The following is a 57,671-nucleotide window of genomic DNA, read 5'->3' as shown; positions in this document are numbered from 1 at the left end:
CGTGAGTGCCACAATAATAATCAGTAAAATAACGATGGCCCGGATAAACCAGGGAGTGTACTTCATGTTGTTTCCCTCCTTCGCTGGTTTCAGCAGTTTCTCTCTACTATGAATATGCCGCTGCCCACCAAAAGGTTAAGAACTTGCACACCAAAAAAGAGCCGGGCTTATGCCCGGCTCTCTCAAGTGCCTATTTGTGTGATGTGATTGTGCTACTACAGTTTATAAATCTCGGTATATTTTGCTTCTAGATAGTCAGCCAGATAATCCGGGTTTAGCTCTTCACCTGTCACAGCGAGAATCAATTCGGATGGCGTACGGCTCTTGCCGTAACGATAAATCTTGTCCGTTAACCATTCTTTGATGGGAATCAGGTTGCCTGCAGCAATATAAGAATCAAACTCCGGCAGTTCCTTACGCAATGTATGTAGAATCTGTGCTGCGTACATGTTGCCAAGGGAATACGAAGCAAAATAACCAAAATCACCACCGGACCAGTGTACATCCTGAAGCACGCCTAAACCATCGTTTGGAGGTACAATGCCAAGATATTCTTTGTATTTGGCATTCCAGGTCTCCGGCAAATCCTTGACTTCCAGCCCTTCGTTAAACAGCATTTTCTCAATCTCATAACGAATAATAATATGCAGATTGTACGTCAGTTCATCTGCTTCAATACGGATTAATGAACTTTCAACACGGTTGATTGCCCGGTAGAAGTCTTCCAGTGCTACTTCGCTTAATTGCGGGAAATGCTGCTGCAAATCTTTGTAGTAACGTGTCCAGAACGGACGGCTGCGGCCAATCATATTTTCCCAGAGACGGGACTGGGATTCATGAATGCCCATCGACGTCCCTTCAGCCAGAAGGGTACCGGCCAGACTTTCGTCAATATTTTGCTCATATAAAGCGTGTCCGCCTTCGTGCAATGAACTGAATACGGCGCTCGTCACATCATCCTGCAAATAATTCGTCGTGATTCGCACATCCCCCGGGTTAAGTCCTGTTGCGAAGGGATGAACACTCTCATCCAGTCTGCCAGCATCGAAGTCATAACCCATCTGTCCCAAAATGAACAAACTGAATTTTTCCTGTTGATCCGTATCAAACAGCTGGTTCAGGAACTCCGTGTTCGGCTTGTTTTCAGAAGCATTAATTTTTTCCTGCAGCGGCACCAAGCGTGCTTTTAACCGGGCAAATACCGCATCGACTTTCTCAACCGTCAGGTCTGGCTCGTACATATCAAGCAGGGTATCATAACGCGTATCTTTCACACCCCAGTAGTCGATGAACTCCTGTTTGAGTTTCACAATTTCAGTTAAATAAGGGGAAAAGCCTTCAAAATCGCTGTTATGCTTGGCATCTTCCCATGCCGTTTCGGATTTGGCCGTAAGCACTGTATATGCTTGTACCTTCTCAGGCGGGACAGACTGGCTGCGATCGTATTCCTTTTTGCATTCTTCTACCAGGCGACGGTCTGTATCATCCAGCTGTTTCAACACCTCAGGGTTTGTCAGCGTGTCCAAATAGGTCTTCATCTCATCCGACGTTTGAAGCTTGAACGCTTCGGTAGATAACATACCGATCGTTTCCGAACGAGTCGGAACGCCTTTCTTCGGCGCACCTGTGCGCAGATCCCAATGAAGCAAACCAATGGCTTCGTGATAACTTTTGATTTTGCTGGCCAAATTAAGGAATGATTCCAGATGTTTCTGCGTTTGTTGTTCCATTGTTATCGTTCACCTCTCCAAAAAAAGTTTAGACTCCCTATTGATGATACTTTTTGCAATGCGTATAATCAACTTTTAACAGAGGTAAATGGCTTGATTCTCATTTATAAGATATCATGTCGTTTGCCGACCGTGATATAATCAAGAATAGGGCGTAGGACAAGCTGCATACCGATGCAAGCAGCCGGGCTCATCGTATTGGATAACAGGAGGCAATGGACATGAACAACATTCAAGAGATTTTGGCGTACAACAAATCATTTGTCGAGACGAAAGAATACGAAAAGTATACGGCCGGTAAGTTTCCAACCAAAAAAATGGCAATTATCACATGCATGGACACTCGCCTGGTAGAACTGCTGCCTAAAGCGATGAATTTGAAGAATGGTGAGGTTAAAATCCTTAAAACTGCGGGCGCCATTATCTCTCAACCTTTCGGTTCTGTTATGCGAAGCGTGCTTGTAGCTATTTATGAGCTCGGGGCAGACGAAGTTGTTGTTGTCGGTCACACCGAGTGCGGTATGGCATCTTTGCAAGCAGACACAATGATTGGTCACATGCTTGACCGCGGTGTGTCCAAGGAAGTCATCAATGCTCTGGACAACTCCGGAATCAATTTGAACAATTGGCTTCGAGGGTTTAACAGTGTTGATGAAGGGGTAAAACATACTGTAGGAGTCATCAAAAATCATCCCCTGTTTCCACAGGGAGTACCCGTTCACGGCATGATTATCGATTCCTCCACAGGCGAGCTTGAGCTTGTAGTTGAAGGGTACGAGTAACAGGCATCTCTCTAAATGGTTTTGGGTGCGGACCTCATGGTCCGCACTCTTTTTTTGTCTAAATTGAGGCAGTTATGCTGTCAGGTTGTCAAACCATACAGTTTCAGTGTACACTTTTATGAAAGCGGTCATTGATAGCAATATCCATTGTTTTCACTGGCCCAGCCCTAATATTAAGGAGACATGTGCATGAACATACTTTCCTACGGATTGCTCGGGCTGCTTACCCGCGAGGAGTCGTCTGGTTACGATCTGATGCTGAAAATCCAGCCTCATTGGCAAGCCAAACACAGTCAGATCTACCCGCTCCTGTCCAAGATGGAAAATGATGAACTATTATCTTCCCGCTGGGTGCAACAGTCTGACAAACCGGACAAAAAAATGTATGCAGTCACGGAAAAAGGTATTGAGAAGCTGCTCGGCTGGATGATTACTCCGGTTACAGCTCCAGTGACGCGTGACGAATTCAATCTGCGTATTTTGTGTGTCGGCATTGCCGAAGATGGAAGCATGAGACGCATTCTGAATGAGCGCAAGAACTGGTTTATGGAGCGCATCCGTTATTTCGAGGATCTGAAGTCCCGCATCCCTCAGGATAACCTCCGTGTAGGCAGCCGGGAATTCGGAAGCTACATTTTGGTTCAAAAGGGATTAATGAATGCCCAGACCGGCTTGGAATGGTGCAACTGGGTGACTCAGCTGCTGGATGGTCAGGCAGCCATTCAGGACCCTTGTCCGATTATTTCGGAAAATTAATAAAATTTGAAACGTTCCTGCTTGTAGACCGTATTACATGAGTAAGGCCCATTTTTAGGGTTGATCACACAATTTAATCGGGGGGTTACGATCTTTACAATGAAGAAAAAATTTGGAATTAAACATCTGATGATGGTTTTCATGGCTTTCACTCTGTTGTTTGCAACAGTTGGCGTAGCAAATCCGGATTCTGCTGACGCAAGACGTGGTGGCGGTTTCAAATCAGGCACAAAAAGTTATACCAATACACCTAAGAAAACCGACAACAATAATGTGAGCCAGTCGAACTCGAAAAACTCGGGTACAGGCACAGCTGCAACTAACCGTGGCGGATTCTTCGGTGGTGGCGGCGGATTTATGAAAGGCATGATGCTGGGTGGTCTGGCAGGTATGCTGTTCGGCGGATTGTTCGGCGGCATGGGCGCCCTCGGTAACATTCTTGGATTGCTTGTAAACGTGGCTGCAATCATGCTGATCGTTATGCTGGCAATGACACTCTTCAGAAAGATCACGAATCGCCGTAAACCGGCTGCAGATGGTCGTTATGACCGCCGCAATGATCGTGATGATGATGACCGCAACAGAAACGGACGGTACTAATCGTTATGGTTCTAAGCATGGATGAGATTGTTAACGCGATCTGTCTTCACATGGCTGAACGCAAAGGTGTACGTCCGACCGATGTCAATGTTGAACTGAGCTGGGAAGAAGATACGGGATACTCCGCTGAAGTCTGGATTCAAGGCCGTAGTCAATACCTGGTTGAATCCAATATGATTGAAGCGATCCTGCGCTATCTGCACAGCGAATACAACATCCGGGCTTACCGTGAGAACGTCCGACTCGATCTGGACGAAGAGATTACAGCTATTGTGAATCAATAATTAATACAGCATTTGCGGATGAATTATTAAAAGGGCCGTCTCCCTAATGTCATTGACATAAGTGGAGACGGCCCTTTTGTGTACCTTGGAAATTTAATATCTTGGGAATTCAAACATTCGTTGTCCTTCCCAAGATATTAAAGAAATTGTACGTTTCTATTTCAGTTTAACCAGACTGTAATTTTTCTTGCCTTTACGAATAATGATGAACTTGCCGCCAATGGCATGCTCCGCAGAGACTGTGAATTCCAGTTCCGTAATCTTCTCTCCGTTCATGGAGATAGCACCTTTGGTAACATCCTCACGCGCTTGGCGTTTGGATGGCTCGAGACCAAGATCCACAAGCCAGTCCACGATGTTTTTGGCTTCGCCGTCGGTTTCAAACGTTGGCATTTCCTTGAAGCCCTGCTCGATCTCATCGGCTGTCAGGGAACGGATATCTCCACTGAAGAGCGCTGCGGTAATGCGTTTAGCCTGCTCCAGCATGTCGTCACCGTGAACGAATTTTGTCATTTCTTCGGCGAGTGCCTTCTGTGCTTCACGTTTGTGCGGCTCTGTCTCCACCTTGTCAGCCAAAGCTTCGATTTCCTCTTTGCTCAGGAACGTGAAGTATTTCAGGTATTTAATGACATCGCGGTCATCGGTGTTGGCCCAGAACTGGTAGAATTCGAATGGTGTCGTTTTTTCCGGATCCAGCCAGATTGCCCCGCCAGCCGTTTTACCAAATTTCGTACCATCGGCTTTGAGCATCAGCGGGATCGTCAGACCGTATGCTCTTGCTTCAGATCCCTCTTTCTTGCGGATGAGATCCAGACCGCTCGTGATGTTGCCCCATTGATCGGAGCCACCGATTTGCAGCTGTACATCCTCGTTTTGGAACAGGTGCAGGTAATCAAGAGATTGCAGGATCTGGTAGGAAAACTCGGTGAATGAGATTCCGCCTTCCAGTCTGCTCGCCACAACATCCTTTGCCAGCATCGTGTTAAGGTTAAAGTTTTTGCCGTAATCACGCAAAAACTCGATAACATTAATTTGATGTGTCCAGTCGTAGTTGTTTACCATGCGAACCTGGTTGTCGCCTTTGGTTACAAACAATTTTTTCATCTGAGCCGTCAACTTATTGACGTTCTCTTGTACTTGTTCCAGCGTTTGCAGCGAACGCTCGGATTGACGTCCACTTGGATCACCAATTGTACCTGTTGCTCCCCCAATCAGGATCACCGGACGATGTCCCGCAAGTTGAAAACGTTTCAGCATCATGAACGGAATCAGGTGACCGATGTGCATACTGTCTCCAGTAGGATCAACCCCACAGTACAAGGATATCGACTTCGTTTCGGTCAGCTCACGCAGTCCCTCCGCATCCGTCTGTTGGTTAATGGCGTCGCGCCACTCAAGTTCATCAATAATATTCAACCCAAACAACCCCTTTCTCTCCTTTTCGTTCTACAGTCATGGTCTACGTTAATGGTGAAAAATACAGATTGGAGCAGCTTTTTTGGACACAAAAAAATCGCCTCCTTGTCTTCATTAGACATAGGGACGATTATCATAACCGTGGTACCACCCAACTTGCATGAACAGATGCTTACGCATTGTCCATACCGCTTTTGGCAATATATCGTTTGCCTGTTCCGCTTGGCATTACCCAAGTACTCCAGAGTGTAATTCGCAGCCCTTGTATGTATCAGGTTCCATCAACCCCTGACTTTCTGTAACAGGGACAAAGCCGCTACTGCGCTCCATCAACGTAATTCATGTATTTAGATTATAGCCAGTATAGCCGAACGTTCAAGCCATTGCAAGAGCCTGTATTCAAACTACAGATAAAAACAGCGAAGGAGACTTCGATCCCTTTTACTATGCCTGAATATGCAGCTTTCCATGATAATACGTATATGCCTTCTCCGCAAGCTGATCCTCGTTGTCCCATAATCGCTGATCCAGTGTATCTAACCTTTGTTCGTCTTCTGCCGTAAGTAAACGGGGAATGTCCCATAATGCAGTCAGCCTTTCATCATCTGCCAAATGCTCTATGCAGCTATACTGTTCCTGAATATTTTTCAGCACCTCGTTCGCATCAATCGTATGTAATGCCCGCAAAACATGAAGGTATGCCTCTTCTCCCCAGTTGCAGAAAAATGAAATGAATCCACCGTTATAAACATCCACTTCTAACACCCATAAGGCAGCTATCTCCTGCTCCTGTGGTGTTAAGCCAGACCATCCCTGTTCATGGTTGTTCTTTTTGTCGACAAAATTCAACGCATATTCATACCATACATCATTGATATCTTGATTAGTCATGCCCTTAATCCCCTCACTTATGCTTCATGCTCTCCAGTACGTGACGTTTACCGGTTTGGTGCCAATGCAAATAGGGTTCTCCCACTTGTTGAAAAGCGTTCGTTACATTTTGGTCCATTTCCTGGTTCACTTCGTTTGTGTATTTCAAGTGTGTGTTGATATTATCAACATTGTATTTCCTCAACATCTCCACATGCACTGCGGTAAAAATGATATCTTCCAGCAGCCAGTAGATAACCATCTCAGTCTGCTTCAACTTTTTCTCCAACATGGGCATTCCACGTTCATAGATAGTGACGATATATATTCCATCTTCCATTTCAACATAAGGTACACCTTCCCATTTGAATGGGTCCAATAGACGGTTAACATATTTATTGCTCTGTTCTTGGGCAAAGTCTGTTCGTGATAAAAGTTCAAGCAGTTTTACCGTTAATTCCTGCTTCGTTAAAACAGCCGACATGGCAACTCACCACCTGCTATTCATCTAATTTGTATTCCACATGGCATGAACATGAAAAAGCTGCCCGTGGCAGCTTCTTCACAATCACAAGGGTGCTCTTACTCATCACAATGTACCTATCATAACTCTTGATTGATTCTTTATCAGCATCACCCATCAGGTTCCGCAAAATGTCCGATAGGTTGGATCACACGTCGTAGGCAATGTAGCGTATTCTTCCTGCTCCGCTGTATGAGCATATGGTTTCTGGAGAACGGCAAGCAGCTGATTCATCAGGCTATAATCCCCATCATTCTCTGCCCGTTCGAGCGCCTCTTCCACTCTATGATTCCGAGGAATTATTGCAGGATTGCTGCTCTTCATCCGTTGCTCCACAGTTTCTTTTGATTCAGACTGCTGGCCCAGTCTGGCTTTCCAGCGCTCGTTCCATTCCGCAAATTCCGGTGCTTCGTTCAGATTCGAGTTTTCCCACTTATCAAAAGTTAAAGCTAAGAACGTATTTGTATAGTCTGCCGAATGCTTTTCCATAAGTTCCAGAAGATCTTTAATCAGCGTTTCATCTTCTGCCTCTTCCGTCAATAATCCCAGCTTGGCACGCATGCCGGACAACCAGTCATGATGATACTGTTCCGAAAACTGGGAAATGGCATCCTGTGCAATCTGTATGGCCACATCTTCATTGTCATGCAATAGCGGAAGCAGTGTCTCCGCAAGACGAGCCAAATTCCAACCCGCAATATAGGGCTGATTACCGTAAGCATAACGACCTTGTGTATCGATTGAACTAAATACTGTGGCCGGGTTATAAGCATCCATAAATGCACAAGGTCCATAATCTATCGTTTCTCCACTGATGGCCATATTATCTGTATTCATCACGCCGTGTATAAACCCAACATTTTGCCATTTCGCTACCAGAGAAGCCTGACGCTTGATGACCTCCCGTAGGAAGTTCAAGTATCGGTTATCATCTGCAGGAATGTTTGGAAAATGCCTTTCCAGCGTGTAGTCCGCCAGTGCTCTTAGTTCATCTACAGAACCCCACCGAGCTGCATACTGAAAGGTTGCCACGCGGATGTGACTGGAGGCGACACGGGTTAATATGGCACCTGGCCGTTCCGTTTCGCGAATAATATGTTCTCCAGTAGTCACAACTGCCAAACTTCGGGTTGTTGGAATACCCAGTGCTTCCATGGCTTCACTGATAATATATTCGCGCAGCATCGGTCCAATCGCCGCACGACCATCCCCTCCTCGGGAGTATGGCGTTCTTCCCGAACCTTTGAGCTGAATGTCCACCCGCTCGCCCTGTGGTGTAATCTGTTCACCCAGCAGCAATGCTCGTCCATCACCAAGCATATTAAAATTGCCAAATTGATGACCTGCATAAGCTTGAGCAAGAGGCTCGGCTCCAGGAGGAGTTTCATTGCCTGCAAAAATAGCTGCCCCTTCCTTGCTGTTCAGCGCTTCAGCATTCAATCCTAAGCTGGCAGCAAGTGCTTCATTTAAGATGACGAGCTCAGGTGATTGCACCGGTACTGCGCCCTGACTCGTATAAAAAGTCTGCGGCAGCCGTGCATAACTATTGTCCAGATTCCAGCCTGCGCTTAGCTTAGCCTTTTCCATGTGAACTCCACTCCTTCTCCTTAACAAAGGAATTCCTCTGTTTGTATTCATGTAGCCTGTGTGAACCAATGCTCATTTATGTAGTCGCATGGAATTTCGAAATGAAGAACATGCCATCTGTTCATAATGAAACTTTAGCATATTTATACGGTGTTTGCATGTTTCATGACGTCCTATAACCAAAAAGCCCCGTTGATTCATCAGGAAGAAGAATGATGGTTCCCATCCCTTCCTACCAATGAATTCAACGTGGGCTTATTCATTTAATCCGTTATAATCCGGTTAAGATTGAATCAGGTATGTGCCTCTTGTGTTCCCGCTACGGGCTGAACAGGCAGACTTTCTTTTTTGAAACCGAGGTTGAAAAAGACATTAAGCAGTATGGCTGACAGACTTCCCGTGATAATCCCATCGCTCACAATAATCCGAACGCTTTGAGGCAGCTGGGCAAACAGGTCTGGTACGGCTGTAACACCAAGCCCGAGCGAAACCGAACAAGCGACGATTAACAGGTTGGATTGCTTGCCAAAATCGACGGTTTGCAGCATTTTGATCCCGGATGACACGACCATGCCGAACAGAACGACCGTCGCTCCGCCTAATACAGCACTTGGAATAATGGTTGCAAAAGCAGCTACCTTCGGTATGAGTCCGAGGAAGACCAGAATGCCTCCGGCTGCAACGACAACATTCGTTGTTTTCACCTTGGACAGTTGAACGAGCCCGACATTCTGAGCAAATGTGTTGTACGGAAAGGCATTGAATATACCTCCAAGTACAAAAGCCAAGCCCTCTGCGCGATAACCGCGCGCCAGATCCTTCTCATTTATGGGCTGATCGCATATCTTGCTCAAAGCCATAAACACACCCGTCGACTCTATAATCACAACGGTTCCTACAATAATCATGGTAATAATCGGGCCAAGCTCGAATGTTGGCATTCCAAAATAAAAGGGTTGTGGCAAGTGGAACCATGACGCTTCCTGTACAGGGGAGAAATTCACTTTTCCCATAAGAGCGGCAATGAGTGTTCCCATGATAATGCCGATCAGGACGGCAAGCGATTTAACGAAACCACGAGCATATCGGTTCAGCACCAAAATAAAGAGCAGTACCCCGAATGAAAGGGCCAGATTGTCCAAGCTTCCGAAATTCTCACTGTTAGCCCCGCCAGCCATATTCTTGATTCCGGTAGGGATAAGCGCAAGACCAATAATGGTTACAACGGTACCGATCACAACGGGAGGGAACAATTTAACGATTTTGCTGAAAAATACAGCACAGATGACGATAAATAACCCGGCTGTTATGATAGACCCATAAATGGCTGGAATGCCATATTGCGATCCGATGGCAATCATGGGTGTAACGGCTACGAAAGAACTTCCAAGTACCGCCGGCAAACCAATGCCCAGATACTTCCCTTTTCGAGCCTGCAGCCATGTCGCCACACCACATGTTAGCAGGTCAATGGACACCAGATACGCCAGCTGCTCTGCAGTCAGATTTAATGCTCTTCCCACAAGCAAAGGTACCAGAATTGCCCCGGCATACATTGCCAATACATGTTGAATTCCCAGTGAAAAAATTCTCATCTTTTTCGTTTCGTTCATCCGCACTGCCCCCCGAAATTAGAATCAAGCTAAGACGTTCAATAATCATGTTATGTTGATTCACATTATATAAACTATTTCGGGAAGTTCCATGATTCATGAACGATAATTGTTATAGGAGATAAAGAAATCGCATCGTTTTGGGCGCTTTAAACAAAACACCCAATTATATATGTAACAATACCTAACACAACTGCCTTTTGTGGTGAATTGTAGGAAAAAATTAAAAAGCCAGCACGCATTGTGCCAGCCTGATTCGCATTCGTTATTACGGTTAAATCCGTAGATACTTTTGTTTTCAAATTCATGATCTTATTTATATCCATACTCCTGTCTTCCGCTTCATTCCCATCTTATTTCGAAGGGATCGGGAAGTCCGTTACAATGACATTTTCTATCCATCCGTCAAGAGAAGCTACAAATGCCTGATGGGCGGGATGCGGACCATATGCACGCAATGCTTCCTGACTTTCAAACGTCACCCTTAATCCAAGTGTGAATCCCTGAATACGATCTGTTTCTTCCGTTACATTGATTCCAGCAGTGAGATCGATGATCCCGGGAATTTTGTCCTGCAAAGCGAGCAGTTGCGAGACAAACTCCTGTTGTTTTGACGGTGTAATTTTATCGTTGAATTTGAATACGACCAGATGTTCGAACATGAGATTCCATCTCCCTCGTTACAAAATGTTGATCTGCGACTCATCTCAAATTTTATATGTTTATTCTACACGTTGCAATTCGCATACCTATATCGCTTTTCCTTCAAACGCAGAAAAGACGCGTCCAAAGTCAGACTTGGTCTGACATGACGCGCCTCTTTGCAAACCACAATGAGGTCTAGTGCTTTAACGCTCTGCTTTGAACATGGTGAAGGAGCTTCTGCAACCATGCAATATTGCTCTCAATCGTGTGATAAGCGTGATCCCTCATCAACCACAGCGCATCCATTAGATCCTCACTTACATCGATTTCCTCTGGCTTCTGCTGTTCGATATACTCGATTTTCTTTCTCTGTTTCACAATAATATCTTCAATAAGGTAAGCGATCTTCTGATTATCCACTTTATCCAGATTAACCAGGGCCGTATATAGGGACTGGATGGTCGTAAACTTCTGAAACACTTTATAAATACTCTCTTCCAGTGCGATGCGTCCTTGATCAGTTATCCCATACATCGTCTTGTCTGGTCTATTCTCACTCTGGATCGTTTCAATCTTCTTGATTAGACCCTTCTTATGCAAAACTTCAAAATTGTAATAGATCGTGCCTTCCGTAATTCTGGCCTCGGTCTGATCCAAATGTTTGCCTATTTGCTTCTTAATATCATAGGGATAACAATTCCCCTCACTTAATGCACCGAGAATAAATATTTGAATCGACATGTGACTGCCCCCATTCTGCTCTTACAAAGGGCAAAGCTTCTTGCCGAAAGTCGCCAGGCCCTTTTATTTCTTATTTTAAACGATAGCGGGCTGTTGTGAAGACTCTTGCACAAGTTCTGTTTGCTTGGCGTTTTTGAAATGGTGAATAGCTGCATTGAGAACGAAGGCTGCCAGTCCAACCAACGCTAGTCCAATCGCATAATGGGCCGTTCTGCCACCGCCAAAGAGAATATTGTAATCCAAATGCGTGGAATAGAACATCGGCGTGATTTGGCTGACAAATTTGAAATATCCCGGCATCATCTCCGGTGACATGGACGTACCATTGGCAATGGACTGACTGAGTACAAACACCATGTTGATCAGCATACCTCCTTGGCCAAGAAGCATGATGAAGATACTTGTAAACTCAATCGACACGAACAATTGCAGGCTGTGGACAAGCCACATTTTCAGAAACACTTCCATACCATATCCTTGAACCATGAAGTAGATGCCTATTCCAACCAGAGGAGCAATCAGAGAAATGAGCAGGTTCGTACCTCGCAGGGCAAAAAAAGCTTTCCATTTTCCCATTTGGGCACGCAGCTGCTGCATCCCGCCAACGCTCTGCATGGCATAGATCATGGCTCCAACGTACAGCGCCATCGTAATGAACATCGGTGCCATCTGATTTTGCATGCCGGCAGGCTGCGGATTACTCATGACGATATTGGACGAGACCTTGCCAGTGGTTGATTCCACAATCTGCTTGGATTGCTCTTCTGGAACCTGCATTCCGTTTAATACCGCTTCGAAGCTTTGAGCCTGAACCTGGGCGCTGATCTGGGCGGTTATTTCTGTTGCTACATTTTTCATCGAACTGGTAATCGTGGTTGGGTTAGATTCATTAATCAAATATTCCAGCTGCGCTTTGCCGTTCTGTTCAGACAGTTTCTCCGTAAAATCACCAGGTATACGTATAACCATATGAATATCGCGGTCCTCCAGCCCCGTCTTCGCCTGTTCCAGCGACTCATCGGTAACGATATGGAACGGAAGCTGCTCCTGCAGCTTCTGAACGAATTCAGTACCCGATTGTGGGTCCTCATTCACGATGGCCACGGTAAGATTCGTTACATTTTTGGGGATGGCGCTATATCCGGACATGAAAACGGTCAGCATCACAATCTGATAAAACACAATCATGAATATCCCCGCTTTGACTCCTTTATGCTTTAGCATGCTTTTCACTCACTACTCCACCTAATCATTATAATTTAAACTACTTGAATTAAAGTACTCTTGTTTGTTATATTTGTCAATGACCCCAACTAAGGAGGTAAGATGAATGAAGAAGAGCACCATCATTTCTCTGTCTGAAATCACGAAATTCCAATCGAAAGAAGAAGAGTTTAGCCCCTATCGTTGGTATCGCCACATGCTCAAGCAGGAACCTGTCGTCTACAATGAGGAGACGGATTCCTGGCATGTGTTCAAGTATGACTTGGTCAAAACCGTGTTGAACGATCATGAACATTTCTCCAGTGTACGAAAAAGATCGATTGTTAACGTGGGATATTCGAGTGAGGGAGAAGGCGCAGATAACGAGCATCACATTCCGGACAAGCTGGATATTCACAACGTGGATCCTCCGGAACACCGCAAGAGAAGATCACTATTGGCAAGTGCATTTACACCAAGAAGTCTCAAACTTTGGGAACCGCGTATTCAGGCAGTAGCCGACGAATTAGTCGCGGAATTCTCCCAGCTTCCCGAGGTGGATATTGTAAAAGCCTACACAAGTATGTTTCCAGTGATCATCATGTCTGATCTGCTCGGCATCCCTTCCAAAGACCGGCTCTTGTTCAAGGAATGGGTAGATATCCTCTTCATGCCAACAACGGATGCAACCTTTAACCGAATCAATGAAATGAAGAAAATTGCTGGTCAGCAATATTTTGAATACCTTTATCCTTTTGTTGTGTCCAAACGGACTAATCTTGCCGAGGATATTATTTCGGACCTGATTCAGGTCGAGGTGGATGGTGAGCATTTCACGGATGAGGAGATTGTACGCACAACCATGTTTATTCTGGGGGCAGGAATAGAAACGACAAGCAACCTGCTCGCCAACTCGTTCTATGCACTGCTCTATGATAAGCCTGAACTGTACACGGAGCTTAGAAACAATCCAGAGCTTGTTGGAAATGCAGTGGAAGAAATGCTGCGCTATCGTTTCCATATCAGTAAAATGGACCGCATGGTCAAGGCGAATAATAATCTGCTTGGTGTTGAACTCAAAAAAGGAGACGCAATCGTGGCCTGGATGAGTGCAGCCAATATGGATGAGGACATGTTCGAGGATCCGTTCACATTGAATATCCATCGTCCGAACAATAATAAACAGCTCGCTTTTGGCTTTGGCACACACTTCTGCCTGGGTGCACCTCTGGCTAGGCTGGAAGCCAAAATTGTATTGACAACGTTTCTGCAAACCTTCACAAGCATTGAACCAGTCAGCGGATTTATTCTGGAAGATCACCTGACCCCATCTGCAGCAGGTCAATCTCTGACAAGCCTTCCCATGAAGTTATATACGTAGTACTCTATAGATGGACAACCGTAAAAGAGCAGGGAATCTGCTCTTTTTTCTGCTGCTGCCCTGCTATTTATGGCATGCGAAGGAGCAATATCGTCCAAGAACCTTCCTTCTTTTCATATTATAATGACAAGAACTTACGAGAAAGAAGGTGCACCATGAACCGCGAAGTAAGAACCGTTGTATTTGATACCGATCTACGGCTTGAAGCTTATCAATTCCAAGGAATCATGCAGAAATTCCCCAATCACTTTCATGACTATTATGTCATTGGTTTTATTGAGCAGGGCAAACGACATCTGGTATGTAATAATCAGGAGTATGTGCTGAATACAGGTGACATGATCGTTTTTAATCCTCATGACCCTCATGCCTGTGAACAGATTGACGGAAGAACGCTCGATTATCGCTGTATTAACATCCAGCCTGAGGTCATGAGAGAATACACACGAGAAATTACCGCACAAGATTATTTGCCGCGCTTCACGGCACCGGTTCTCTATCAACACGAACTTGTTGGCTCTTTGCATGACCTTCATTTGATGATTTTGGAGGAGCAATCCGATTTTGGCAAAGAAGAACTGTTGCTCTTGCTGTTGGAACAGCTGCTTCGGGATTATGCGGATGCTGAATCGCCCATCTCTTCTCAGGATGTCACGACCGAGATCAAGCGTATTTGCGAATACATAGAGTCTCACTACATGGAAAGTATATCGCTGAATGAGTTAGCCGAGTTAAGTGGAATGAGCAAATATCACCTGGTTCGTGTATTTACTCACCAAAAAGGCATCTCACCTTATCGTTATCTGGAAACCATTCGTATTAACCAGGCCAAGCGCTTATTGGAACAAGGACAGCTGCCGATTGACGTATCCGCCAGGACAGGATTCAGCGATCAAAGCCATTTTACGAACTTTTTCAAAAAACTTATCGGCTTGACGCCCAAACAATATCGCCGGATCTTTAACCACGAAGTTGACTCCAATCGGCTGCAGGACCGTGTTTTACGATGACTCAAAACCAAAATACGGTTGGTCACCTGCTCGCCTTGTGTACCATTTTAATCTGGGGGACCACCTTTATCTCCACTAAAATTCTGCTCATCGACTTTACACCTGTGGAAATTTTGTTTTTCCGTTTTTTGATTGGATATGTGGTGTTGTTCCTGATCTACCCACGTGTGATGCGGGTATCATCGATTCGGGAAGAGATCCTTTTTATGGCGGCCGGACTGTGTGGAGTCACCTTGTATTTTTTGATTGAAAATATCGCGCTTGTATACACACTGGCTTCCAACGCAGGTGTCATTGTTTCTATCGCCCCTTTCTTCACCGCGCTGCTTGCGCATTTCTTCCTGAAGGATGAGCCGTTATCCCAGCGTTTTATCATCGGTTTTGGTGTTGCTATGACAGGGATTGTACTTATCGCGTTTAATGGGACTTTCAAGCTGCAGCTGAATCCGCTGGGCGATCTGCTTGCTTTTGTAGCCCCTGCCGTATGGGCGATCTATTCCGTTCTTATGCGTAAAATAGGCGAGCTTCGCTATCACACCATTGGTGCGACACGCAAAATATTCTTTTACGGGCTTTTATTCATGCTCCCTGCCTTGTTCCTGTTCGACTTCCGTTTCAACCTGGAGCGGTTAGCCGACCTGACCAACCTTTCCAATCTGCTTTTTCTCGGGGTAGGCGCCTCTGCGTTGTGTTTTGTAACCTGGAATAGGGCGGTAAGCCTGCTGGGTGCGGTCAAAACTAGCGTTTACATTTATTTGGTGCCTGTCATCACATTGCTGGCCTCTGCACTGCTGCTGCATGAACCCATCACTTGGATCACCATGCTTGGTGCTGTGTTAACGCTCCTGGGTTCAACCCTCTCAGAACGAAAAGTTCGCAAGCGTGTCCGCGGGTCGAAGTTGTCCGAGATCCATTAAACTCTTGTCATTGGGACGCAAAGAAAGGCACATCCATTCAGGATTGGTGCCTTCTTTGCAATGACTTATCTCTTTTGCGCAAAAATGTTATTCCCTCTAACTAGGGGGAATTGCCTATTTCAGCCTGGCTAGCAGCGTATTCAGTTCATGCTTCTCCAAATGTCTCCATTGTCCTCGTTCCAGCTGATCCAGCGTTAAATTCATAATTCGGATGCGCTCGAGTTTCAGTACTCTGTATCCCAGGGCTTTGCACATTCTGCGAATTTGCAGGTTAAGCCCCTGAGTCAGAATGATTCGAAACACATTCTCGCTGTGGCGAACGACCTCGCATGGTTTGGTTACCACGCCCAGAATCTCCACCCCTTGGGACATGGCTCTTAAGAATTCGTCTGTCACAGGTTTATCCACGGTCACCACGTACTCTTTCTCATGATTATGCTCTGAACGCATCATTTTGTTGACAATCTCTCCATCGTTCGTAAGCAAAATCAACCCCTCCGAGGCTTTATCCAGCCTTCCTACGGCAAAAATGCGTGATGGATAATTTACATACTGTATAATATTCCCCTCGACCTGTTGTGCTGCCGTACATACAATACCTATCGGTTTGTTCAAAACCAGGTATACAGGTTGACGATCAACCTGAGGAATGTCCTTACCATCAATCAGAACGATATCTTCTGATTCAACCTCGGCCCCTTTTACACATACCTTACCATTAATCGTAATACGTCCGGCTGCAATGAAGCGGTCAGTCTCCCTCCGTGAGCAGAAACCCGTTTCACTTATGTATTTATTAATTCGCATGTTCCACCGCTTCTCATCTGTAATATTGCCATCATCTCACTTATAATGAAATGAAGCAATGAAGTTTATGCGAAAGTACTTAGGACAAGCAACTAAACTTTGGGGAGAGACTCATGGACAAAAAATGCATGAGAGTACTTAAAAAGCTGTATCTGCATGCCAATGGCAAGTACGACAGGGAGCGTCAAGTGATGGTATATCAAACCGATACACTCACTGCTGCCGAACAAGAAGTATTACTTACGCACGGCTGGGTACCGAATGATCTGGAGTTGATTACCCATGATGAGATCATTCAAAAATTAATCGATTTGCAGCAAAATGAACATCTATCCTGGACCACAATCACCAATGCATTTGTGGCGGGTGTAGGTGGAAGTTACCCTCGAGGCATAACTACACTAGGAAGCTATCATATGATGATTCACATGCAGCACCATGCTTATGAAGAAGCGAAACAATTCCATTGTTGTAAATACTGCGGTTTAAGCCGTAGCAGCAATGACGCATGGGATAATTTGTCCTTTATTCGCTATGCCGTTCACTTGGGACACGATTACAGCTCGAATAGTTTAGGGACATATGCTGATTTGACAGAGCTAGTTTCCCTACTTGAACATGAATCCATTACACCGAGTGAAGAGGACATTCACACCTTCAATCAACTGCTTCATAGTTTGGATCAGGCAGAGAGCGAGGAATCTCCGGGAAAATACGAGAAACGGCTCACAGCCGAGAAATTGATCAAAGGACAGGCTGGCATCCGCCGCGGCATATTGAAATCTTTATCCAGAGTAGGTGTTCTGCCGAACCAGATTCTCTCCCTTAGTCCCGATCACTGGACCAATATAGAAGAGCTGCTGAATGCCGAGTTACTGCTCAACAATACGAAAGGCCGCTCCGACATGGAGATGCCATGGGCCGGGTGGCAGGGTAAACTTGGCGTTGATTGGGACAAGGCCCGTCAGCTTTTTGGAAATATGATCTTACATCATTCCTAATCGTAAAAAACAACCCAAACAGCTTCAATTCGATGAATTGAAACCGTTTGGGTTCGCTTGCTGCAATTGTTTTTGAACATGCATTTCTTAGAAAATGTCTAAACTGAAATATCCAGACTACTTCCCAGATTCGGATGTGGGGCTGGAACTGATTTTAACATTTCCGTAAGCTGTTGACCTTGTTGTTCTGCCATGTTTTTCGACAATGACATCACCTGTAAACTCGCTGACTGCGCCAGCGACGTTTGACTCATGGCCATTGATAATGCTGCAATATCCATGTTCTGCACTCCTTTATGTATCTAGTAAATGAGCGTACCTAATATATATCGGATATTGCACATGAATTATGTAATCTAACGCACGCCATGATCCGATTCAGGAGGGAGGATCTCAAGAAGGTTAAAACTGAATCAAGCCATACTTCACAAAACTGTGATACAGCCCGTCCTCCTCAATGGTCCCAGTCATGTCATCGGCAATGGCTTTCAGACCCGGCTTTGCATTACCCATGGCAATACCCACATTGCAAAACTCCAGCATCTCCGCGTCATTCATGCCGTCCCCGATGGCCAATGTGTCTTCACGAGACATGCCCAGATGTTCCAACAGATCTGCAATCGCAATCGCTTTGTGTATGCCAGGAATCATAAGTTCCCCGCTTCCCTCACCAAAGATGGGTACGGTGCATTGGATAACCTCGAATTTGCCCTGAAACTCCTGCTTGATCCGATCGAATGGAACCACAGCACTTTCCAGAAAACAAACCTTATTGACATCATCCTTATATAAGTCAGTTTCACCGTAAGTCAGTCCCGCAATAAAGGGATGTGGCTTCTGTTCCTTTTTCGCTCTGGCTGTCGGATCATTCTCCACATCACCATAAATACGACGTTCCAGATGAGGCTGAAGCTTGGCACTGGCATATAAAGCCGAATTCGATTCCAGATAGAAATCAATCTCATGTTCATTGAAAAAATCGACCATATGCCGAACATCTTCAGCCGTTACCTTTTTATGATATAGTACGTCATTGCCAAATTCCACGTATCCGCCACCTGCACCAATCAGTCCGTCGAATCCGACGTCCCAGATGGAATCATAGATCTCCGCCTTGGAACGCCCTGTGCACAAATAAAGCAGATGTCCATTGGCACGTGCCTGCCTGCAAGCCTTCTGAGCTGAAACAGGTATGTTCCCATCATCATCCACAAGTGTGCCATCAATATCGATAAAGACTATCTTACGTGTCCGTGTGTTCATCTGAATCTGCCCCCCATTATGTCTCAAGCCATGTTGTATCCATCCATTCATGCCAAAATACTTATTCCTTTATGATTTCCCAACGAGCCGGTCTTAGCACATAAACAGCATAGTGAAATTACGGATTCCGAGGGGTTCGTTGATCAATTAATTTCTCCAAAAATTCGGCGAAGGAGTCCGCATACACTTCAGGCTCGCCATTAAAATAATCCAGCCGCATAACCTTGTATTCCCCACGGTCATCAGCGATTCGTGTATCAAAGTAGTAATACTCGTCCTCATCCGGAATAAACAGTTCCAACTTGCCTTCCTGCTTCGCCTGTTCATCAGCAAGCCGGTATATGTACAGAATATCCGTGTCTGCATATTCTCGGTCCTCTGGAGGCGCAACGGTTAGAATTTCTGTGCCGCTTAACATCGCCTGGCCATAATTCAGGAGCCACCAGCGATAGGAAGGAGGCAATGCGAAGCCTAGTTCCTGTTCTACTTCGATAATCCAGCTCTCCTGAACCTGATGATTGGGGAACCAGCGTATAGCCTCGGTATGCTTCAGTTTTTCAATCAGACTTGTCAACATAGATACATCTCTCCGATCTCAGGCGTTTTCGATTTGAGCGTTACCAACTGTGCTCGTTTGCTTGCTTTGACTTGATCATTGCTAGCTTCTTTACAGTAAAGATCACTTCTCAGCTGGCTTCTCCATATGCACAATTTGCCACTCATTATGCTCTTCGGTCACAATTGTAAATCCTTGACGTTCCCAGAAATCCACGGCCCCAGGCAAGAAACGGTGGGTATGTAGATATAACATGGTGTACGGCATTTCTCTTACCACACGCTCCAGCTCTTTTATCAAAAGTGAACCAATACCGTATCTGCGATAGACAGGATCGACATAACATTTTACAATTTCAGCTGCGGATTGATCCGGATACCGACCTTCGATCACCTGAATCCGACCATCATATGGCAAAGTACCGATGGAGCCTACAATGCCCGCTTCCTCCGTTACAGCTACCAGAAAGACCGCACCCGCTGTCTCCATATAATGTTCTCTAAATTGCGCCAGATCCACAGGTATCTGTTCATGATTCATCATTGGGAATACTTCTCTGCGGACACGCATGGCAAAATCAACTGCTTGCTCAATCTGATGGAGCTGAACCTTCATTATTTTGGGCACCGTCTGAAGCTGTGTCACAATATTTTCATTCCTATCCTATAGATTAGAGCTTGGCTTATAGCAACTACCCGAACCCGCATTCTTGGTGAGCTCGCTCTCTTCCATCATCTTACCTAATTTAATTTCTTCTATCAATCTAGCTGCACTCCTATCCAAAATGATAGAAAGCCCGCGCGATTTGAGAGACTCTGCATACGATAAGACGTGTTACCAAATCAAACTCACAAGGGGGAAAAAGCGATGTGGCTATGGCTGGGTATCTCTGCTGCATTTCTGCTCATGCTGGGATTTGTATATCGTTACGTAGAAGATATCCTTGAAACGCGAAAGTTTCATCCCCATGCTCCCAAGCAGCTCTTGATCAAATTTAAAGACGGCACCACGGCAGATCAAATGCACACTCTGCATAAAAAAGGAAGATGCAAAGTTGCCGAAACTTATGAGGATCTCGGCTGGTATCGGGTAGAATCAAACAGAATCATGCATCGCATGCTCAAGAACTATAAGGATCATGAACTCATTGAACATGTAGAACCCAATTACTTCGTTCAGGCATCCTATACCCCGAATGACCCCTACTTCCCTTATCAGAATAACCTGCAAAAGATTAACGCACCTGCGGCTTGGGATATTAGCCAAAGCAACAGCTCCATCAAAATTGCCATTATTGATACCGGAGTGCAGCTAAACCACCCCGAGCTTGCCAGCAAGCTCCTTCCAGGTTATGACTATGTCAGCTATGACGCCATTCCCGAGGATGGAAACGGACACGGCACACATGTGGCCGGAATTGCGGCTTCCGTCACGAATAATGGAGCTGGCATCGCTGGCGTTGCTCCGCTTGCGTCCATCGTACCCATTCGTGTTCTGGATGATAGCGGAATGGGAACCATGGGCAATGTCGGAAACGGGCTGGTCTATGCTGCCAACAATGGTATACAAGTTGTCAATTTGAGCCTAGGCGGACCTGTCAGCGATGCCTTTTTGCAGGCTGCAGTACAGTATGCCTGGGACCGCGGAGCAGTCATTATTGCCGCTGCCGGAAATGACAACACTTCGTATCCAATCGTACCCGCTTCCTATCCCAACGTCATCGCGGTCGCTTCCACCAATGCTTCCGATCTGAAATCGAATTTCTCCAATTACGGTGCATGGGTTGACATGGCTGCTCCCGGAGACAGCATATTGTCCACATACCTCGGCAGCTCGTACGCATATATGAGCGGTACATCAATGGCTGCCCCACAGGTCGCAGGTGCGGCTGCCTTGCTTGCTGCCCAAGGCAAAACCAATGCCCAGATCCGCGATGCATTGTGCTTTGCCTCCGATCCCGTATCCGGTTCCGGGGTCTATTGGCAGTATGGCAGGCTAAATGCACAACGGAGTCTGCAAGTCCCTTAATTAATTCTCTTATATGAACATTTATAGGTCAATTTTCCAAGATCCTGTTTCGTTGGAACAGAAGAGGAGCAAATCCGTGTGTAACACGAGATTGCTCCTCCTTTTTTTATGAATTTCATTTACAGGACAGCGCTTAGAAGTATTGTGCACCATGAGTAGCAATGACGTCTTTATACCAGTGGAAGCTTTTCTTTTTCACCCTTCTCAGCGAACCCGTACCGTCATTGTTTCGGTCTACATAGATGTAACCGTAACGTTTCTTCATTTCTCCTGTACCTGCGCTGACCAAATCAATCGGGCCCCAGCTCGTATATCCAATGATCTCGACTCCGTCCTGAATGGCTTCTGCCATCTCGGCAAAATGACGGTCCAGATAGTCAATGCGATAATCATCTTCCACCGTATCATTGTCCAGCAATACATCGGTAGCGCCAAGTCCGTTTTCCACAATGAATAGTGGCTTGCCGTAGCGATCATGCAGCTGATTGCAGGTGATTCGCAGTCCTTTCGGGTCAATCGTCCATCCCCACTCCGATGCATCAAGATATGGGTTTTTCACGGAACCAAATACATTGCCTTCGGTGGAGTCTTTCAATATCTCCGGATCTGTGCTTGTGCAGCGGCTTGCATAATAGCTGAAGCCAATATAGTCCACTGTATTCTGCATAAGAAGATCGGCATCTTCCGGCTGCATCTCGATATGAATGCCGTTTTCTCTGAAGAAACGCTTGGTGTAGCCGGGATATGCCCCTTTGGACTGAACATCAATGAAGAAAAAAGACTCACGATCCTGCTCCATCGCCTTCCATACGTCCTCTGGGTTGGAGGTGTAAGGATAGACCGTACCTGCGGCCAGCATACACCCGATTTGTGCACCGGGAATAATCTCGTGACCTGCCTTGACGGCGAGTGCACTGGCTACCAATTCATGATGCGCCGCCTGATACAGGATCTGCTGCTTGTCCTCTCCCTCTTGCAGGACTATACCTGCTCCGATATACGGGAGATGCAGAAGCATGTTGATTTCGTTAAACGTCATCCAGTATTTTACTTTGTCCTTATATCGATTGAATAACGTCTTCGCATAGGTTTCAAAAAAGCCAATCATCTTCCGGTTTTTCCAACCGCCATAAGTTTGCACGAGATGTACAGGTACATCGAAATGACAAATAGTTACGACCGGTTCGATATTATATTTCAACAATTCATCGAAAACATCATCATAGAATTGCAGGCCTGCCTCATTGGGCTCGGCGTCATCCCCGTTCGGGAAGATCCGGGACCAGGCGATCGAAAGTCTTAAACATTTGAACCCCATTTCGGCAAATAAAGCTATGTCTTCCTTGTACCGATGATAGAAATCAATGGCTTCATGAGAAGGGTAGAACTCGCCCTCTTGTGGCTCGAATGAGTCAAGGTTCCCCATGGCAATAGGGAATCGTTTGGGCCCGACAGGGATCAGATCGACCGTAGTCAATCCTTTTCCCCCTTCCAGATAGGCTCCCTCCAGCTGATTTGCCGCTGTTGCTCCTCCCCAGAGAAAATTTTCCGGGAAGGAAGTTAGCTTTTCAAACATCAAGGTTGTCCTCCTATTCATCCAAACGTTGACTTAACCAAGCACGGTCAGCAATTTGTCTTTTTCGTTCACCGATGCATTTTCGGTGCCCACAACATCCAGGTAATTTGAAGTATTCGTAATAATAATCGGGGTAACCGTCTCATAACCGGCATCCTTGATGGCCTGCAGATCAAATTCCATAATCAGATCACCTGCGTTAACGCGGTCTCCATCTTTCACATGAGCATTGAAATGTTGACCTTTCAGTTGTACCGTATCTTGTCCAATATGGATCAGCATTTCTACACCGTCATCTGTCACCAGTCCAATGGCATGCTTCGTGCGGTACACCGTTTGTACGACACCAGTGATTGGCGATACCACTCGGCCACTTGTTGGTCGAATCGCAATCCCTTTACCCATGTGCTCACCAGCAAACGTAATGTCGTTAATTTCCTTCAATGGAACGACTTCGCCTGCCATTGGGCTGAAAATTTCGTATTTGCTGTTCGGATTCGGATCCAGTGCAGGTGCTGGCGCAGCTGCCGGAGCAGATGCTGGTGCTGCAGCTTCCTTGAAACCAACGACATACGTAAGAACGAAACCAAGTACGAACGCAACGGCTGTTGCTACAAGTGCCATATAGAATGCCGAATCAACACCTGTGGCCGGGTTAATGAACGTCGGATAACCGAATACGCCGAGTCCGCCGAACATGTACATTTTCGAACCGAAGAATCCCAGAATGGCGCCGCCAATACCACCTGCAACACAGCTCATGATAAACGGTTTTTTGAGTGGAAGCGTCACACCATAGATCGCCGGCTCGGTTACACCGAAGATGCCTGAAATGAAGGCCGGAATACTCAATGATTTCAGTTTGGCATTTTTAGTTTTCAACATGACTGCAAGTACCGCACCAATTTGAGCAAAGGAAGCAGCGAACGACATGGCAACCACCGGATCAGCTCCGGACGTACTGAGGTTCAGCAGCATGACTGGAACCAGGCCCCAGTGGAGACCGAACAGGACGAACACTTGCCACAAACCGCCAATCACGAGTCCTGTAAGAAGTGGGCTCAGTTCATAGATACCTGTTGCTCCTGCACCGATCAACTGTCCTGCCCAAGTGGATACTGGACCAATAACAAGGAACGTTGCCGGAACGATAACAAGCAGGGTAAAGAATGGAACAAGGAATGTACTAACCACTTTAGGGATGACATTTTTGAAGAATCTTTCGATCTTCACGGCAAAGAATGTAGCGATAATAATTGGAATAACCGACGATGAATAGTTCATCAAGATAACAGGAATACCCAGGAATGTTATATGAATCGGTGACTCAAACAATGTACCTGCGAACAACGTGTATAATGGATCTCCTGCAGTCAAACCGGATAGCGTCGGATATACGAGCGTCGCACCGATGGCCATACCCAGGAATGGTGAGCCGCCAAACTTCTTGATTGCCGTATAACCAAGGAATACCGGGAAGAAGTAGAACAGACAGTCACCCGTTGCATTCAACAGATGGTAGGTTCCTGACGTATTCGTCAACCACCCGAAGGATAAAAACATGGCTGTAAAACCTTTGATCATCCCTGTTGCAGCAAGCAAACCGAGCAGCGGAGTGAAGACTCCCGAAATCATGTCGATAAATCGGCTGAACAGGCCTACTTTTTTCCCCGATTCTTCCTTCGTCTCTTCAACCTGACCCTCTGTCGGCAAGTTGCCTACCTTCACAATCGCTTTATATACATCCGGTACTTCATTGCCGATGACGACCTGATACTGTCCACCACTCTGCATAACCGTAATGACGCCAGGCAGATTTTTAATCTCTTCTGTTTTAGCAACGCTTTCATTTTTCAGTTTAAAACGTAATCTGGTTACACAGTGGAAGACGCTGTTCACGTTTCCAGTGCCACCTACACGGGATAGGATGTCTTTGGCCAGTTGATCATAATTCATAGTAATTCTCCCTCTCTAAGTAGACTCCCCATGCTTGTGAAACAAAGAAAACCTGAACTACTGAACATACACAACGTGCCGGATGATCCGGAAACAAGTCGTGTTATTCAGCAATTCAGGTTTTGCCCTTAATGGTTGCAACCCTGTAAGGCTGTACACAGCGATATTCGGTTGTTCGTTCAACAACTTCATCTTAAAGTAAGTTGCAACCAGTCTTTACTGACCTGGAGTGACCGGCATTGCCTGATTGAACAGTTACAATCCGATTTTTGTATGCGCTTACTTTATGGATAAATAATAGTATAACTTCTGATCTTTTGCAAGCGTTTTTTTAAGAGAATATTTGGATTCGATTGAGCTACTCTGAAGTGGCGTGCACCACACGTTCAATATGAATCGATAGATACATCATTTCCTCGTTAGTGAGTTGATATGTGTAGTTATTTTCGATGAATTTTTTGATTTTCTCTGAGCACTTGTGTGCTTCGGGATATTTTTTCTGAATCAGTTCAAACAATTCATCATCATTGTTATTTTTATAGTGCTTCCCTTTGACCAGACGCTGGGCGAAAAATTTCAGATGCGTCACAAATCGGTAATAGTTCAGCGAGTTCTCGTCAAAATCCATTTTGAAATGGTACTTGATGATGGTCAGCACCTCTTGCATCACCTGCGTCATGCTTCGAATATTCGGCATTTCTTCGTTAAGCGCTGCATTTACGAAATGCAATGCCATAAATCCGGCTTCATCTTCCGGTAATAGGATACCAAACTGTTCACAGATCATGTTAAGGCCCTCTAGTCCCACTTCGTACTCATCCTTGTACAACTGCTTCGTTTCCCACAGTAATCCATTACGGATAGGCAGATTTTTGCGATAACGCTCAATAGCGAAATGAATGTGGTCTGTAAGATGGAGATAGATGCTGTCATTCAATTTTTTGCCCAATTTCAGTTTGGCATAAGCGATGATCTCTTCGGAAACTTTCATGTATTCCAGCGGTATGCTGGAGATTAATGTTTTGAAGTTTTCCTGAATATCTTCATTTTGTAAAGTAAAGATCTTGTCAATATGCTCCTCGGAGACTCTATCACCTGCCCGCTTCTGAAAAGCAATTCCTCGGCCAATGACGATGACTTCGCGCTCATCCTGAATGGCAACCACAGCGTTATTGTTCAGCACCTTCTCGATTTTCACTTTATCCACCCCAATATACAGAAAAAGACAAGCCACACCTTCAAGAAGGTAATAGGTCCTGCCCTTTTCAACTTCAATATCAACGATATGTGCGTTCATGGTATTACAATTTTCTACAATGTGCAACAATAAATTTAATTTGGTTTGTTCTGTTATATTTTATTCAGCCTGTCTCATATGTTCTTAAAGCATTTGCATTATTTCCTCTTGAATTGAAAAAACACTTCCAAAAATGAAGATCACCACTCACCTAAGTGTCCGAGTTCTATAGCCAATCTCGCATACCATTCATGGTTAAGGAGGGATCTTCATATAAATTGCCCGCCCAAGGTGGTCCATCTCTTCTTTTGCATTAAATTGCAGTACGAAACCGACTTATTACCCTAGTTTCTTTTATTTCTATTTTCATTCTCCAGTTCAGCTTCAATCCGCTTGTTGATCACTCGGATCTCATCAGAACTGAGTTGATCCACTTGATTCAGTTGTTTGTCGAATTCGTATTCTTCTGCTTCCTTGTTGTTCATGAGCCCCAGATGCTCTTTAATCGAACGAATATCTTCACGAATATATAAGGTATTCCGATAATTATCCACCACAAGACCGAGAATAATTCCAATGACGATCACAGTGCCATACGGAAACATAATACTAATAATGGCTCCTGCAATCATCAAGACGAATACAAACAAAATGATTCAACTCCTTTGACTGTAAACATTAATACAATCGTTTCTCATACGATTCTTGTAACGAACGGACGACATCGTCCTCCGTAACACCCAATTTGCCAGCGTGCGCAGCGATAATACGTGCTGGTTTGGGTAATTCCTCCTTGGCGATCCAGTTCTCAGGTTCCCAGGTATGCGAACGTTTAAACGCTTTGCCACAATGCATATAACATTCTTCTACCATCACAGCGATACCTAATTTGGGTGTTTTGCCCTGTGCCTGCATTTGCTTCATCATATCGATATCCCGAATAATCATCGCTCTGCCATTGATACGCAGTGTCTCTTCAAGACCAGGAATAACAAAAATCAATCCAATATGCGGATTGGACAAAATGTTTAACAGCGAGTCAAATCGTCTGTTGCCCGGCCGTTCCGGAATGACCAGATGATGCTGATCCACGACATGTACAAATCCTTCTCCGTCACCACGGGGAGATACATCACAAGAGCCTGAACGATCACTGGTTGACATAAAGAGCAGCCCGGAACGGGCAATGAATTGTTGACAATGCTCATCCAGATACGTAATCGTTTTGTTTTTAACCAGTTCTCCGGGGGTGCCGCAAATCTCTCTTAGAACGTCTTCCGATTCAACGATGTCTTTAAATATGTTTTTGGTCAACATGACCACATCCTTTCTATCCGACCTGACCAGTTATGTGATTATAGCTCAAATCTTTTCTTTATTACTTCCGCTGCCTCTTCAGGGCTCTGGTGCGAATTATTAATCCGAATATAGTGCTCGTGCATGATCTCTCCCGGCGCTGAATTCAGTCGATATTTCTGCATGCTATTAAGCAAATCCTGCTCAGACCATTCTACATTTCGCTTCGTTGCCTTGTGCAGCAGCCGATGAGGACTCCGGTTACGATCCAATCGTTCTGTCAAATCTGCCTCCAATTCAACATAACACACCTGCCCGCCTTGAGAGGTAAACAGCTCACTGATATTACGGATATATTCTGTATCCTGTTCCAGATCGAATGCCCACACGTATGTAAATATCAAGCCCGGAAGATCGCTCTTCGCCACTTCTTCAAAAATTTCCTGGCGAAACAGACTCACAAGTCTTTTTCCTTGAGCTGTGCCATAACTGAAATAGGGAGATACCAGTTCAATCGTCATGTGATTGTGAAACAACTTCAGATCCGTGATCTTCTCCAGTTCCTGCCCGACGGTCATTTTCCCGACAGCTTGTGGACCAAAAATGATGACAAACTTCATCCAACCACTCCTTATTTGGAGATCTATCCCATTTGAATTTTCTGGGCATTCTCCATAATACCTCTTTAAAAGCAAATTAAAAAGAGATTTCAAGCCTTCCCTTTTCATCAGGAGTCTTAAAACCTCTTATTCATATTATTACATATACAAACTAAAGTTATCGTCCAATCAGCGCCCATCCCCATTTCATTCGCCGTAATCCAATTGCTATCCCCCATGAAAGCAGCAGGGCAACGACATAAGACAGGATAATGCCAAGACTAAAATGCTGTGCCAGTTCCAATGAGAACTCCCTTCTCCAGAACAACAATACTAATGGATGCATCAAGAATATCCCGAAGGCTACTGTTCCCAGCGAGTCCAGGAGGCGAGTGATTAGACGGGCTCGATCCCTTTTTTTGGCCGCTGCTCGTTCACATCCCATCAACAATAGCAAACATGCAGAAAGTGTAAACAAATTGCGGAACAAAAACAGCAAGGTATACGTTATGATCGGAGATGCACCTAAGGACGTTTTTATGTAAACACTGCCATATACAAAGATAAAACCTCCACTTAAAAAGGCCATGATCAACACATTGCGGTATGAACGCAGCTTCTCCAACGAAATGTTAAAGTTCATGCCAATCCACGCGCCAAACCCAATGACAATCAGGTAACTCGGCAGAAGACTCCCCATTCGCTCGAAGTGGAACTGAAGATGTAATGCATAGAAGCCAGCTTGCGCTGCAATAAAGAACACGGGCAAATAACGCTTGAATAGACGAAACCGGGTTAGTAATAAGAGCAGCGGAAACACCGCATAAAACTGAAGAATAATAAGAAAAAAGTATAAGTGCGTATGCGCTGTTCCTGTGAGCAATTGTTTAAGGAAAAGCGTATAATGAGACATTGGATCATGACTTGCCAGCAGCTGTTTGACCCCAAAATATATCAATGACCAAATCACATAAGGCACAAAAACATATAACAGACGCTTTTTATAAAATCCGAACATCCAACCCTTATCCTTCACCCTGGCACTATAGTTATAGAACAAGACAAGGGAGGACAGAAACAGAAATGCAGGCACCGCAAATTGCAGAAAACTGTTCCAGAAATAATAAAAATCATGACCCTGCGAATGCTTGGGATAATGCGCAACTGCTGTGGATGTTGCATGGATGGCAACCACAGCCATGATGGCAAAAGCACGAAAAAGATCCAGATACTCAATACGCCGGGGCCGATTAACCGGTTGATTCATAATAAAACCTCACTTATGACTGATATGGGATGATAGTTTCCGGCCGCAATCCAGATTCTAAGCTTCATTGTAATCAGCCTGCGAGGGTTATTCAATCGATATCCATATTATTTCGTCATTTTTCCTGTATATTCAACATTATTCGACAACATCGATCCAGAATGGCTCCACCACGTTACCGTCCGGCTCCACATAATCCTGATCCTGGATCCCCCCATTACGAAGAATGACCTTTTGGGAAGCGGTATTGCGGGAATTCCTCATCCTTATCTCCCTAATATAAAAAGAAAAAAGAATCCGCGTTTGCAGATCCTTTTTATAGGTCTAATGCTTTGCTCTGTGTATTACTTCACGATCCTGCCTTCCAATTCCTCCATACATTGATACGTGAACTGATAGCTGCCTGATCCCAAAGCGATCTTAACGTGAGATTCTGGCGTTTGAACTCCCTGAAGATGAGGCACCTTATGCAAAGGAAGACCACTCTCCATAACTGTCTGAAGGCTTGCACCCGGCAAAACAACGGTTCCTGTTACATTGGCGGGAATGGTTACGTGCACTTCCATCTCATTTTGTTCCCGGCGATACCATCTTGATACCACACGTCCATACATCGTATCGAGACTTGCTTCCACCCAATCCAGACCCGGACCAGGCTCCGGCTCGATATGCACAACATGAAAGCCCGGAGATTTCTCATCGGAACGAATGCCTGCAACATTACGGTATAGCCACTCTCCAATGGCACCGTACGCATAATGGTTGAATGAATTCATATCTGCACTCCATAGGCTTCCATCTTCTTTTATCCCGTCCCAATGTTCCCAGACGGTCGTCGCCCCTTTCGTTACCTGATACAGCCAGGACGGGTAGTCTTCCTGAAAGAGCAGCGTATACGCCAGATCATGATGACCTGTATCGCTAAGTACTGGATTCAGATATGGTGTGCCCACGAAGCCGGTTGTCAGATGATTTCCTGCATCTGCAACCAGTTTTCCCAGTTGCTCGATGGCCCGCTGTCTTGCCTTAGAATCCAGTAATTCAAAATGCAGGGCAAGAACATGAGCTGTCTGTGTAGGAACCGCAATTTTCCCCGCAGGCGTAACAAACTCCTCTCGGAATGCAGTTACAATTTGATCATGCAACTTTTCATAGTATGCTTCATCTTCTTCGTTTCCAAGAACTGCGGCCGCCTTTCTCACGAGTGAGACCGAATAGGCATAGAACGCGGTTGCCACAAAATCCTTGTCCGTTGCACCAATGTAGCTGTCCGGCTTGGAGTCGAGTCCCAGCCAGTCCCCAAAGTGAAAGCCCGTGTTCCACAAGTACGGATGATCACCTTGATCATGAATATAATGAACCCAACGTTTCATGCTATCATATTGCTCGGCAAGCAGTCTGACATCTCCATACATCTCGTAAATGGTCCAGGGACAGATGACCGCTGCATCGCCCCAGGCAGCCGAAGAATGACTGGTGTCCCCCCAGCCCTCGGACGTTGAACTTCTTAGATCCGGAACGAAAAAGGGAACACCACCATCCTCGCCCTGATCTGCCTGAAGATCCCGCAGCCATTTCGTGAAGAAGGGGCCCGTGTTCATTAGATATGAAGCTGTCCGAATAAACATCTGCGCGTCGCCCGTCCAACCTAGACGTTCATCCCGCTGTGGACAGTCAGTCGGCACGTCAAGAAAATTCCCCTTTTGTCCCCATAGGATGTTGTGATGAAGCTGGTTTACAAGCGGGCTGGAGCATTTGAAATCACTTGTTCGCTCCATATCGGAGTGCAGTACCACTCCTCTAAAGTCCTCCAGATTTATCGGTTCCGCGAAGCCAATGAGCTTAACGTAACGGAACCCCTGAAATGTGAAATGAGGTTCGTACGTCTCCACCCCTTCACCTTTTAAGATATATCGAATAGACTGTGTTGCTCTTCGCAGATTCTCGGTATAAAAATTGCCCTCATGGTCCAAAATCTCGGCGTGTCTTAACTCAACGGTATGCCCTTGCTCACCCTCGATGTTGAATTTCACCCATCCCACCATATTTTGCCCCATGTCCAGCACGCGGTCTCCCTGCGGGGTAGTGAGTAAGGCGATAGGCTCGAGCTCCTGCACTTGGGTAACAGGTACATTCTCCTGAGCGACGATAATGTCTTTTGTATATTCAAGTATCTCCACAGGTACCCAAAGCGTTGAAGTGTCATCTGTCCAATCCCTCTCCAAGCGTGCATCATATGTCTCCCCCATGTAGATATCCGACATGCGGATGGCACTACTCGCAGTCATCCAGTCCCCATTGGACAGAATGGTTTCTTCCGTTCCATCCGCATAGTGCATATGGAGTTCCAGCAGTAAGGCTGTATGTTCGCCAAAAATTCCTTTTTCCTTATTCCATCCCAAATGACCTCTATACCAACCGTCTCCAAGGGTTGCACCAAGAATATTCCCCCCTGCTTGAAGAAGATCTGTGACATCATAAACCTGGTATTGCAACCGCTTTCCATAACTGGTCCAGCCGGGCGTAAAATAATCCTGTCCCACTCTCTTGTTATTCAGATGCAGCTCATACAATCCAAGAGCCGTCACATAAATTCTCGCAGAGGTTATTTCTTGTTTCAGTTCAAAAGTGGTACGAAGACGAGGACAAGCTGTATCGTTCTCGTCTTCCGGTCTTGACGTAATCCAATTAGCCTGCCAGGCATTCCTGCTGTCCATCAGTCCCATTTCGAAAAATGCTGTTTCTGACCAGGCAGATTGCTCTTCCGCAGCGTCCCAGACACAAATGCGATAATAATAACGGGTTCGTGCCTTGGGCAGCCAACCAGCCAGTTCCACATGGATGGACTGATCAGAGATGACTTTCCCGGAATCCCATTCGGTCTGGTCATGACCTTCCGTTAGAGATAACTGAATTTGATAGGCTGATTGAACACAGTTCCGCTGGTCCGACTGTAATTTCCAGCTTAATCTGGGTGACTTTACATCCAGTCCAATCGGATTAACTCTATATTCGCAACGAAGATGACTGACGGTCAACATGGGGTAAACATCCTTTCCATCGTGGTTTCCAACACAGGCTTACGCTATAATTATACTGATCCTGCTCTCGAAAATACCCGGTAATGAGGACAGTTTAACCCGGTAATTCGGCCATGACCATAAGGAGGTTAAGACGTGAATTCATCTGTACATCTGTTAAAAAGTGAATTCTTCTTCAACTCTGATCTGCAGCTCTTTGTCAATCGATGTACCGAGGATTTTAACCTCCCTTTCCATGCCCATGATTTCTTGGAATACAGTTATGTTGCGGAAGGCGCAGGGTTCCATCACATTGATCAGGACATAGTCCCGGTTCAAAAAGGCATGCTGTTCGTCATCCCCGTTGGAGTACCCCATGTATTCCGTCCATCATCGTCCAATATCTCACAGCATCCGCTCATCATATATAACTGTCTGTTCCATACGGAACTGATACATAAACTGTCTGTCACCATTCAGGAAGAAGACATTCGAAGACACCTGATCGATTTGGCCAACAATAAGGTCTCTTATGTATCCATCTCCGATCAGAATCGACAGATTGAAGAATTGATGGTGAAGCTCTATCGCGAAACCTCGGTTGCGGGAATCGGTTCTTCCACCATGTTATATACACTCGTTAGCCAGCTCATCGTAACGACCTTCAGGCAGCTGCACCAGAAAAAGCACGGCGAACAAGGGCCTGCTTCCGATTTTGAACATATCCTTTATTATCTGGATCAGCATCTTGGCATGCGCATTCGAATGAGCGATCTATCTCACCAATCGGGTTGGAGCGAAAAACAGATTGGCCGCATGTTCCTGAGCTATACCGGACAGACATTCAGCTCGTATCTGCAGCATCTGCGCATACAAAAAAGCCGTGAACTCCTGAAGAATTCACAGCATAAAGTCAGCCTGATCGCTGAGCTGGTCGGATATCGGGATGTGGATACATTCTACGCCGTCTTCAAACGAATTACAGGGGAAACCCCACTAGCATACCGCAAAAAGTCCAGAACCTGACGTCCTGGACTTTTGGAACTTCCACTATCGACTCGCAGTCTCAAACAAATCATCTATGTACGCCTTGGCACCTCTCCAGCTGGACATCAAGGGAAACGGATATTGTTCACGTTCACTCCCATTCCACGGATGAGGTATGCAAATGACTTTCTTTCCCTCTTTCCAGGCAGGAATCAAATTATGTGCCCCGTCATCAATTAACAAGTCAAAGTTAATCAGATTTTTTCGTTTACATGTGATAAACTGCTCCGCCTTAATAAAGGGCATATGCCGCTGAAGCCAGTTCCACTTTTCCACCACAGTCTTCGGGTCTGCTGCCGTCACAATAATAACATCATAAGCTTCATTCAGCTTTTGCATTTCGTCCACAACGTACTCGTCGTACAGCTCCAATTCCTCAAACAGTCCCGGCCGACCATAAAAAACATCATGAGTGCTGTCCGGATGACGCAAGTGAGACGTATCCCAATGAGTCATATCCTCATAACGCAGCGGATGGGTCGGGAAGTTGATGTTGTTGTGATAAATGGCTCGCCTGACCAGATGACAGATCGTATCATCCATGTCTACAGCAATGATTGGTTTCTTCATGTTATCCCTCCCCAGTACGAACACAGTATATCACCCCGGGTGTCATGAAGCTATTCTTTTTACAGTCACATCCATTAGATAAAAAAAGGCGCCCCTGCGCCGCTCATATGCTGCGCCTGGGGCTGCCCTCTTGAATTAAGCCAAATCTTCACCGTTGGAAGCAATGACTTTTTGATACCAGCCAAAGCTTTTTTTCTTATAACGATTCAATGTACCTTGTCCGTTGTCGTCCTGATCGACGTAGATTACGCCATAACGCTTGGACATCTCGGAAGTGGATGCACTGATGATGTCGATCGCTCCCCAGTTTGTGTAACCCATGAGGTCTACCCCATCCATGACGGCTTCCTTCATTTGCGTAATATGTTTTCTCAGGTAGTCAATCCGGTAATCATCGTTAATGGAACCATCAGCTTCAACCTTATCCTTGGCACCAAGTCCGTTCTCCACAACGAATAATGGTAATTGATAACGGTCATACAGCTCTTTGAGCACCACGCGAAGTCCGATTGGGTCAAGCTGCCAACCCCATTCTGTACGCTCCAGATTCGGGTTTTTAATGGTGCTGTACAGATTGCCCCCAGTTACTCCATATTCCTCAGGATTCACAGCAGATACCAAGGACGTGTAGTAACTGAACGAGATGAAATCCACTGTGTGCTTTTTCAATATCTCTTCATCCCCTGGTTCCATGACGATAGAAATTCCATGGTCAGCCCAGTAACGAGCCATGAAGGTTGGATAGCTTCCGCGAACCTGAACATCGGTATGCAGCAGATTCAACTGGTTATCAATCTGAGCCTGCAACACATCTTCCGGTTTAGACGTGGCCGGATAGTGAATCATACGAGCAAGCATGCAGCCAATCTGAAAGTTCGGATTGATCTGACGTGCTTTTTCCGTAACCAGACTGCTGGCAACGAATTGGTGATGAAGCGCCTGATACGAAGCCTGCATCACGTTGTCCACGCGGTCTTCGATAATGCCTCCACCTGTGAAGGGTTCAATGATGGTTGTGTTGATTTCATTAAATGTCAGCCAATATTTAACCTTGTCTTTATAACGGGTCATTACCGTTTCAGCATATCTCACAAAATGACCAATGACTTCCCGACCAGCCCAGCCGTTATACTTCAGTACCAGTGCCATTGGCATTTCATAATGAGAAAGGGTTACGAGTGGTTCAATGTTGTGCTTGCGCAGTTCATCGAATACTTCGTCATAGAAGCGCAGTCCTTCTTCATTAGGTTCTGCATCATAACCGTTTGGGAAAATACGCGGCCAGTTGATCGATAGACGAAATGTCTTGAAACCAAGCTCAGCGAATAGCGCGATATCCTCTTTGAAGCGATGGTAAAAATCAATTCCGTATCGTTTGGGATAACCCTCCGCACTGTGGTGGGACATGGCTTTCTCAACGGTTGCCGTGGTCACATGCATGAGCTCTCTCAGATTGGTGTAGTCTTTTTTCTCAAAATAAGGAACCATGTCCGCCGTGGACCAGCCTTTGCCACCTGCATCGAATCCACCTTCAGCCTGATTGGCGGCAATGGCGCCGCCCCACAGAAAACCTTCCGGAAATCCTTGTCGATTAATCATGCGTATCTCTCCTCTTCTCGTTAATTTAAAATTACATCTGGGCTTTCAACACCTCTTGACCCATCGTGATCTCACCCAAGTTTACTGGCTTAATTTCCTGGTAGTCAGCCGTGTTCGTAACAACCATGGCCGTTGTAATGTCATATTCTTTCGCGATTTGATCAAGTTCAAAGGAAAGCAGCTTGTCACCGGCCTGTACGCGAGTTCCGGCGGTAACATGGGATTCAAAGTATTGCCCGCGCAGCTTGACCGTATTGATTCCCACATGGATCAGAAGTTCCATTCCGTTATCGCTGCGGACAACGATCGCATGTTTTGTTTTGAACACATTCATAACCGTCCCTGTCACTGGTGATACGAGCTCGCCTACGCTAGGAACAAATGCAACACCTTTACCCATCAATTCATCGCCAAACGTTGGATCATTGACTTCTTTCAGTGGAATTGCTTTTCCTGTCATCGGAGCAACAGCAACCGCATTACTTGTCGGCGTTGGTGCACCCAGGTCGTCCACGTTTACCTCTGCTGACTCATTGGAAGGCGCTGCTGCTGGCGCAGCAGATGCCCCAGGGGAGAACTGAGCGAGCGCTTCTGCGTCTCCTTCTTCCTCCTTGATTCCGAATACCGTGGACATAATCGCACCTACCACGAAGGCAAGAATCATCCCAATTAGGGAATACCAGAACGTCTGTCCAATCAGGGAAGGCAGTCCAGGAAGTCCGCCATTACCCGCAAGTACATAAGCCTTGGCTCCAAATGCCAGAGCGAACCCACCACCTACAGCACTACCAATCATGGCTGCAGCAAAAGGTTTTTTGTACTTCATGTTTACACCGTACATTGCCGGTTCAGTTACACCCATGAGCGCTGTAAAGCTTGTAGACAATGCAACGGTTTTGAGCTTTTTGTCTTTTGCACGGAAAAATACGCCGAGCGTTGCTCCGGCTTGACCCATATTGGAGATATACGTTAGCGGCAAGAATTTATCAAAGCCCAGTGTAGCAATGTTACTCAGGATAATTGGAACGAGTGCATAGTGCATCCCTGTCATAATAATGAGCGCCATTGCGCCGCCAAGCACGATACCCGCAATGAGTCCACCTTCATTGAGCAGCCAGTTGATACCGCCGGACAATCCATTACCTACGAAAGTACCTAATGGACCGATCGCGATCAGCGTAACCGGAACCATAACAAGCAACGTGATCAATGGAACAAGCAGCAGCTTCAGAGCGGCCGGAATTACGCGGTCAACCCACTTCTCCACATAGGACATGAGCCATACGGCCAGCAAAATCGGGATAACCGATGAAGCATAGCTTACTGCCGTTACCGGAATGCCGATAAAAGCTACAGACTCGCCGCTGGAGAGCAGCGTGCTCATATCCGGATACATTAACGCTGTACCTAGCGCAATCGCAACAAACGGATTACTGCCGAATTTGCGGGCAGCGCTAACTGCGATCAATAGAGGCAGGTAATGGAATACGCCATCCCCGATCGCTGAGAGAATGCGATACGTATCCGTACCTGCCGACATCCAGCCGAGAGATACAAATAAGGCAAGCAAACCTTTGAGCATACCAGCAGCGGTGATCGCTGGCAGCATCGGAGCAAAGACCCCTGCAATAGTTTCAAATATTTTAAGAATTACATTTTTATTTTTGTCCGATTTGACTTCTTTCTTTTCCTGACTCTGCTGCAGTGCCGGATGTTCTTTCACCATGGCATCGAACACTTTCGGTACATCGTTACCGATAATGACCTGGAATTGGTCACCGGAGATGTTGGTCCCCATGACCTTGTCCAGCTTCTTGAGTGTACCGTTATCCACTTTGTCATTGTCTTTCAACTCAAAGCGAAGCCGGGTAATACAGTGGTACACTGAGTTGATGTTGTTTGTTCCCCCAACGGCTTTAATAATTTCCTGTGCCGTTTCCTGATGGTTCATGATGTTTTCCTCCTCGTATTTTCCAATAAAAAATACCCGAACGAATACGACACGTCATGTGCGCGTCATTTCATTCGGGTATTGCCTGATTGAACAGTAACAAGCCCATGGGAATATTTAATTAACACCTAATTTTCTCGCTTGGTTTTCATTAACCGCTCCAGATGGAGCGTAAGATATAACTGTTCCGAGTGAGTCATGTCGTATTGATAATTCTTATGGATAAAGGTTTCGATCTTGCCGATACATTTGAAGGTTTCGGGATAGTTTTTCCGAACCACCTCGTATAAATACTCCTCTGCATCATCATGAGTTGAATGCGTAATGACTCTCTGGCAGAAGTATTTCAAATGTGTGATGAAGCGGAAATAATTGACGCTATCTTCATCCAATTCGACATTGAAGTGATATTTGATAATATTCATGATTTCCTGAAGCAGCTGCATGAGATGGGTCACATCATTCATGGAATCATTGACTTCCGCATTGATGAAATGCAGAGCAATGTTGCAAATCTCATCCTTGGGAAAATCAATATCCAGTCTTTCCTTCAGCAACGTGAGCGCTTCTCGGGCGACATCGTACTCCGCCTTGTAAAAATGCTGAACTTCCCAGGAAAGCGGATTCCTCGTGATCATGCCCTTTTCCATACGCTGCAAGGCAAAATGAATGTGATCCGACAACGAGACATAGATCCCGTCACTGATGGTTTTGTTCAATTGCGTCCGTGCTAGCGTTACGATATCATCCGTTGCCTGCAGGATTTCAATCGGCACTTCTGTGACGATGGACTTGAACTTCTCGTAGATCGATGCATCCTGAAGACGGAATACTTTTTCGATCCGTTCCTCATCAATCTCATCACCGACTTTGAACTTAAACCCGATACCCCGGCCGAGGATCAGCAGCTCCTGATTTTTGTCATCCACGGTACTGACAATATTGTTATTAAATATCTGTTTAATAATCATTTTGGACCACCCGTTTTTTTTGAGGATTAAAAAAAGGGCAAAACCAAAATAGAAATAATAAATCATTTCCATAGTGGTTTTGCCCGCATTACCGGTAACAAGCCTCGGGTATAATTTATCACAACCTGAAAACGGTGTCAACCAAAAATGCTACCACTGTCTTATTTACATGAATGCTTTATACCGTTTATGCCCTTTAAATAGGGCTTTAATCTTAACAATCTCACATCAGTTCAAGTATTTCTTCAGTTTGTCCCTCTAGAGTATTGCCATCGAACGGTTGTGTGAAACCTTACTAATAGATACTGGTCATTCTAATTCAATCGGTTTCATCTTTTACTTCGGTAAGCAAGGACTTGCTACTTAACGGTTGAAATCGTATGAGCTTATAACTTTTAATCCATTCTTCACTTGCTGCATGTCGAACCTTTATTTCTGCGTGGTACTGTTCCTTCAACTCCGTTAACTTCACATCTATAGTAGAATAGTCACCTTCGTCAATTCCATAATAGATGTAAGTCCACCCCTCATGCTCAGCAGATAAAACTTCAAATTTTCTAGCTTTTTCTTCAAATAACTCCACCACCTCTGGTGGTGCCTGAGCAAGTTCAATCGTTTCAAAAGCAACCTGAGTAATCTGCAACTGGACTCTAGTCCAGTAAAGATAGCCCGCCAACATAACTAGTATAAAACCGATAATAGGCACTAATCGTCTTCGCTTTCGGGAATGTCTTTTTGTGTTCAATGGATCATCTCTTTCTTATAAGTATTCATTTGTTAATGTCCTTTTTTAAAAGTAAACAAGCTCTATTTACATAAACACAGGTTAGATGGTTATGGTTGGTTTAAATTATTGAAGCAGACAAACTTCCATAAAAAAAGACCCTTCGTTTGAAGGGCCTTTTACTATTATTGTTGGAATGTCACATGAATCTGAACGATTTCGGAGCGACTGCTCGTGCGGATTGGTGGTCCCCAGAAGCCATATCCAGAGGTCACAATGGAGTGCATGGAACCTTTTTGCAGGTAACCCCAATCGTTCTCGTAGATCGCCTGCGTGATGAACTGAGCAGGTGCAATCTGGCCACGGTGGGTGTGACCGGATACAACCAGATCCACACGATTCTGCTCCGCTATATCCAGATCATACGGCTGATGATCCATCATCAGCACCGGCTTGCTGAGATCGGTATCCTGCATCAGCGTTGCTACTTCGGCACGATCGTTTTCCGTCCTGTCTTTGCGTCCAATCAGGGTAATTTTGTCATCCAGCATGACCTTGTCATCGTAAAGCACTTGCATATTGCTCTTCTCCAGCGCAGCAATCAGATCTTCAATCGGTCCGTCGAACTTGTCATGATTGCCCAGTGAAGCATAGACTCCGTATGGCGCCTGAATACCACTGATAATATCTGCAATGCCACTACCCAGATACATGTCCAGATTGTCATCAATAAGGTCACCGGGATAGAGGACCAGATCCGGCTTCAACGCGTTGATTTCCTCCACCATGCGCTTGGCGTGTGCCGGACCTGATAGAAGTCCAAAATGCATATCCGCAGCCATAACAATGTTGAGACTGTCGATCCCTTCCACCTTTTTATCAATTTGAATGCTGTACTCCCTTACTACCGGACTATACGCATTATAGATCCCATAAGCCATCGTAGAGAGAAGTAACACCAGAGTAACGACACCCGCCCACTTCTGTGTGTGATGTCTGGGAATCCGTGTTAAACGGAGTAACCACAATGTTAGATGGATTACTGGCAAGATCAGCAGCAGCAGTGAAAAAATAGCCAGCCAGTAAGAACCAATTACACTTAAGAAGGATATACTTCCAAACAGCCGGGCCAGAATGAATGAAACCGCAAGAAATACAAGTGCTGCAATGTAGAACCATCGAAACCTGGCTGACACGACGGGCTTCATCCAGCTCCAGCCGCTCCAACCTATGTAGAACACCAATAAACCGTATACAACCAAAAACAAAATGCCTGCCAATACGAACATGCTCCGGTTAACCTCCACGTCAATAAGTTGATTGCTGAATTTACACCTAACAAACCATAAAATAATTGCCTGTCTGAACCAGTATAACGCAGTATGCAGGGTCGAGGCATCTCCTTCACCAGCTTAGATACGTACATTTTATTACAATTTGGTGATACTTAAATTCCAGCCAATTGAAATCGGTGTTATAGAGTAACCGTGTAGTAAATAAATAAAAAAGCATACCTGCATTCGCTTAGGAGTATTACCACTCATAAACGGATGCAAGCATGCTCGCATGTTAATTTTCAGTAAAGTGACTTAACATATATTACTCGTTTGTATCCATCCATTGGAAGTGGAATGAACCTTCTTTGTCCACACGTTTGAACGTGTGAGCACCGAAGTAGTCACGTTGCGCTTGCAGCAGGTTTGCAGGCAAACGCTCTGTACGGTAACTGTCATAGTAGGACAGGGCGCTGGAGAAACCAGGTACCGGAATACCTTGTTTTACAGCAGCAGCTACAACTTCACGCCAAGCATCCTGGTAGGATTCAACGATGTTTTGGAAGTATGGATCCAGAAGCAGGTTTTTGAGTTCTGCATCTTTGTCATAGGCTTCTTTGATGTTTTGCAGGAACTGTGAACGGATAATGCAGCCGCCGCGGAAGATCATCGCGATGTTGCCGTATTTTAGATCCCATCCATATTCGTCGGAAGCCGCACGCATTTGGGCGAAGCCTTGTGCGTAGGATACGATTTTACTTGCGAACAAAGCTTTACGTACGCTCTCGATAAACGCTTTTTTATCTCCGGAGAACGCTTCAGTCTTCGGTCCGTTCAGGATTTTGCTCGCAGCTACACGCTCGTCCTTCATCGCGGACAGGAAACGGGAGAATACGGATTCCGTAATCATGGACAGTGGCACGCCGAGATCCAGCGCACTTTGGCTTGTCCATTTGCCTGTTCCTTTTTGTCCGGCCGCATCCAGAATAACGTCAACCATGGGTTTGCCGGTTTCCGGATCGTATTTGGAGAAGATATCTGCCGTAATTTCGATCAGATAGCTGTCCAGTTCACCTTGATTCCACTCCGTGAAGATTTCGTGCAATTCCTCAACGGAAACATTCAGAACGGATTTGAGCAGGTGGTAAGCTTCACCAATCAACTGCATATCTCCGTATTCAATACCGTTGTGCACCATTTTGACGTAGTGTCCGGCACCATCCGGTCCAATGTACGTGCTGCAGGCATCATCGCCAACTTTTGCTGAAATGGCTGTCAGAATCGGTTCAACCAATTCGTATGCACTTTCTTGACCGCCTGGCATGATTGCCGGACCTTTAAGTGCGCCTTCTTCGCCACCGGATACACCGGCTCCGATGAAACGGAAACCTTTTTCTTCCAGCTCTTTGCTGCGGCGTTGCGTGTCAGGGAAGTAGGCGTTACCTCCGTCAATAATGATGTCGCCTTGATCCAGATGTGGAAGCAGTTGCTCGATGGTTGCATCAGTCGCTTTACCGGCTTGAACCATGATCAAAATTTTGCGCGGGGATTCCAGGGATGCCACGAACTCTTCAATGGAGAACGCACCAATCAGGTTTTTACCCTCAGCTTCTTTCAAAAGATCGTTTGTTTTCTCCGGGGAACGGTTGAACACCGATACCGAGAATCCTTTGCTTTCAATATTAAGGGCCAAGTTTTTGCCCATTACTGCAAGTCCAATAACACCAATCTGTTGTTTACTCATTATGTCCTCCCCATGCTCCTTGTTTTAAGAAACGTTTAATCTGATTGAATTCGCTCTTTGGAAGATTCTTATTGAACTGTTTTTTTCCAGTCCGCTGCGAATTTGTCCATGCCTTGATCTGTCAGTGGGTGTTTGGAAATTTGTTCAATGACAGAGAATGGAACCGTAGCAATATGTGCTCCTGCCATCGCTACACGTGTAACGTGGTCCGGATGTCTTACGGAAGCCGCGATAATTTGCGCATCCAGGTTATGTGTACGGAACAATTCAGCTACTTTGGCAACCAATTGAACACCATCTTCCGAAATATCATCAAGGCGTCCGAGGAATGGAGATACATAAGTAGCACCTGCGCGTGCTGCCAGCAGTGCCTGATTCACAGTGAAGATCAACGTTACGTTCGTTTTCACGCCTTTTTTGGTCAGGTAACGGCAAGCTTCAAGTCCTGCAAGTGTCATTGGCAGCTTGATTGTAATGTTTTTGTCGTTATTGTTGATTTTGATCAATTCATTCGCTTGAGCGATCATTTCTTCAGCTGTAAGAGCATCTGGTGTTACTTCTGCAGATACGGATTCAACTTCAGGTACTTCGCGCAAAATTTCCTCAATGCGATCTTCAAACTTAATGCCTTCTTTGGCTACTAGTGATGGGTTAGTTGTTACACCGGACAGGACGCCGATTTTATACGCTTTTTTGATGTCTTCCAAGTTTGCTGTGTCGATGAAAAATTTCATGTTAAAACCCTCCAGTTAATTTGTTTTTTTATTACAAGTTTGAATTCACAGCCAAAGGTGCAGCCAGTGCATCTTCAGCAGACTGATCTGACGGCTCATCAAACCACCAGTGATGACCTTCAGCAGCTAGCATCTCGTCTGATTCCGCAGGACCGTAGCTACCTGCCGGGTAGAGGTGAAGTGGCAGCAGATTTTCTTCGAACGCCTCCAAAATCGGCTGTACCCAAGCCCAAGACAATTCAACTTCATCCCAATGAGCGAAGAACGTTGGATCCCCCTGCAGGGCATCACGAATCAGGTTCTCATAAGCTTCGGCAAGATCTTCCCGATCAGGTGCCAAATCAATGTGAACCGGCTTGAACTCCCCTTTGTGCTGAGGGTCGCTCGCATTGAGCTGAAGCGTCATGCTTTGATCAGGACTCATTTCAATGACAAGCAGGTTCGGCTTGGAACCATTGCTCTTCGCTGCATTTGACTGACCAGATGGTTCCTTGAATTCAATAACGATACGTGTTGATTTCTCCTTCATTCGTTTACCTGTGCGGATGTAGAATGGAACCCCGCGCCAGAAGAAGTCATCGATCTGCAATTTTGCAGCGATAAACGTATCGTTCATTGTATTTTCGGCCACACCCGGCTCGGCAGCATACGCACTCACAGCTTTGCCTTGAATGGATCCTTCAGCATATTGTCCCCGAATCACGCTTGCGCCCACATTGTGTTTCTGCAGCGGCTCGATCGATTCCATAATATGCTTTTTCTTCAGCCCAACTTTTTCGGTTGTGCTGTTGTATGGAAGCTGGATGGCCATCATCATGAGCAATTGCAGCATGTGATTCTGGAACATATCTCGCACGGCACCTACATGATCATAATAGGAAGCACGTTCCTCCACACCAACGGTCTCGTTGGCCGTGATTTGCACATTGGAGATGTAACGGTTGTTCCACAATGCTTTCATAATCGGATTGCTCTGATGCAAGGTTTCCAAACGCTGTACCATCGGTTTGCCAAGATAATGGTCAATCCGATAAATCTCTTCTTCCGTGAACGCCTCACTCAGTTTGCGGTTAAGATCTCGGGCCGATTGCAGATCATGACCGAACGGTTTCTCAATCACGAGGCGCTTCCAGCCTTCGGTGGATCCCAGTCCGCTGTTTTGGATGTTTTCTGCGATCGGTTCGAAGAATTCTGGTCCGACAGACAGATAGAACAGACGATTGGACGGAATGTCCAGCTCTGCTTCTCTCTGTTCAACCAATTTTAACAGCTGTATATAATCTTCCTTATGACTAATATTCAATACATTGTAACGAAAAGCCTGCACGAATGACTTCACACGTTCAGGATCCGCCTGCCGTCTGGAGAATTCATTCAGTGACTTTTCAACTTGTGCCTGAAAGAATTCATCAGACCATTCTCTACGGCCCAGGCCAATCAGCGAGAAGGTTTCAGGAAGTTTCTGCTCAATGTATAAATTGTATAAGGCAGGATATATTTTTCTTTTGGCTAAATCGCCAGTAGCACCAAATAAAATAATGCTCGTCGGTTCCATATCACCGTTCTCCTTCCAAGTAACTCTGGTTTCTTTGCTGTAGTTACACTATAATACGTTTTATAGCCATACAAGTAATTAATATATTTCACAGGAGCTATAGACAATATCTATGACAACAAATTATGAGTTATATAAAGTCTTTTACTGGGCTGCCAAAACAGGAAGTTTGACTCAAGCCGCCAAGGCGCTTTATATCACCCAACCCAGCGTCAGCCATGCCATCAAGCAGCTGGAAGAGAGTTTTGGCCTGACGTTGTTTTATCGGAACTCCAAAGGTGTGGCATTGACTCAAGAAGGCGTCAGCCTATATTCCTATATCGAACAATCCCAGATTCTGATTTCACTCGCGGAAGAGAAAATGGCTGCATTGAAAAGTCTGGACAGTGGAGAGCTTCGAATCGGAGGCAGTGACTCCTTGTTCAAGCATTACATGCTTGCGTACCTGGAAGAATTCCATATCCTGTATCCCAACATTAAGCTGCATCTAAGTCATGGAACAACGCCTGAAGTCATAACGTTTTTGAAAGAGGGCAAAATTGATCTCGGTGTTGTACGGATGCCAATTGTGGATCCGCAGCTGGAGGTCCGTGAGAGCATTCAGCTCAAAGATTGCTTCGTCGCTGGCGAACGTTACGCCCAGTTGAAGGGCAAGGTCATGACACTGGATATGCTGCTTGAACACGAGCTTATTCTCTTCTCGCGGAACAGCCGGGTTCGCATGGCTATTACGGAGTTGTTTAACAGCTATGGATACACATTGAAGCCTGGGATCGAGGTCGGAAGCGTGGATCTGCTCATTGAATTTGCAAGGCGGGGATTGGGTATTTCCTATGTAACCCGTGAATTTATTTCCAAGGAGCTGGAGGAAGGTTCACTGTTTGAAATTCAGCTCGATGTCCCTCTTCCCCCTTCACATGTGGGGATTATGACCAAACGAAATATGCCTATTTCCCTGGCGGCAAACCGAATTATGGATCTTATTTTTAAAAGTTAAATCACTCCTTAACACAAACAAGTGCTTCTACCCCTGATTAGGAAAAAGAAGCACTTGTTAATTGACGACTGTTTAGCGACTAATGATAAATTTCCATTTTTACTCGTGTAGAACGTTACACTGCTGAATGCTCATTACACTCCATCCATTTGCTCCAGTTCTATTAGACGGCTCCTGATTCGCTGTGGAATCATCTCAAACAGCCTGTCCCATGTTACAAACTTTTCCTGCTCTAGTAAGTACTCTTCAAATTGCATTGTCGGTACAAAGGCTTTGGTCTGTAGATAGTTCCTCACCCGAGCATCAATCTCCTCATTGGTCTTATAATAATTTTTGAACAAGTCGTTCACTAGCAGGCCGTCACATCCGGCTTGGATACCTGCAGCGGAATACAAATCGGGCAGCAACTCGAACACGACAGGCAGCGGCGAGAAAGCATGTTTACCTGGCTGTGAATAGAGACAGACGTGACGATCAACCATATTCATCCGATCCTTCAGCATCCCCCTCAGCACTTTACCGTGAAAACTGGCTTCACAATCCACGACCTCGCCTTCATGGCCCACATAGATCCAAACATGTTCCATTTCATACAGGTGCCCAATCTCATAATCCCACCATATCGCATACTCCACTACAAATTGCACGGCCTCAACCGGAAAAAGGATTTCCCGTTTAAACGAGGGTGAAGGTCCAGGTTTCTCGAGTATTGAAATACCAACCAGATCCGGATAAAACGGTTCGTTCAGATCAAACATCAAAATGGGCGCATAACTCATCGCTGTTTCCAGCAATTCCGTACCCGTAATCGTCATGGATATTCCCCTCCATAATCATGTGTTCAAACAAACGCTAAATTTATATTAACCAAGAAACTTGTAGATGTATATTTGTGCAAAATAAAAGCCCGAAACCAGACACGTTTACTGGTCACGGGCATCGACATGATCTGAAATGAAAACTTAAGTCAGCCTTTGGTTTTGGATGCTTGGTTTACTTGGTCCGAAACGGAGTCCACACAACCAATTGGCGGTCCCAAGATCGCATCATTTTGGATGGATGCAACCGCTTGGGCATAGGCTTCTTCGTCAATACAGTAGGCTCTATGTGCTACTTCAGGAGGTGTTGCAGCCAGGAAGTCTGCTCCCAACACAATATCAGGCGTCGGCTGATCAAAGATGGTCAGCAAATGAACATCATCCGTATCCGCCACAAACCAATGAAACCATCCTTTGGGGAAAATGGAGACTTGACCGGGTTTCAAATGATAATTAATCCGTCTCCGGGCAAAGGGATCAAACACCGAAGTTGTAATCTCCCCACTAATCAAAACAATCATTTCCGTCGTGTTGGTATGCCAGTGAGGCTGAACAATGATCCCCTTGCTCATGTGTATATTGAAAAAGCCATTCTGAATGCTTGGCAGTTGCTCCCCGAATAATTGCGTAACATAATTACGCGGATCTCGCTGATAGTTCAGTACAGCAGTGGAATCACCCGCGAGCTGAATATTCGGGATTTGCAAAATCGGATTGATCATGCTAATGTTTCCTCCTTATGGGCGCATACCTCATTGTTGTACTGTATGCGCAATAAATTCAGATCATGCTTAAGGGGAAGTCATGGCCATCCTTATTTCCTGCTCTGTAACTTCTTGCGTTAAAATGACGTCTATACGGGTAAAAACATGGAAGAACGGAAAGGTGGAATTTATATTGCACTGGAACAAAATAATGCTACTCGCACTTGGCATCCTTGTCGCTTCGACTCTATCAGCCTGCAGCTCAACTCCTGGTGAGAGTGCAGAGCCTCAAACCACAGAGACCGTACAGGAGCAGCCGGATTCTCAGATGGACAACAAGACGGGTACTGAAAAAGAAAATACCGAATTAGGCAAGGAAGCCCACGAACCGGTCGAGGGACAGCCCCCGACTGTTACTGAAGCATCCACTACCATTATCAAAGCCCTTCAAGAAGGAGACATGGAGACGGTAGCTTCTTGGGCCTCACAGGGTGGAGTCCGCTTCTCTCCTTTTGCCAACATTGATCCAGAAAATGATCTGGTGTTCACACCGGATGAAATTAGTGGGCTAATGAAAGATACCACCCGATACGTATGGCGTTCCACACCCGGCAATAATGATCAAATTGAACTGACTTATGCGGATTATCATCAAAACTATGTGTATAACAAAGACTTCATACATGACGGTGAAAATGCGGTAAACGCCGTCATTGGCGAGAATGCTCATCTCGGCAATTTGCACGAGGTATACCCGGAAGCCAATCATGATTTTGTTGAATTTCATGTAAAAGGCGCAGGTGACGACGAAAGAGACTGGCATACTTTGCGTCTGGTATTCGAAAAAATTGGTGAGGACCACACCCTTGTCGGTATTGTCCACGATCAATGGACTCCATGATAAGTCTCATGTCCAACAAGCTCAACAGAGACACTCGGGATGTATAAAATCAAAGCCTCAGGCCTGAATACAATCAGGTCTGAGGCTTTTCATTTCATAGAGATTTGTTCTTTATGTTCAACTCAGTGAATGACAAAAAAGCCTGACTATATCGAAAGAGAATCAAGCTTTATATCTAATTTATATTTGATCAAAAAAATCTGCTATGGTCTTCCCCGGATCAGCCAGAAAATCAAGATGCGTAGAAGAAATATCGCCATATTCCTGGTGTTCTAAATCAACGTAACCGATGAGCTTTTTACTGGGATTCCAGACCAGATGAATATGTGAGTATTGATCCAAATCGGCGGATAAACGAAGCAGTTTCTGCCTCCCCATCTTCATCTCCACAGTATTCAACAGATTAAAGAAATCTACATATTGGATACCTGATTCGTTATCCGGCAATTCCACTCGCCGTGGCCCTTCGTTCAGAAAATGAACAAGTTCCTTCGGCAGCTTGTATGGCTTTAATGCATGCAATTTGTTACTTAAGTCATGGAACTCCTTCGGTTCGTGAGCCTTCAGGTAATCGGCCATCTCGTCATTTTTCTGACTAACCGCAATCGTGTAAGCCCGTTCCCCATCCTTTTCCTGAATGGTCACATCTGCACCCTGTTCCACGAGATACTGAACCATCTTCATATTATTGTTGCGAGCAGCGACAGTAAGCGGGGTTGCTCTATAAGGGTACACCATATCCGGTTCATTATAGTTAATGTCTGTCCCTTCATTCAGCAAATACTGTATCGTTTGCATATCATGGTCAGACACAGCTTTCCGCAATGTTTTCCCACCATATTTCCGTATATCCAGTCCAAGCTCGTTCAGCACAGCTATATTCTTTTTGTTGCCGTAATATGCTTCATCGTACGCACTCGATTTCACCTTGTTTAAACCAGTCAATTTCGCACCCTTCTCATGCAGATAGCGAAGGACCTCTTCTCCGCCATATCTGGCTGCAGTAAGAATAGACGGGTTACCTTTCATATTGAGATTGACGCCATGCTCTACGAATAGCTCTATCATCTTCTGTTGATTGGTGATTAAAGCAAGCTCTATTGGTGTCAAAGCTATGTATTTGCTGAGTGTGATGGGTGCTTCCAAGTCCACACCCTCTCTGATCCATTCCTCTACAGCAGCAGTATCTCCCTTATAGATCGCCATGGCGAAATCAGGCAGCGTTTCAAACGTTCCTTGGTTTCCGATTTTGAACAAAGATGTACCCTCCCCCTGGTTTATATGCATATGAAAACTACTCTTATTAGTCCATTCTATTATACCTAAACTGATTCTCTATCTTACCATTTCTTGAAATATGAAAAGATAGAAATATTCGCAGAACACCAGAACGATGTCCACGGTCATGTATCACATTTGAGCTCTGCACATTCCTATGCTAATATTATGAACACCTATTTCATAAACAACAACCTTAGAAAGGGACATTATGAATCCTTTATCCGTACAATCCATATTTCAACAACAGATTCCTTCATTAGATCTTCGAAGCTGCCTCGTCAGCATGCAAGGGGAGCACATATACCAGCATTATCGCAATCAAGAAGCAGCTAATCAGATCGCCAAAGTCAATTCGTGCACCAAAAGTGTGCTGTCTGCACTTATCTGTATCGCGATGGATCACGGGTGGCTGCCTGATGCATCCACTCCACTCTCTACCTTTTTCCCGAAGCTAGCTTCAGATCCTGACCCCCGGAAACCGCAAATCACTCTGGAACAGCTGCTCACCATGACAGCCGGTTTCAACTGGGATGAGTTTGGCGGACAAAATTCGTTTCCACGTATGACACGCACGGATCATTGGGTGAACTTTGCGTTGGAGCAACGTCTTAGTCATTCACCAGGAACCCATATGGAATACAATTCGGGGGTATCGCAAATACTTGCGGCCATCCTTATGCAACAAACTGGAATGAGCGTAGCGGAGTTCGCTGAACGTTATTTGTTTGGTCCATTGGGGATTACGGAGTATCAGTGGGAGAGTGATCCTCAGGGTGTACATACAGGGGGATTTGGGTTAAAGATGCTGCCAGTGGATTTGCTGAAATTCGGTCAGCTCTTTTTGCAGAAAGGTACGTGGCATGGTGAACGTTTGATTTCAAGTGCTCTCGTTGCCCGTTCTACAGAAGCATTCATTACCGTGACTCCACCGAACCGTGGAAGCTACGGCTGGCACTGGTGGGTCGATACTTGCAAGACTGATGAATCATCTGAATTTAGTGGAGAACGTAAACAATCGTCGGGGTATGGGTCTGAGTACACCTCCATAAACACCGCTGAGCAGAGTAAGTCTGTACTTCACTATTATTACGCCCGTGGATATGGCGGTCAGTTTGTGTACGTTGTTCCTGAGCTTGAGCTTGTTACGGTCTTGACGAACGACAAACGAAAGAAGGAAAAACCTCCTCTGGATGTTTTCCCTAGATTGATTGCTCCACAGTTACTTAAACTATTGTAAACCGCATCTATCGGTTTATGTAAAACACAATATTACCCCAACCATGACCGGGTACTTCCCGATCGGTTGGGGTTATTGACGTACATTGTTTTACTTCATTACACCTCAAAAAGTGTCTCTTCAATCGCAAGTGTTATGGGATATGGACCTGATTCCTTATTGGAGAGCACGACCAGTTGTGCTGCATGTTCTAGGTATAGCGAAGACATAAACGACACCCCAGGATCAAATCCCATGACATGTACTTTGAAAATATCTTCTCCTTTTTGATCAACCCAAACACCCTGGCCATAGTAGGTCTCTCCTTCTTCTTGTACATGAGGTGTAGTCAAATGTTGTGTTGTCGATTCACTCAGTAATTTATAATTTAACAGTCCATCCCAGAAACGAATCATATCAGGTGCTGTTGTATACGCCCCACCATCGGCCCCACCCTTGATTGGGATCGAGAATATATTGGTGTTCCATGTTCCATCGTCATGATCAATATATCCGATTGCTGTGTTTCGTGGAAGCTGATCGGTCAAAAAATAACCTGAATTCGTCATCCCGCAACGTTTAAAAATGTGTTCCTGTACATATTCGGTGAAAGGTTGTCCCGATTGTTCTTCCACAATCAAGCCTAACACGATAAATGCCGCATTATTATAGTGGAAACGTTCACCGGGTGTTGACTTCATTGGCAGATGCCGGAACATCGGCAAAAAGTCACTTGGCTGTCTCATCGAGTAGACAGGCCGCTCTTTCCACAAATCGGCAAAGTCCTCCATCACTTCCTCGTCAAAATAATCCGGAATGCCTGAAGTATGCGTTAGTAATTGATGCACCGTAACATTTTTGTCCCATAATGGAAAGTCAATACTCAACACATCTTTCAGCAATGAATCGCCAGACAGTTTACCCTGCTCAATTAGCTGGCATACACTTACTGCCGTGAAGATTTTGCATCCTGAAGCAATTCCAAACCGGGTATCCATCTGGTTGGGGATTGCTTCGCTTCGATTGGCGTACCCACGACTCCTGTTCAAAAGCAATTGGCCACGTTGTTTTAACAAAATCACACCAGAAAAATCGATACTCTCCATGACTTTATCTATCTTGCGTATCAAATCCGTTTCGTATGTCATTGTTTTACTCACCTTTTTTTCTTTTGCTCGCCCGGTTCTTACATCCACCATACATGGTGCTGTAATCTACGGCTGACAAAGCATGATTAAGTGTTGTTCTATCACCTGCTCCATCCGTTGAACACTTAGCCTTTCGGGTTGCATTAGCGTATGAATGGCTAGTCCATCTACCAGAGCATACAACTTCTCTGTTTCGATCTCGGCATCCAGATCCGGATGTGCCATGCCATGTTCGCGCAGCTCCTGGATAACCAATTGAGCGGATAGATACATACCGTTATGCATTTGATCGCTTAACTTTTTTAATTCAGGGTACATCAGCACTTTGGCCGAAAAAGAAAACCAGACCTCCATTTCCATTTTCCTGTCCTCATCCAGTGGAAGAAATTGCAGCAGGAGATTTTTCATATTCTCCAACACGGTTCCACTCATCTGTAACGCTTCTACTCTCTGTTTCACCCTTTCCGCAAACAGATTCATGCAAAATGCAAATAGCTCAGCCTGTGTGGCAAAATAATGCCTCATTGATCCTACGGATAGGCCCGCTTCCTTCGCTATAGTCCGAACAGTGGCGTGTTCAAGTCCATTATCCCGGATAACGCGAATAGCTGCGGCAGCAACAATTGATCTTTGTTTTTCATGGTCTACAATTTTGGGCATGGCTTCATTATACACCAAGCTTCTCTTTTTATAGTACACTGTGTTATAATTCTTTTTAATACATCGTATTAAATAAAAAGATTGTAAAGAAAGGAATTACTAAGGATGCAGACTAGCATTTCAGGCAATCGACGCAAAAAATGGAGAGTGTTAAAATTCATAACCCTGCTGTTCTGTACAGCGCTATTGGTTATTAGCGTAGGTTTCCTCTATGAATGGTATGCCTCAGTGAAGGCAAAAGGAGACTATCCACCTTCGGGAAAATTAGTTGAAGCCGGAGGTTACCAGCTTCACATTCATCAACAAGGAAGCGGGTCTCCTACCATTATTTTGGAGGCAGGAAGTGGTGAAACCAGTCTATCCTGGCGTGATATCCCTAATGAACTGGCCAAATACGCCACAGTGGTTACCTACGACCGCGCAGGGTATGCGTGGAGTGAGCCCTCCCCCACTGAACGTTCTGGTGCAAATATTGTTAAAGAGTTACATACAGCTCTGGAGAAAGAAGGCATTGGTGGGCCATATATTATGGTAGGACATTCTCTTGGTGGAATGTATGCCAGGCTGTTCGCACAAACCTACAGAAACGACGTGGAAGGCTTGGTCCTTATTGATGCAAGACCTGAGGATGATGAACGAAATACGAAGGATTTGCTGAAACAGGCTCACTTTCAAGGTAATCCGCCTGCTTCCTTATTGTCGGTTTTGAAGTTATCCGGAAGTTTCCGGCTGTTTCCAGACTTCATGCTTGAAGGATTGGTTGCCAAACAAGATCGGGATGCATTTGTTAATGTAATAGCAACCCCTTCCTTTTTTCATGCCAAAGAAGAGGAAGCTGCTCTTGCCTATAAAACAGAAGATGCCATTCGCGGCCAAAACCTCGAATCCATCCCTGTACGAATCATTGCTCGCGGGCTCCCCCAAAACTATGCTCAGGCAGGAATATCCGATGATATTGGAAAGGAACTTGAATCCATCTGGCAAGCGGGACAGCGCAACATGTTGAACATATCGGAGGATAGTGAGCTCATCGTTGCTTCGAAAAGCGGACACATGGTCATTCATGACGAACCCGACCTCGTTATCCAAACCATCCTGCAATTGCTTTCGAACAACAACAAGACGCACTCCATTCGCTAAATGTTTAAAGGCTGTCCCCTTGCGCACCACTACGGGACAGCCTTTTTCGTATTAAATCTGCTAATTCAATTCCGTTCCTATGATTTAACGGAAAGCTTGCTGATCTGTCTCAAGTCCCCTAGGATCCATCTTCTTTTCACGCGTCAATTTTGCATTCATGAGATAGTGCAGCGTCAAGTAGATGGTGAGTATAAATAGACCAAAAAACAGGCAAAACGCAATCGATGGACGACTAACACTTTCAACTACCAATTTAAACAGCGTATCCCGGTTAGTTAAGGCATCCCAACTGTTCAGACGGTAGACCCGCCCGAGCAGCACACCGTAGCTCCCCAAAGCGCAGCCCGCCAGTACAAAGACCCATGACGCCACATTTCCCATTTTTCGATATATAACCTCTTGGAGCTGATACATGGACAAAAAACCAAGCAGCAAGCCTGTCCATACAAACATCAGCACTACAATCAGATCGTACCAGTACCTGTAATCCAGACCGTTTTCAGCATAGTAACGCGAACTCCGCGCCGTCAGATGAACAAGATCCGTTACGATATAGGACGCATTCGGAAAAAACAACAGCCATAAGAGCCCACTTGCCACCGCAAGCCATGGAGCCACTCTCCACTTCGCTTCACTGAATCCATATGAAATAAAAGAGAAAACAAACGGAATCCAGGCCAAAAACAGATTCCAGATAAGAAACCGGAAATATCGTTGGTCCAGCCAGTCAGCAGCTGCAAAGTACAGTCCTACCGTAACCACAGTAACTACGCTAAGGAAAATAAAAACATTAAAATAATTCAGCTGTCTCAATAGTGCCTACCTCACTTATTTTCGGGAAATTCCGAATAATCGCTTCCATTCTCATCCTAAAAATTGAAACAAACACCACATTAGGATCATACCACGTACTCAATAAGAATCAAATTACTTGAATCCGGTATTCATCATTAAGTCCGTTGCAGAGCATTATCCCAATACCTCAATCTGCACCTACATAACACAAAAGCGGCTGTTCCGTTAATAGGAACAAGCCGCTTTCTTTAAATGCGCATTTTCTACATAGTTGTTCAATGACTTCCTGCGATAATTGCAGTCAGTTTATCTGGATTCACGACCAGATAGACTGCCTCAATTCGTTCACCCGACAAGTCCGCCTGAAGGCATAATACCTCGCTTAACTCCCCATTATTCAGGAGAGCAACCTGAAGCTCCCCGTTGATCATGGTTGGAACCCACTCGCGTTCCCTTAATCGGGTAAGCACACGCCGGGACGTCAGAAGAGCGAGAACACCCTTATGAACCTTCATGGATCTCATGACCGTATGTACCCGTCCACCTCCATCTGCGGTAAATACAGGTTGTTCAGAGAGCAGATCGAGCATGGCAGTCACATCATAAGCAAGAAAGGCAGTCGTGAAACGCGCGAGCAATTTTTCTTTGGTCGCTTGATCCACGGTGGTCTGATCCTTATCCGGAAGTTGATCCGGCAGGTTGCGTCTGGCCCGGCTAAAAATTTGCCGGCAATTGCTTTCCGTTTTGCCAAGCCAATCGGCAATCTCCCGGTACTCGTACTGGAAGGCTTCACGAAGCACAAATACTGCCCGTTCCACGGGTGTCAGTCGTTCCAGCAGCACCAGATAGGCATAAGAGATCATTTCTTTCTGTTCATAAGTTTCCTCTGGCAGCTTCACTGTCTCGCCAATCGGTTCAGGAAGCCATTCACCAACATAATGTTCTCTTTGATTGCGCGCGGAATTCAGCTGATTCAGACTCCGATTTACGACAAGTTTGGCAATATAGGATTTGGGATTACGGATTACTTCGTCAGATCTGCTCTGCAGCCCTGCAAAACAGTCCTGAACAATATCCTCCGCTTCCACGACACTCCCAAGCATTCGATAAGCAATGGAGAAAGCATATGCTTTATAACGGATATACAGTTCACCAACTTCCAGAGAAGACTCTTCCGGTTCATTGGTGAGTTTATCAGGATTCATTTGAAAAGCCTCCTCTGGGAGCGGATATTAGATGTTTAATTAAAACAGCCGGGATACATGCCTGTAGTAATTGCAATTCGGTTCCAGTTGTTTATGGTATTGATCGCCATGATCAAATCCACGACCTCCGCTTCACTAAAGTGTTCCCGGACCTTATTGTATAAATCCAAAGGAACCCCCTGCTCAGAGATTTGGGTCACGGCTTCAGCCAGTTCAAGCATAACACGTTCTTTTTCCGTGAACAAAGGAGCTTCGCGCCATACGCTAAGCATTAAAATGTGATCTGCATAATCGCCAAGCTTCAACAGATCTTTGGCATGCATGTCAAGACAAAAAGCACAGCCGTTGATTTGTGATACTCTGATTTTTAACAGCTCATATAATACTTTATCTTCAAATTGACCCGATACAAACTGCTCCATTGCCATTAATGCCTTGAAAGCTCCCGGATTTACTGCTCTGTGATTCATTCTCAAACTCATTTCAAATCGCCTCCGTATTGTAGTGTACATACTGAAGACAAATGAGCAGATGAATCTGTGACATCCATTTCAAAAAAAGTTATGGGGGATAATTAGTATCTCCAACCGTTACCAATGAGAGGGCGCTGCACAGTGTACGGCGTGTAATCTGACTCCGATGGCAAATAAGCCGTATTCGGGGTATGTCCATACGATGAATTCATTGGATCGGGATAAATATGTTCCGGACTTGGTGCGTACTGCATTTGTACATACGGCTGAGAATTCGGCTGGGCGTTGGGCTGGCTATTTGGTTTAGGCATGTTTTCGGCAGCTGGCGAAACTTGAGTTGCACAATCTGCAGGCGGTCCAATGAATACGGTCTTTTGAATTGGGGCTAGTGTCTCTTTAACCTTGTTCTCGTCCAGACAATACGTATGGGCCAGTACATTTGCAGGCGTAAGACGCAGAATGTCTGAACCAAATATCGCTTCTGGAACCGGAGCATCAAAAATGGCCAGCAGGTGAGTGTTATCAAGAGTTGCAATTTCATAATGCCACCAGCCTTGGGGAACATTCGCTACCTGGCCAGGATTAATGCGGAAGTTTAACAATTCGTTGGTAAAAGGATTGATCAGGGAAACGACAGCAGAACCACGGATACAATAGACCAATTCTGTTGCGTTTTGATGTATATGAGGTTCAACTACATTGCCAGTACTCAAATAAATATCCAGCAGGGATGCATTCCCCAATGTATTTAACTGTTTGATGGATAGGGAGTTAATGTAGTTATTTTCATCCTTTTTGAACAATTGATTCTGGTTCACATCATACGTGAACTGGGTGGTGGGTAACGTATAATCCATATAAGAGGTTGCCAAAAGTTAACGCCTGCCCTTCGCTCATGGTTTAGGTATAAACCTATACGCCAGCTTATGCCCAGGGCATATATGCGTGAGCCCATTTCTGCCGGAGCTGATTCAGGGCAAATGGCCCAGGTCAAAATGGAATTCAATGATAAACGTGCGATACGAATCCCAATTGCATAAAAAAAAAATCATATCTGCCGGTTTATCTTATTTTCACTTGCTATATAGTTTAAAAAACAAAAAAAACCTTGAAATGAACTCAAACTCAAGGGTTATAAATATAAACGGACAGGATCAAGAGTATAGAAGTATAATAATCTTCCTTTACTCTTGATCCTGTCCGTTAATTCCTGGATGCGCGTGGAGGGACTTGAACCCCCACGTCAAAGACGCTAGATCCTAAGTCTAGTGCGTCTGCCAATTCCGCCACACGCGCATATCGTATTATGGTGCCGGCGAGAGGACTTGAACCCCCAACCTACTGATTACAAGTCAGTTGCTCTACCAGTTGAGCTACACCGGCGTTTTTTGGTAGCGGCAGAGGGGATCGAACCCCCGACCTCACGGGTATGAACCGTACGCTCTAGCCAGCTGAGCTACGCCGCCACATTATGTAATTAGAAAATATCCCAAAGGGATT

Annotated in this window: 56 protein-coding genes, 3 tRNA genes and 1 other annotated feature (1 of these 60 running past the window's edge); of the genes, 14 read left to right on the top strand and 45 right to left on the bottom strand. The window is 45.3% G+C overall.

Annotation, left to right across the window (positions count from 1 at the left end):
- Window positions 1-66 carry the 5' end (the start) of an ABC transporter substrate-binding protein gene (locus tag ABGV42_RS02605; RefSeq protein ID WP_347380249.1) on the bottom strand. It extends 939 nt beyond the left edge of the window, so only the first 66 of its 1,005 coding nucleotides appear in the window; its start codon is at window positions 64-66; the stop codon falls past the left edge of the window.
- Window positions 67-215: 149 nt separating this feature from the next.
- Entirely contained in the window at window positions 216-1,730 is a 1,515-nt protein-coding gene (locus ABGV42_RS02600; protein WP_347380248.1) for a carboxypeptidase M32, read from the bottom strand.
- Window positions 1,731-1,951: 221 nt separating this feature from the next.
- Between ABGV42_RS02600 and ABGV42_RS02595 the strand changes: the two genes are divergently transcribed.
- The 4 genes from ABGV42_RS02595 to ABGV42_RS02580 all read left to right on the top strand — a co-directional run bounded on the left by ABGV42_RS02595 (window position 1,952) and on the right by ABGV42_RS02580 (window position 4,152).
- Entirely contained in the window at window positions 1,952-2,512 is a 561-nt protein-coding gene (locus ABGV42_RS02595; protein WP_347380247.1) for a beta-class carbonic anhydrase, read from the top strand.
- Window positions 2,513-2,701: 189 nt separating this feature from the next.
- Entirely contained in the window at window positions 2,702-3,268 is a 567-nt protein-coding gene (locus ABGV42_RS02590) for a PadR family transcriptional regulator (protein WP_095286420.1), read from the top strand.
- Between the two features lie 99 nt (window positions 3,269-3,367).
- Window positions 3,368-3,868 carry a hypothetical protein gene (locus ABGV42_RS02585; protein ID WP_347380246.1) on the top strand — a complete coding sequence of 167 codons (501 nt, stop codon included), beginning with the start codon at window positions 3,368-3,370 and terminating at the stop codon, window positions 3,866-3,868.
- Between the two features lie 5 nt (window positions 3,869-3,873).
- Window positions 3,874-4,152: a YxcD family protein gene (locus ABGV42_RS02580; protein ID WP_095286418.1), complete on the top strand. Its 279-nt coding sequence runs from the start codon at window positions 3,874-3,876 to the stop codon at window positions 4,150-4,152.
- A gap of 156 nt (window positions 4,153-4,308) precedes the next feature.
- Here the strand turns inward: ABGV42_RS02580 and tyrS are convergent, their stop codons facing one another.
- The 8 genes from tyrS to ABGV42_RS02540 form a co-directional block, all read right to left on the bottom strand.
- Complete coding sequence (gene tyrS, locus ABGV42_RS02575; RefSeq protein WP_347383119.1) at window positions 4,309-5,568, bottom strand: tyrosine--tRNA ligase; 1,260 nt, start codon at window positions 5,566-5,568, stop codon at window positions 4,309-4,311.
- A 119-nt stretch (window positions 5,569-5,687) separates the two neighbouring features.
- Window positions 5,688-5,910: a binding site (T-box leader), on the bottom strand.
- Between the two features lie 102 nt (window positions 5,911-6,012).
- Window positions 6,013-6,459: a DMP19 family protein gene (locus ABGV42_RS02570; protein ID WP_347380245.1), complete on the bottom strand. Its 447-nt coding sequence runs from the start codon at window positions 6,457-6,459 to the stop codon at window positions 6,013-6,015.
- 13 nt (window positions 6,460-6,472) lie between these two features.
- A complete protein-coding gene (locus ABGV42_RS02565) occupies window positions 6,473-6,922 on the bottom strand; it encodes an Imm63 family immunity protein (protein WP_347380244.1) in 450 nt (149 codons plus the stop codon).
- Window positions 6,923-7,078: 156 nt separating this feature from the next.
- Window positions 7,079-8,548, bottom strand: a complete 1,470-nt coding sequence (locus ABGV42_RS02560) for a protein adenylyltransferase SelO (protein ID WP_347380243.1) — start codon at window positions 8,546-8,548, stop codon at window positions 7,079-7,081.
- A 293-nt stretch (window positions 8,549-8,841) separates the two neighbouring features.
- Window positions 8,842-10,161: a nucleobase:cation symporter-2 family protein gene (locus ABGV42_RS02555; RefSeq protein ID WP_347380242.1), complete on the bottom strand. Its 1,320-nt coding sequence runs from the start codon at window positions 10,159-10,161 to the stop codon at window positions 8,842-8,844.
- Window positions 10,162-10,514: 353 nt separating this feature from the next.
- Window positions 10,515-10,823: a Dabb family protein gene (locus ABGV42_RS02550; RefSeq protein ID WP_347380241.1), complete on the bottom strand. Its 309-nt coding sequence runs from the start codon at window positions 10,821-10,823 to the stop codon at window positions 10,515-10,517.
- 178 nt (window positions 10,824-11,001) lie between these two features.
- On the bottom strand, window positions 11,002-11,547 hold the full coding sequence (locus ABGV42_RS02545; protein WP_347380240.1) for a PadR family transcriptional regulator: 546 nt from the start codon (window positions 11,545-11,547) through the stop codon (window positions 11,002-11,004).
- A gap of 75 nt (window positions 11,548-11,622) precedes the next feature.
- On the bottom strand, window positions 11,623-12,771 hold the full coding sequence (locus ABGV42_RS02540) for a YhgE/Pip domain-containing protein (RefSeq protein WP_347383118.1): 1,149 nt from the start codon (window positions 12,769-12,771) through the stop codon (window positions 11,623-11,625).
- Between the two features lie 106 nt (window positions 12,772-12,877).
- On the opposite strand from ABGV42_RS02540, the gene ABGV42_RS02535 reads away from it, so the two are divergent.
- From ABGV42_RS02535 to ABGV42_RS02525, 3 genes are all read left to right on the top strand, one after another.
- Window positions 12,878-14,131: a cytochrome P450 gene (locus ABGV42_RS02535; RefSeq protein ID WP_347380239.1), complete on the top strand. Its 1,254-nt coding sequence runs from the start codon at window positions 12,878-12,880 to the stop codon at window positions 14,129-14,131.
- 155 nt (window positions 14,132-14,286) lie between these two features.
- A complete protein-coding gene (locus ABGV42_RS02530) occupies window positions 14,287-15,141 on the top strand; it encodes an AraC family transcriptional regulator (RefSeq protein ID WP_347380238.1) in 855 nt (284 codons plus the stop codon).
- Complete coding sequence (locus ABGV42_RS02525; protein ID WP_347380237.1) at window positions 15,138-16,058, top strand: DMT family transporter; 921 nt, start codon at window positions 15,138-15,140, stop codon at window positions 16,056-16,058. The genes ABGV42_RS02530 and ABGV42_RS02525 overlap by 4 nt, the downstream gene beginning before the upstream one ends.
- A 114-nt stretch (window positions 16,059-16,172) precedes the next feature.
- On the opposite strand, the gene ABGV42_RS02520 is transcribed toward ABGV42_RS02525, so the two are convergent.
- Entirely contained in the window at window positions 16,173-16,865 is a 693-nt protein-coding gene (locus tag ABGV42_RS02520) for a pseudouridine synthase (protein WP_347380236.1), read from the bottom strand.
- A gap of 113 nt (window positions 16,866-16,978) precedes the next feature.
- Between ABGV42_RS02520 and ABGV42_RS02515 the strand changes: the two genes are divergently transcribed.
- The gene (locus tag ABGV42_RS02515) at window positions 16,979-17,866 is read left to right on the top strand and encodes a hypothetical protein (protein ID WP_347380235.1); all 888 of its coding nucleotides are present in this window, start codon (window positions 16,979-16,981) and stop codon (window positions 17,864-17,866) included.
- 98 nt (window positions 17,867-17,964) lie between these two features.
- On the opposite strand, the gene ABGV42_RS02510 is transcribed toward ABGV42_RS02515, so the two are convergent.
- The 4 genes from ABGV42_RS02510 to ABGV42_RS02495 form a co-directional block, all read right to left on the bottom strand.
- A complete protein-coding gene (locus tag ABGV42_RS02510; protein WP_095357337.1) occupies window positions 17,965-18,147 on the bottom strand; it encodes a YjfB family protein in 183 nt (60 codons plus the stop codon).
- A 121-nt stretch (window positions 18,148-18,268) separates the two neighbouring features.
- Entirely contained in the window at window positions 18,269-19,129 is an 861-nt protein-coding gene (locus ABGV42_RS02505; protein ID WP_347380234.1) for a Cof-type HAD-IIB family hydrolase, read from the bottom strand.
- A gap of 118 nt (window positions 19,130-19,247) precedes the next feature.
- Window positions 19,248-19,706 carry an SMI1/KNR4 family protein gene (locus ABGV42_RS02500; RefSeq protein WP_347380233.1) on the bottom strand — a complete coding sequence of 153 codons (459 nt, stop codon included), beginning with the start codon at window positions 19,704-19,706 and terminating at the stop codon, window positions 19,248-19,250.
- A gap of 102 nt (window positions 19,707-19,808) precedes the next feature.
- The gene (locus tag ABGV42_RS02495; RefSeq protein ID WP_347380232.1) at window positions 19,809-20,330 is read right to left on the bottom strand and encodes a GNAT family N-acetyltransferase; all 522 of its coding nucleotides are present in this window, start codon (window positions 20,328-20,330) and stop codon (window positions 19,809-19,811) included.
- A 222-nt stretch (window positions 20,331-20,552) separates the two neighbouring features.
- Between ABGV42_RS02495 and ABGV42_RS02490 the strand changes: the two genes are divergently transcribed.
- Window positions 20,553-21,713 (top strand): S8 family peptidase, encoded by a 1,161-nt coding sequence (locus ABGV42_RS02490; RefSeq protein ID WP_347380231.1) that lies wholly within the window; start codon window positions 20,553-20,555, stop codon window positions 21,711-21,713.
- A gap of 133 nt (window positions 21,714-21,846) precedes the next feature.
- On the opposite strand, the gene ABGV42_RS02485 is transcribed toward ABGV42_RS02490, so the two are convergent.
- From ABGV42_RS02485 to ABGV42_RS02445, 9 genes are all read right to left on the bottom strand, one after another.
- A complete protein-coding gene (locus ABGV42_RS02485) occupies window positions 21,847-23,289 on the bottom strand; it encodes a 6-phospho-beta-glucosidase (protein WP_347380230.1) in 1,443 nt (480 codons plus the stop codon).
- A gap of 33 nt (window positions 23,290-23,322) precedes the next feature.
- The gene (locus ABGV42_RS02480) at window positions 23,323-25,245 is read right to left on the bottom strand and encodes a beta-glucoside-specific PTS transporter subunit IIABC (protein ID WP_347380229.1); all 1,923 of its coding nucleotides are present in this window, start codon (window positions 25,243-25,245) and stop codon (window positions 23,323-23,325) included.
- Window positions 25,246-25,603: 358 nt separating this feature from the next.
- The gene (licT, locus tag ABGV42_RS02475) at window positions 25,604-26,443 is read right to left on the bottom strand and encodes a BglG family transcription antiterminator LicT (protein WP_347383117.1); all 840 of its coding nucleotides are present in this window, start codon (window positions 26,441-26,443) and stop codon (window positions 25,604-25,606) included.
- Between the two features lie 383 nt (window positions 26,444-26,826).
- The gene (locus tag ABGV42_RS02470) at window positions 26,827-27,132 is read right to left on the bottom strand and encodes a hypothetical protein (protein WP_347380228.1); all 306 of its coding nucleotides are present in this window, start codon (window positions 27,130-27,132) and stop codon (window positions 26,827-26,829) included.
- A gap of 28 nt (window positions 27,133-27,160) precedes the next feature.
- Window positions 27,161-27,799 carry a pyridoxamine 5'-phosphate oxidase family protein gene (locus ABGV42_RS02465; RefSeq protein ID WP_347380227.1) on the bottom strand — a complete coding sequence of 213 codons (639 nt, stop codon included), beginning with the start codon at window positions 27,797-27,799 and terminating at the stop codon, window positions 27,161-27,163.
- Between the two features lie 38 nt (window positions 27,800-27,837).
- Entirely contained in the window at window positions 27,838-28,398 is a 561-nt protein-coding gene (locus ABGV42_RS02460; RefSeq protein ID WP_347380226.1) for an AAA family ATPase, read from the bottom strand.
- Window positions 28,399-28,555: 157 nt separating this feature from the next.
- Window positions 28,556-29,644, bottom strand: a complete 1,089-nt coding sequence (locus ABGV42_RS02455) for an acyltransferase (RefSeq protein ID WP_347380225.1) — start codon at window positions 29,642-29,644, stop codon at window positions 28,556-28,558.
- A gap of 138 nt (window positions 29,645-29,782) precedes the next feature.
- Window positions 29,783-29,908 (bottom strand): hypothetical protein, encoded by a 126-nt coding sequence (locus tag ABGV42_RS02450; protein ID WP_431523595.1) that lies wholly within the window; start codon window positions 29,906-29,908, stop codon window positions 29,783-29,785.
- Window positions 29,909-29,988: 80 nt separating this feature from the next.
- Entirely contained in the window at window positions 29,989-32,685 is a 2,697-nt protein-coding gene (locus ABGV42_RS02445; RefSeq protein WP_347380224.1) for a family 78 glycoside hydrolase catalytic domain, read from the bottom strand.
- Between the two features lie 135 nt (window positions 32,686-32,820).
- Here ABGV42_RS02445 and ABGV42_RS02440 point away from each other — a divergent pair, with 135 nt between their 5' ends.
- Window positions 32,821-33,690, top strand: a complete 870-nt coding sequence (locus tag ABGV42_RS02440; protein ID WP_347380223.1) for an AraC family transcriptional regulator — start codon at window positions 32,821-32,823, stop codon at window positions 33,688-33,690.
- Window positions 33,691-33,714: 24 nt separating this feature from the next.
- Here the strand turns inward: ABGV42_RS02440 and ABGV42_RS02435 are convergent, their stop codons facing one another.
- The 9 genes from ABGV42_RS02435 to zwf all read right to left on the bottom strand — a co-directional run bounded on the left by ABGV42_RS02435 (window position 33,715) and on the right by zwf (window position 44,833).
- Window positions 33,715-34,281, bottom strand: coding sequence for a 5' nucleotidase, NT5C type (locus ABGV42_RS02435; protein ID WP_347380222.1), 567 nt, complete (start codon window positions 34,279-34,281; stop codon window positions 33,715-33,717).
- 135 nt (window positions 34,282-34,416) lie between these two features.
- The gene (locus tag ABGV42_RS02430; protein WP_347380221.1) at window positions 34,417-35,880 is read right to left on the bottom strand and encodes a glycoside hydrolase family 1 protein; all 1,464 of its coding nucleotides are present in this window, start codon (window positions 35,878-35,880) and stop codon (window positions 34,417-34,419) included.
- A gap of 31 nt (window positions 35,881-35,911) precedes the next feature.
- Window positions 35,912-37,831: a beta-glucoside-specific PTS transporter subunit IIABC gene (locus tag ABGV42_RS02425; RefSeq protein WP_347380220.1), complete on the bottom strand. Its 1,920-nt coding sequence runs from the start codon at window positions 37,829-37,831 to the stop codon at window positions 35,912-35,914.
- 128 nt (window positions 37,832-37,959) lie between these two features.
- Window positions 37,960-38,802 carry a BglG family transcription antiterminator LicT gene (gene licT, locus ABGV42_RS02420; RefSeq protein WP_347380219.1) on the bottom strand — a complete coding sequence of 281 codons (843 nt, stop codon included), beginning with the start codon at window positions 38,800-38,802 and terminating at the stop codon, window positions 37,960-37,962.
- Window positions 38,803-39,121: 319 nt separating this feature from the next.
- A complete protein-coding gene (locus ABGV42_RS02415) occupies window positions 39,122-39,547 on the bottom strand; it encodes a hypothetical protein (RefSeq protein ID WP_347380218.1) in 426 nt (141 codons plus the stop codon).
- 164 nt (window positions 39,548-39,711) lie between these two features.
- Window positions 39,712-40,815 carry a metallophosphoesterase gene (locus tag ABGV42_RS02410; RefSeq protein ID WP_347380217.1) on the bottom strand — a complete coding sequence of 368 codons (1,104 nt, stop codon included), beginning with the start codon at window positions 40,813-40,815 and terminating at the stop codon, window positions 39,712-39,714.
- A 310-nt stretch (window positions 40,816-41,125) separates the two neighbouring features.
- Window positions 41,126-42,544: an NADP-dependent phosphogluconate dehydrogenase gene (gndA, locus tag ABGV42_RS02405; RefSeq protein ID WP_347380216.1), complete on the bottom strand. Its 1,419-nt coding sequence runs from the start codon at window positions 42,542-42,544 to the stop codon at window positions 41,126-41,128.
- A 68-nt stretch (window positions 42,545-42,612) separates the two neighbouring features.
- Window positions 42,613-43,278: a fructose-6-phosphate aldolase gene (gene fsa / locus ABGV42_RS02400; RefSeq protein ID WP_095357317.1), complete on the bottom strand. Its 666-nt coding sequence runs from the start codon at window positions 43,276-43,278 to the stop codon at window positions 42,613-42,615.
- Window positions 43,279-43,309: 31 nt separating this feature from the next.
- A complete protein-coding gene (gene zwf / locus ABGV42_RS02395; protein WP_347380215.1) occupies window positions 43,310-44,833 on the bottom strand; it encodes a glucose-6-phosphate dehydrogenase in 1,524 nt (507 codons plus the stop codon).
- 112 nt (window positions 44,834-44,945) lie between these two features.
- Here zwf and ABGV42_RS02390 point away from each other — a divergent pair, with 112 nt between their 5' ends.
- A complete protein-coding gene (locus tag ABGV42_RS02390; RefSeq protein ID WP_347380214.1) occupies window positions 44,946-45,830 on the top strand; it encodes a LysR family transcriptional regulator in 885 nt (294 codons plus the stop codon).
- 134 nt (window positions 45,831-45,964) lie between these two features.
- On the opposite strand, the gene ABGV42_RS02385 is transcribed toward ABGV42_RS02390, so the two are convergent.
- Together ABGV42_RS02385 and ABGV42_RS02380 are read right to left on the bottom strand one after the other, a co-directional pair.
- Window positions 45,965-46,645 (bottom strand): hypothetical protein, encoded by a 681-nt coding sequence (locus ABGV42_RS02385; protein WP_347380213.1) that lies wholly within the window; start codon window positions 46,643-46,645, stop codon window positions 45,965-45,967.
- 152 nt (window positions 46,646-46,797) lie between these two features.
- The gene (locus ABGV42_RS02380; RefSeq protein WP_347380212.1) at window positions 46,798-47,370 is read right to left on the bottom strand and encodes a cupin domain-containing protein; all 573 of its coding nucleotides are present in this window, start codon (window positions 47,368-47,370) and stop codon (window positions 46,798-46,800) included.
- Between the two features lie 175 nt (window positions 47,371-47,545).
- On the opposite strand from ABGV42_RS02380, the gene ABGV42_RS02375 reads away from it, so the two are divergent.
- The gene (locus ABGV42_RS02375; protein ID WP_347380211.1) at window positions 47,546-48,253 is read left to right on the top strand and encodes a hypothetical protein; all 708 of its coding nucleotides are present in this window, start codon (window positions 47,546-47,548) and stop codon (window positions 48,251-48,253) included.
- 180 nt (window positions 48,254-48,433) lie between these two features.
- On the opposite strand, the gene ABGV42_RS02370 is transcribed toward ABGV42_RS02375, so the two are convergent.
- Window positions 48,434-49,510 carry an ankyrin repeat domain-containing protein gene (locus ABGV42_RS02370; RefSeq protein ID WP_347380210.1) on the bottom strand — a complete coding sequence of 359 codons (1,077 nt, stop codon included), beginning with the start codon at window positions 49,508-49,510 and terminating at the stop codon, window positions 48,434-48,436.
- A 232-nt stretch (window positions 49,511-49,742) separates the two neighbouring features.
- Here ABGV42_RS02370 and ABGV42_RS02365 point away from each other — a divergent pair, with 232 nt between their 5' ends.
- Complete coding sequence (locus ABGV42_RS02365) at window positions 49,743-50,771, top strand: serine hydrolase domain-containing protein (protein WP_347380209.1); 1,029 nt, start codon at window positions 49,743-49,745, stop codon at window positions 50,769-50,771.
- A gap of 98 nt (window positions 50,772-50,869) precedes the next feature.
- On the opposite strand, the gene ABGV42_RS02360 is transcribed toward ABGV42_RS02365, so the two are convergent.
- Window positions 50,870-51,898: a serine hydrolase domain-containing protein gene (locus tag ABGV42_RS02360; RefSeq protein ID WP_347380208.1), complete on the bottom strand. Its 1,029-nt coding sequence runs from the start codon at window positions 51,896-51,898 to the stop codon at window positions 50,870-50,872.
- Between the two features lie 66 nt (window positions 51,899-51,964).
- The gene (locus tag ABGV42_RS02355; protein ID WP_347383116.1) at window positions 51,965-52,558 is read right to left on the bottom strand and encodes a TetR/AcrR family transcriptional regulator; all 594 of its coding nucleotides are present in this window, start codon (window positions 52,556-52,558) and stop codon (window positions 51,965-51,967) included.
- Between the two features lie 105 nt (window positions 52,559-52,663).
- Between ABGV42_RS02355 and ABGV42_RS02350 the strand changes: the two genes are divergently transcribed.
- Complete coding sequence (locus ABGV42_RS02350; RefSeq protein ID WP_347380207.1) at window positions 52,664-53,698, top strand: alpha/beta fold hydrolase; 1,035 nt, start codon at window positions 52,664-52,666, stop codon at window positions 53,696-53,698.
- A gap of 84 nt (window positions 53,699-53,782) precedes the next feature.
- Here the strand turns inward: ABGV42_RS02350 and ABGV42_RS02345 are convergent, their stop codons facing one another.
- The 7 genes from ABGV42_RS02345 to ABGV42_RS02315 all read right to left on the bottom strand — a co-directional run bounded on the left by ABGV42_RS02345 (window position 53,783) and on the right by ABGV42_RS02315 (window position 57,637).
- A complete protein-coding gene (locus ABGV42_RS02345; RefSeq protein ID WP_347380206.1) occupies window positions 53,783-54,511 on the bottom strand; it encodes a DUF1361 domain-containing protein in 729 nt (242 codons plus the stop codon).
- Between the two features lie 257 nt (window positions 54,512-54,768).
- Window positions 54,769-55,698, bottom strand: coding sequence for a sigma-70 family RNA polymerase sigma factor (locus tag ABGV42_RS02340; protein WP_347380205.1), 930 nt, complete (start codon window positions 55,696-55,698; stop codon window positions 54,769-54,771).
- A 35-nt stretch (window positions 55,699-55,733) separates the two neighbouring features.
- Window positions 55,734-56,180, bottom strand: coding sequence for a carboxymuconolactone decarboxylase family protein (locus ABGV42_RS02335; protein ID WP_347380204.1), 447 nt, complete (start codon window positions 56,178-56,180; stop codon window positions 55,734-55,736).
- Window positions 56,181-56,272: 92 nt separating this feature from the next.
- Window positions 56,273-57,028 (bottom strand): cupin domain-containing protein, encoded by a 756-nt coding sequence (locus ABGV42_RS02330; RefSeq protein ID WP_347383115.1) that lies wholly within the window; start codon window positions 57,026-57,028, stop codon window positions 56,273-56,275.
- A 358-nt stretch (window positions 57,029-57,386) separates the two neighbouring features.
- Window positions 57,387-57,467 (bottom strand) — tRNA-Leu (locus ABGV42_RS02325).
- An 11-nt stretch (window positions 57,468-57,478) separates the two neighbouring features.
- Window positions 57,479-57,554, bottom strand: a tRNA-Thr gene (locus tag ABGV42_RS02320).
- 6 nt (window positions 57,555-57,560) lie between these two features.
- Window positions 57,561-57,637, bottom strand: a tRNA-Met gene (locus ABGV42_RS02315).
- Window positions 57,638-57,671 lie beyond the last annotated feature (34 nt).

The sequence above is a fragment of the Paenibacillus pabuli genome, from assembly GCF_039831995.1.
Lineage (GTDB): Bacteria > Bacillota > Bacilli > Paenibacillales > Paenibacillaceae > Paenibacillus > Paenibacillus pabuli_C.
This window is presented reverse-complemented; position numbering and strand designations above follow the sequence as displayed.

Coding starts and splice junctions, on each gene's coding strand:
- ABGV42_RS02410 (WP_347380217.1), bottom strand. CDS start 40,815: ATGTTCGTATTGGCAGGCATTTTGTTTTTGGTTGTATACGGTTTATTG.
- gndA (WP_347380216.1), bottom strand. CDS start 42,544: ATGAGTAAACAACAGATTGGTGTTATTGGACTTGCAGTAATGGGCAAA.
- ABGV42_RS02595 (WP_347380247.1), top strand. CDS start 1,952: ATGAACAACATTCAAGAGATTTTGGCGTACAACAAATCATTTGTCGAG.
- ABGV42_RS02425 (WP_347380220.1), bottom strand. CDS start 37,831: ATGAACCATCAGGAAACGGCACAGGAAATTATTAAAGCCGTTGGGGGA.
- ABGV42_RS02380 (WP_347380212.1), bottom strand. CDS start 47,370: ATGATCAATCCGATTTTGCAAATCCCGAATATTCAGCTCGCGGGTGAT.
- ABGV42_RS02590 (WP_095286420.1), top strand. CDS start 2,702: ATGAACATACTTTCCTACGGATTGCTCGGGCTGCTTACCCGCGAGGAG.
- ABGV42_RS02485 (WP_347380230.1), bottom strand. CDS start 23,289: ATGTTTGAAAAGCTAACTTCCTTCCCGGAAAATTTTCTCTGGGGAGGA.
- ABGV42_RS02430 (WP_347380221.1), bottom strand. CDS start 35,880: ATGATTAATCGACAAGGATTTCCGGAAGGTTTTCTGTGGGGCGGCGCC.
- ABGV42_RS02555 (WP_347380242.1), bottom strand. CDS start 10,161: ATGAACGAAACGAAAAAGATGAGAATTTTTTCACTGGGAATTCAACAT.
- ABGV42_RS02360 (WP_347380208.1), bottom strand. CDS start 51,898: ATGACATACGAAACGGATTTGATACGCAAGATAGATAAAGTCATGGAG.
- ABGV42_RS02545 (WP_347380240.1), bottom strand. CDS start 11,547: ATGTCGATTCAAATATTTATTCTCGGTGCATTAAGTGAGGGGAATTGT.
- ABGV42_RS02465 (WP_347380227.1), bottom strand. CDS start 27,799: ATGTTGACCAAAAACATATTTAAAGACATCGTTGAATCGGAAGACGTT.
- ABGV42_RS02390 (WP_347380214.1), top strand. CDS start 44,946: ATGACAACAAATTATGAGTTATATAAAGTCTTTTACTGGGCTGCCAAA.
- licT (WP_347380219.1), bottom strand. CDS start 38,802: ATGATTATTAAACAGATATTTAATAACAATATTGTCAGTACCGTGGAT.
- ABGV42_RS02355 (WP_347383116.1), bottom strand. CDS start 52,558: ATGCCCAAAATTGTAGACCATGAAAAACAAAGATCAATTGTTGCTGCC.
- zwf (WP_347380215.1), bottom strand. CDS start 44,833: ATGGAACCGACGAGCATTATTTTATTTGGTGCTACTGGCGATTTAGCC.
- ABGV42_RS02580 (WP_095286418.1), top strand. CDS start 3,874: ATGGTTCTAAGCATGGATGAGATTGTTAACGCGATCTGTCTTCACATG.
- ABGV42_RS02330 (WP_347383115.1), bottom strand. CDS start 57,028: ATGGATTATACGTTACCCACCACCCAGTTCACGTATGATGTGAACCAG.
- ABGV42_RS02530 (WP_347380238.1), top strand. CDS start 14,287: ATGAACCGCGAAGTAAGAACCGTTGTATTTGATACCGATCTACGGCTT.
- ABGV42_RS02450 (WP_431523595.1), bottom strand. CDS start 29,908: ATGAGGAATTCCCGCAATACCGCTTCCCAAAAGGTCATTCTTCGTAAT.
- ABGV42_RS02525 (WP_347380237.1), top strand. CDS start 15,138: ATGACTCAAAACCAAAATACGGTTGGTCACCTGCTCGCCTTGTGTACC.
- ABGV42_RS02480 (WP_347380229.1), bottom strand. CDS start 25,245: ATGAATTATGATCAACTGGCCAAAGACATCCTATCCCGTGTAGGTGGC.
- ABGV42_RS02455 (WP_347380225.1), bottom strand. CDS start 29,644: ATGAATCAACCGGTTAATCGGCCCCGGCGTATTGAGTATCTGGATCTT.
- ABGV42_RS02540 (WP_347383118.1), bottom strand. CDS start 12,771: ATGCTAAAGCATAAAGGAGTCAAAGCGGGGATATTCATGATTGTGTTT.
- ABGV42_RS02460 (WP_347380226.1), bottom strand. CDS start 28,398: ATGAAGTTTGTCATCATTTTTGGTCCACAAGCTGTCGGGAAAATGACC.
- ABGV42_RS02340 (WP_347380205.1), bottom strand. CDS start 55,698: ATGAATCCTGATAAACTCACCAATGAACCGGAAGAGTCTTCTCTGGAA.
- ABGV42_RS02435 (WP_347380222.1), bottom strand. CDS start 34,281: ATGAAGAAACCAATCATTGCTGTAGACATGGATGATACGATCTGTCAT.
- ABGV42_RS02535 (WP_347380239.1), top strand. CDS start 12,878: ATGAAGAAGAGCACCATCATTTCTCTGTCTGAAATCACGAAATTCCAA.
- ABGV42_RS02500 (WP_347380233.1), bottom strand. CDS start 19,706: ATGTTGACAAGTCTGATTGAAAAACTGAAGCATACCGAGGCTATACGC.
- ABGV42_RS02490 (WP_347380231.1), top strand. CDS start 20,553: ATGTGGCTATGGCTGGGTATCTCTGCTGCATTTCTGCTCATGCTGGGA.
- ABGV42_RS02445 (WP_347380224.1), bottom strand. CDS start 32,685: ATGTTGACCGTCAGTCATCTTCGTTGCGAATATAGAGTTAATCCGATT.
- ABGV42_RS02335 (WP_347380204.1), bottom strand. CDS start 56,180: ATGAGTTTGAGAATGAATCACAGAGCAGTAAATCCGGGAGCTTTCAAG.
- ABGV42_RS02520 (WP_347380236.1), bottom strand. CDS start 16,865: ATGCGAATTAATAAATACATAAGTGAAACGGGTTTCTGCTCACGGAGG.
- ABGV42_RS02350 (WP_347380207.1), top strand. CDS start 52,664: ATGCAGACTAGCATTTCAGGCAATCGACGCAAAAAATGGAGAGTGTTA.
- ABGV42_RS02505 (WP_347380234.1), bottom strand. CDS start 19,129: ATGAACACACGGACACGTAAGATAGTCTTTATCGATATTGATGGCACA.
- ABGV42_RS02385 (WP_347380213.1), bottom strand. CDS start 46,645: ATGACGATTACGGGTACGGAATTGCTGGAAACAGCGATGAGTTATGCG.
- fsa (WP_095357317.1), bottom strand. CDS start 43,278: ATGAAATTTTTCATCGACACAGCAAACTTGGAAGACATCAAAAAAGCG.
- ABGV42_RS02585 (WP_347380246.1), top strand. CDS start 3,368: ATGAAGAAAAAATTTGGAATTAAACATCTGATGATGGTTTTCATGGCT.
- ABGV42_RS02570 (WP_347380245.1), bottom strand. CDS start 6,459: ATGACTAATCAAGATATCAATGATGTATGGTATGAATATGCGTTGAAT.
- ABGV42_RS02600 (WP_347380248.1), bottom strand. CDS start 1,730: ATGGAACAACAAACGCAGAAACATCTGGAATCATTCCTTAATTTGGCC.
- ABGV42_RS02510 (WP_095357337.1), bottom strand. CDS start 18,147: ATGGATATTGCAGCATTATCAATGGCCATGAGTCAAACGTCGCTGGCG.
- ABGV42_RS02365 (WP_347380209.1), top strand. CDS start 49,743: ATGAATCCTTTATCCGTACAATCCATATTTCAACAACAGATTCCTTCA.
- ABGV42_RS02560 (WP_347380243.1), bottom strand. CDS start 8,548: ATGGAAAAGGCTAAGCTAAGCGCAGGCTGGAATCTGGACAATAGTTAT.
- ABGV42_RS02515 (WP_347380235.1), top strand. CDS start 16,979: ATGGACAAAAAATGCATGAGAGTACTTAAAAAGCTGTATCTGCATGCC.
- ABGV42_RS02565 (WP_347380244.1), bottom strand. CDS start 6,922: ATGTCGGCTGTTTTAACGAAGCAGGAATTAACGGTAAAACTGCTTGAA.
- ABGV42_RS02550 (WP_347380241.1), bottom strand. CDS start 10,823: ATGTTCGAACATCTGGTCGTATTCAAATTCAACGATAAAATTACACCG.